Below are 57,671 nucleotides of genomic sequence, written 5' to 3'. Positions count from 1 at the left end.
CTGATCATCGCGACCATGACTGACGACGTTCCACTCAGTATGGAACTGACCGTTGAAAACGGACGTGGCTACATCCCAGCTAAAGAAGCTTACGAGGCCAGCCCAGAACTGGGTGTGATTCCTCTCGATGCAGCATTCTCGCCAGTCACTCGAGTTCGTTACAATGTTGAAGACACTCGTGTCGGTCAACGTACGAACTACGACAAGCTGACTTTGGAAATCTGGACGGACGGTACTGTTTCTCCGGAAATGGCACTCGTGGAAGCTTCCAAAATCATGCGGAAGCACCTCAATCCGTTCATCAACTACCAGGAACCAGGCCCAGAACTGCCACCAGAGGCAGGCTTGAAGGGTATGCTGGAAGCAACAGGCTACTCACCGATTGATCTCGAACTCGAAGAGAAGCTCAATCGAAGTCTGGCGGAACTCAATCTTTCTGTTCGTGCGACAAACTGTCTCGAATCAGAAGGTATCAACTCAGTGCGAGACCTTGTTTCTCGGACTGAAGACCAGTTGCTGACCGTTCGCAACTTTGGTGAAACAACATTGGTTGAAGTGCGTGAGCAGTTGAATCAGATCGGACTGCGTTTGGGAATGCGAGTTCCTGAGCGGTCACGGATGTAATCAGCTGGGGTTTTCAGATTCAGGATATTGATGAGTTGCAGGCAGCAACTCAATGAATTGATTGTGGATAAAGTACTATGCGACACCTGATGAGAGGCCGGAAGCTCGGTCGCAATTCGAGCCATCGTAAAGCGATGTTTCGAAACATGGCTGCAAGTCTGATCAAGACTGTGCGAATCGACGAAGATGCCGAAGGTGCACCTAAGGTTTCCGGTCGAATCGTGACCACGGTTGCCAAAGCCAAAGAACTTCGACCATTCGTCGAACGGCTCGTGACAATTGCGAAGAAGGCAGCCCCACACGAGGAGCGAGCAGCCCAGTTCGCCACGACCGCAGAAAAAGGCAGCGACGCTTGGAAGAAGTGGCGCGGATCGAATGAATGGGAGCAGTGGGCACAAGCCATCGCTCCAGCAGTGACCTATCGTCGCCGCGCGTTTTCGATGCTTCGCGACAAGGAAGCTGTTGATATCCTGTTCTCAGAATTGGCCGAACGATTTGCTGATCGCAATGGCGGATACACACGAGTTGTTCAACTCGCGAAAGTCCGTCTCGGCGATGCTGGTAAACAGGCACTCATTGAATTCGTCGGTGAACGCGATCGCGTGAAGCAACGCAGTGTCGCTCCTGTTGTTGTCGAAGACGATGAAGAAAACTTCGCGGCGGAAGATTCGGCTCCAGAAGTCGATGAAACCGAAGCATCTGCTGAGGCAGCGAGCACAGAAGAAGCGGCTGGAGACGACGAAGAAAAGTCGTCATAGAGTTGAACTCTGTGTGATTTTGATTCAATTAAGAAGAGGCTGCGATATCGTCGCAGCCTCTTTTTTTGTCGGATCAGGTAAGGTTTCGAGTCTGGTTTTCTGCATTTGAAAGCCTTTCGCCGATTCTTTAACACCTTGGGGTACAGCACTCTTGATCGACGAGTCGGTTCTGAGATGTGACGCTCAATTGAAAGTTGCGTTTTCAGAAGTGGGCGAAGGGTGTAATATTGCCCACCGAAGGAATTCAGGGTTTGCAACGAGGTCGTACCTTTCAAGGTGGCTCGCGCGGTTGGAATCGTGCTGTTGCGGATGCTGACGCCATTGCGAAAGGAAGCTGTTGTGGCGCGTTTGACTCGACTTCGCTCGGCACTTGGTCCGTTCGATTTTACCGAAGCGATGTCGCAACTCTGTGAAGACATCACTAATCGACACGAAGCGTTCCTGCATATTGATATGGCAGAAGTTGCTGTCAGCTTCGCGCAAGCCCGTTCTCGAGTTTTGCACGGCTTGCAAGCCAAGTTGACTCCGATGCGGTTTGAAAACGGGGCATTAACCTGGCGCCGGAACGGTCAGATATGGACGGTGCAGCGGCTGTATCTTGCGAAACGTGAGATGAAATACATTCTTACTTTCTATCTGCCGCGGTTCCTGGACCAATCGTTTCAGGAAAAGATGGTCACGGTTCTGCACGAGCTCTACCACATCAGCCCAAAGTTTGATGGGGATATTCGCCGGTTCTCGGGGCGGTGCCATGTGCACACCCATTCGCAGCAAGAGTATGATGGTCAGATGGAAGTCTTCGCTCGCGAATATCTGGCGATGCGGCCGCCTGAATCGTTGTACTCATTCTTGCATTGTGATTTTGAAGAGCTGCAAAAACGTCATGGCGATGTGGTCGGTGTTCGAATTCCGATTCCGAAACTGATTCCTGTTAAGAATGCTGCTCGAGCCTAAACGTCAGTGATTCGATCGCACGTTGATTGGGACGAGTGGGCTCTCAGTGCTTCCAAAAAATTGCTTGAAGAAAAGTGAAAAACACAAATCAAAACAGGTTCAGCTGAGTGCACAAAAAGGAGCATCGTTCTTTAGAATTGGGCTTTCAACTGGAATCCTTGCTCACTGATTTTCAGGCAACAGATGAATGACGCTGAGCCAATTGATGACTTTCCTGATTCTGATCTGACCATTGAAGCCAATTGGCAGCTGCGAGCGGAATCGATCACGCTTCGCATCCGGTGGTTCGGGCTGATCGTTGGTTATCTGCTCGTCAATTTTCTTTCACCGACACCAACTCAGCCGTACCTCAACGGAATTCTGACGGTCGGGGCTGTCTATGCTTTGTTTGACTTGGCGTGGCACTATCGGGGTGAGGTCTTTTTCAGCCGCTTTCCGTTAGTGGTGTCGTTCATGGAGGCTGTCTTTATCGGCCTTCTCTGTCACTACGATGAGGGAATCAACAGTCCGTTCCGGCTGTATTACTTTCTCTCGCTTCTGGTTTGTTCGTTGCGGTATTCGCCTTCGGTCACGTATTCAACATTCGCTTTGCACGCAGTCAGCTATTCAACGTTGGCTTTTGAGCCGGCCGCATTAACTCGCGAAGATTATGTGTCGCTGGTGTTGATGCTGATCTTCATGGGCTGGGTCACTTGGGCGGGGACTGCACTCTCCAATCTCTTGAGGCAAACAGGTCGCAAACTGACGCTGCTCAATCAAGAACTTGAAGGCAGAATCCAGCGGCGAACGGAAGAGCTTCAGGAGTCTCAGGCGATTCTTGTTCAGCAGGAAAAGCAGGCAGCGTTTGGCCTCCTCGCTGCGGGGATTGCTCACGAAGTCGGGAATCCGCTCACGGCAATCAGTTCCCTCGTTCAAATGATGAATCGACAGGAACTCGATCCGGAATCGAAGGACCGGTTGAAATTGATCGACGAGCAGCTTCGCCGAATTCAACGCACGCTTCGCGAGTTGATTGAGTTCTCTCGGCCCGGGACGAAGATGTCTCAGCGAATCGATATTCATGAAGTGATTCGCAATGCTCTGGATATCGCGAAGTACTACAAGCGGAAAAAAGGCAAGACGATCAAGACGGAGTTTCCGGAGAATTTGCCGCGAGTGACGGCCGTTCGTGATGAGATTCTTCAAGTTTTTCTGAACCTGATTTTGAATGGGCTCGATGCGACTGAAGAAGGCGGGATGATCGAAATCATCGTTCGGGTTCAGAATGATTCGCTCGAAATCGATGTCGCAGACGATGGGTGCGGGATTCCGTTCGAATCTCAGGAGCAACTCTTTCAGCCGTATTACACGACGAAGTCGAATGGTACCGGGTTGGGGTTATTTGTCTGCCGAAATATCACTCGCTCCGCTGGGGGGACAATGTCTCTTGTTCAGTCGACGCCCGGTGTTGGAACAGTCTTCCGCGTGACGTTGCCGATTATCCAATAGCATCTCATGCGCGAGCTGAGTCGATCGCACTTTGTCTGGACTTGAACTAGCATCCAGCTTGTTTGATTTGTTCGGGTTTCTGAGGAAAGAATCAGCATGAGCGTTCTGCGTTTTCTTCTTTGCGGATTTGTGATGTGTGCCGTATTTGGCGGGGCTTCGGGGCGAACAGTCCTCGCGGAAACGGAATATCCACTCACCGAAGATTCGATCCGGCAGGATGGCGTTCCGGAAGGAAAAGTGATCGGGCCGATTCAATGGCACAGCAAGATCTTTCCCGGCACTGTGCGTGACTATTGGATTTACGTTCCACAGCAGTATGACCCTTCTCAGAAAGCGTGCGTCTTCGTGGTTCAAGATGGAATCAACCGCGCGAAGGGATGGCACCTGCTTCCCGTGCTCGACAATTTGATTCATAAGAAAGAGATCCCAGTTCAAATTGGAATCTTCATCAGTCCTGGTGTCGTTCCAGCTGCGAACGATCAGGCGCAGCCGCGTTTCAATCGAAGCTTCGAATACGACAGTCTCGGCGATCGCTATGCGAATTTTCTTGTTGAGGAAATCCTTCCTGAAGTCGGCAAGGATTACTCGCTGAGCGACGACCCCAATGATCGCGCCATCGCTGGTGCGAGTTCCGGGGGAATCTGTGCTTTCACTGTTGCCTGGGAACGTCCCGATCAGTTTCGACGTGTGCTGAGCACGATTGGAACGTTCGTCGGTCTACGCGGTGGTGATGCTTATCCTGTGATGGTTCGTAAGCACGAACCGAAGCCGCTTCGCGTCTTTCTGCAGGATGGAAGCACGGATCTCAATCTCTACGGTGGAGAATGGTTCGTTGCGAATGAGGCGATGTTGTCCGCTTTGAAATTCTCCGGCTACGAAGTCAACCATGCCTGGGGCGATGGCGGGCACAACTCAAAGCATGCTGCTTCAATTATGCCTGAAGCGTTGAAGTGGTTGTGGGAAGGCTATCCCGGCGAAGTGACTGCTGGGACGACTGAAGGGCGGCGCACGGATTTGCTGATTCCTGGAGAGGAATGGGTTGAGGTCAGCAGCGACCATCGATTCACCGAAGGGCCGGCGATCGATGGCGATGGCAATCTGTACTTCACCGATATCCCCAATGGGACGATTCACAAAGTGGATCGATCTGGGAACAAGTCTGTCTTCGTCGAGAACAGTTCCGGGATCAATGGATTAATGTTCGGTGCTGACCAGAAGTTGTACGGGTGTCAAAACGGAACAAAAAAAATCGTCCGGTACACACTCGACGGCGAAGAAGAAGTTGTCTGCGAAGGGTACCCGTCCAATGACCTCGTGGTCCTTCCAAATGGAGTCGGTTTTTTCACAGACCCGCAGAACAAGAAGGTCTGGCGATTCGATGCTGAAGGGAATGTGACATTGGCTGACGAAGGGATTGCCCGTCCTAATGGAATCATTGTTTCGCCGGATCAGGCGACCCTCACCGTTGCGGACACCGATGGTCGATTCACATACTCATTCACTCTGGACGAAGACAGCCAACTGCAGAACAAGCAAGTCTACGGGCATCTGCACCTTGAAGATCAGGAATTAAAGAGCGGAGCAGACGGAATGACCGTCGATACCGAAGGCAGAACGTACGTCACCACTCGCGTCGGCTTGCAAGTCCTCGACCAGCTGGGGCGAGTCCATTTCATCATCGACAAACCTCAAGATGCCTGGCTCTCGAACGCTGTTTTCGGTGGTGAGAATCTGGATCTGCTCTACGTCACTTGTGGGGACAAAGTGTTCTGCCGAAAGATCAAAGCCACAGGTGTTCGTCCGTGGGAACCGGCAGTCAAGCAGCCGAAGCCAAGCTTATAGGCAATCCGCTCCGTCAAGTCTTACGGAGCGGCATTCACTTACCGGATCTCCTCGCTTGCACTGGTCACGTCTTCGATTATGAGAAGTTCAGTGCAGGCGAGTTCTGATCGTGAGCGCAGCTATGCTCTCAACTGGTCAGAGGAAGAAACTCTGACTGTCGCGGAAACGAGAGTGAATGCGGGAATTTTGAGGCGAGTGTTGCGGGAAGAATTCCTACTCTGCGTCGCGACGAGCAAGAAAGCGACCGCCGCTGATAAACATTCCTCCATCGCACGGTCGACACCATTCGATGAGCACGCGGTATTCGAATTGACGTGTTTCGCTCGCCATTCGAACGGTGACTTCGCCCGGATTGATTTGCCCCTTGTGGAGCAGTCCAATCCCGAAGCGGCTGATTTCTCGGGTCATCGTGGAGATGGTGTTGCCACGTAATGTGGTGACTTCAGCCGGGACTGAAAGCTGAAGTCGTTCCGCGCTGCGTTCGTGATTCGCGTCGGACTGGTTAATACTCTCCAGCACCGAACGAAGATCATCCATACTGGGACGAGCACCAGGATCGTTAGACATTGTCACAGTTCTCTGCAGGAATTATCTGTTCACTTGCAGATATGCTAGATCACAATGGTTCCGTTCGACGGGCCGACCAGTGAATTGAAGATGGGCGAAGGCGGATTGATCCCGAATAACCGTCTCAACTGTTACGCTCGGTGCCTGACGGAGAGGTTGAAATCGCTCGGCACTGTTCGGAAACGAGAATTTCGATTCGAATTCGCCAAACGAAAACGATACCTGTCTCACATCACTAAGCTGCGCGACGGATTTTCAACTCGACCTTCTTTGTTGAATCAGCAGTCGCCTCTTCGGAGGCTGCTTCTTCTTTGGCCGGTTTCGCTCGGTTCAGGCGGGCTCCGATCATCGTGAGCACAGTCGCCATGATAAAAGCCATTGTTCCCCACCGAAGATTCGTCGACGCGGTCATTGCGTTCGCTTTCGCTCCACTTGGGCTGACGGAAGCTTCTGGCTTTGCCGAAGCTTTGGCGATTGCCGGTTCAGCAGCTTTTGGAGTTATCGTCGATGACTTTGCCACTGCTTTGTCGGTCGGCTTGGTCTGCTCGAAGGATTCAAACAGAGGGACTGCTCGGTCCGGATAAGTCTGAGCTTCGGAATCAGTGCCGGCGACAGTTGGCTGCAGGTCTTCCGACTGACTATTTGTCACGACAGGGATTTCTGCGGCATTCGCATCGCGGTTGGCCAGTCCAAAGTCGCTGGGTGTTGGTGCTGCGGTTGGCATGTCCGGATCAGCAACAGGTTCGAGCGAGAACGCTTCGGCAATTTCCGTTTCCGGAACTGCTTCCATTGGTGGAACAGTACCGTCGGCGAGCGGGCTTCCACTGCCAGTAGCTGGTTCAAGTTTTCTGGCTGGTGAAGCTGTATCGTGATCGCCGAAAGAGGGTGCTGAATTGTCTGCGAATTGTTCCCAAGACGGTGCCTTGGTCTTGTCCGCGAACACTTTCTGGTGGATTGCGCTCGATTGTTCTTTTGGCTTGATGCTTGGGATCGCTGACGGCTGTTTACCTTCATGAGGAAGTGGGTAGTTCGATGGCGAACCCCATAGTTGTCCGGCGATTTCTTCGCAGAGTGCCACTGGACACTGATCGAGAACTCCAATCGTCAACTCGTGTTTGTCAGCGATGTGCTTGGCGAGCAATGCACTTCGGTAAGCTGCGTGAGTTTCGCCTCTCATCTGATGCGTGCGTGCCATCGAGATGAGTTGTTCCATCCGATCTCGTGCGCTTGTTTCGCGAGTGACCGGCGTGATCTCTTCGTCGTTGACTCGTTTGATTGCCGATCTTCGCGGTTGAATTTCAGCAAGTTGCGAGGATTCCGGATGCGAGTGCTGTTGAGCTTCAGCGAATTGAACTCTCTGCTGCTGCACTTCTTCTGTCGCTGGTGCTCCGAAAGATGGATCAGCTTGCGCGACGACTTGCGGTTTTTCTGCTGCTGCAGTTGGCTGTGCCTGTGAGTTGAAAGCGTTGCTTGGCACTTCTTCGTCGACTTGAACAATTTGATGCTTCAAGACAACGGTCTCAGCTGGTGCTGTTGCTTCGCTGCTCTCTGCAATCGGATGGACCGGTTGCGATGGGGCAGGTGTCGCTGTGGATGCAAATCCGGGGAATGGGCGTGCTGAGTCGGTGCGGATGAGCGATTCCAGATCTTCCCGAACGGATTGGTTGACCTGTTGAATTCCGTTCCCGGAAGCGGGTTCGCGGAAAGCGATACCCGAAGATGTCGCAGCGCTGCTGGTGGTCTCGCTTCCCGAAACCGTTCGTGTTTCTTGAGGGAACCGAATTTCATCGAGTCCCAGAAACGGATCAGGATGCGGATTGGAAAGTGGGTCGATCGAATTGGATGCAAGTGGATGCTGGCTTCTTCGCGACGGGAGCGAAGTTCGTGACGTTTTGCTGGATGCATCGTCAACAGAAACGAAATCTGGGCCCGGAGAGTGCTGCGTACTGCGCAACGATGGCGCAGCGGTTTCCTGCGGAGTGGTTGCCTCAGCCCGTGACTTTTTCGTGAGAACAGCGCCCAAGTGTCGTGGCGATGGACGAGCGCAGCCAGTCATCTGAAGACCGGAAGCACAAGTTGCCGCGAGTACAAGTCCAGCAATGCGTCCGCGCAAGCGCGGTTGTTGAATGCGCATCACATCCCCCCTTTCGTGATGAGCCAGAGAATCTTCTTCGGTATCGACTGTGGAGCTTCGTTCGGATGAGAGGAATTTGAACGAAATTCGAAATGATCTGACGCTATCGAAAATTCCGTTTGGACCGAAGGAAAGCACGAGTCCGCGAGGTGTTCACCGTTCACTGCGGTGTTTGATTCGATGAAATTTCCAGCCTGGCAAGAAAAATGTGCCTGCTGAGATCACGCCGAAAATTGAGAGTGCGTATTGTGGGAACATCGCCATCGGGAGGGCAGTCAGAAAAAGAATGGCTGCGTGGAAGTAAAACTCGCCCGAAAGAATGCCCGCTTTGGCGATGAAGACAGCTCCCGCGAACAGCGCGAGCACGGGCGAGAGTGTCAGTGCTGGAAGATCGAGAAGGTATTCGATGCCGAAAAGTCCCGTTGAGCACGCCATACTGGCTGCCCAGACGTGAGCGATCTGTCGTTCGACGAAGGTCACCGGTCCCGATCGCCGTCGAATGTTCCAGAAAATGACAGCCCATGTTCCGAGGCCGAAGGTCCAAAGTCCGAAGTACGGAATCCGAGAGTTGATGCCGCTGCTGCGGACGGCTTCAGTTGCGAGGCAGAGAAAAAGAAGAACAGCTGCGTGCCACATCCAGAGGACGCCCCAGTTTTCGAGAACGTTGATATGGTGAGTCGGACGAAAAGCTCGGCTGAGCACTTGTGAGAAATGAGATGATCTCGCGCTGACAGGTTCATGATTCAGGAACGCTTGCAGGTCGTCGGCGAGTGTGTCGGCGGTTGCGTAACGAAGGTCAGCAGGTTTTTGCATCGCTTTCAATACGATCATCTCAAGATCTGCGTCGACAGCTGGATTGAGAAGTCTCGGCGGGGGAGGGTCCTGCTCGAGAATCATCATGAGCGTGTCGATCGGCGTGGCAGACTGGAACGGAGCACGACCGGTGATGCAGGCGTAGAGGATTGCTCCCAGAGAGTAAATGTCGGTGGCGAGTCCGACTTGCTCTCTTTGACCAGCAGCCTGTTCGGGGGCCATGTAGCCGGGGGTTCCCAGAATGGCTCCCGATTCCGTGAGAGTCTCGGAGTTCTCCCCGTGGGGAAGAGAAGGGGTGTCGAAACGTTTGGCCAATCCGAAGTCGGAAACGAAAGGTCGTCCGGTTTCGTCGATGAGAATGTTGGAAGGTTTGAGGTCCCGGTGGAGAACCCCTTGTCTGTGTGCATAGGCGACCGCTCGACAAACTGGGATCATGAGTTCGGCGCACTCACGGTTTGACAACGGGCCCTCTGCGATTCGTTTGGCGAGTGTCGTTCCACTGATCAGCGGCATGCTGAAGAATGGGTGCCCATCGGTGTTCCCTGTTTCGAAGACCGAGACAATGTTGGGGTGGTCGAGTCTGCCGGCTGACTTTGCTTCACTCTGAAATCGAAAGTGATTGATGGTTGTCGCAGTGGCCCCTTGCAGGAGCATCTTGATTGCGACGGTGCGGTTGAGAGAGAGTTGTCGAGCTTTGTAGACAACTCCCATGCCTCCGCGCCCAATCTCGGCAATCAACTCGTAGTCATTGATTTCAGGTAGTTCCGTTGATCGCGCGGGGACATCTTGCAGGAGATCGACCGCTTCGAAAATCGGGGACTGAAGGTTCTCGGCAACAATGATCGTGGCCCAGAGTTCACGAATTTCCTCTGCAAATTCCGGAAGTTTTTCCAATTCTGATTCGAGATTGAATGCCTTGTCGCTGTGCATTTTTTGCAAAAGCGTGTCGAGAATGCGAACAATTGTTTCATCTCGCGTGTCCGAAGGTTGTGTCACTGCGATCCTCGAACTTTGTTGGAAGTTTGCGATATTTTCGTGAATGGGTCTGCTTGACATTGTCGAATCAGCCGATACCGTATGTCTCGCTGGCCCCATCGTCTAGCGGCCTAGGACATTGGATTTTCAGTCCAGTAACACGGGTTCAAATCCCGTTGGGGTCACCTGAACAGGCGGCAACGATTTTAGGATCGTTGCCGCCTTTCTTCTTGCCATAATTTCTTCGGCAACTCAAAACTTCCTCTTCCGGGCTCAGATTCCGACGAATACTCCAGATATGGAACTATTCGGAATCAAGGGAATCGATGGATACTGCATTTGCCTGGCAGCAACTCTTTGAAAACTGGCCATCAACAATGCCTCGTCGGGGGCTCGTCGTGACCGCTGCTGGTGAGACGATTGAGTTTCGCGAATTTCTGACCTCTGAGGGATTGATCGCCCTCGAGCGCGAGCGACCTGACACGACCGGGGCGCGAAAAGTTGTACTGGCATTTTCTGCCATTACGGCAGTCAAGATGACCGACACTGAACCACTTGCCGGTTTGAAGAACCTCGGATTCCAAGGCGCCTGAGCTGCTTAAAAGTTGAGCACTGGGGCGTTGCCTGGAAATTGAGCACTGCTCTGCGTTGAGGTTTGGGTGCTGGACATCGTGTTTGGATGCTGGTATCGTTGTGATGTCATGCTCGTTTTGATGGCGCCAGACGCGGCAGGAAGCCGCTCCTTGAACGAGACTCCCACAGGAAGGAAACCACACTATGTTGGTCCTCTCGAGAAAACCCGGTGAGCGCATCCTGATCGGCGAAGACATTGCGGTCACGGTTGTTCGCATCGGCCCAAACACTGTTCGCATCGGAATTGATGCTCCTCGCGAGATGAACATCGTCCGCGATGAACTCTGCGATGGCGAAGCGACTCAAGCTGAACTTGAAAAGAAGAACCAGAAGCTCGCTGCCCAGTAGAGGGTTGACGGGGCGGTTCTCGAAAACCCGGACATTGGAAGTCGACAAGGTTCTGTCGAATGCCTTTGTTGCTGGTGGGGTGAATGCACGCTGGATGCTGAACCAGCCGTGGGCGATGCTTGAATCAATCGGCGGCTGCGAGCATCTCTGAGCTCACAATTCTGGAAGTAGTTGCGATCACGACCACGTCATTGCGGGAGCAATATCGTTCCTTGAATCGGACGATTCACTGAGGGATCACTCTTTTCGCAGCGACTTTTCCTGTCTGACAGTCGCTTGATTACTCTTCCGGACGATTTCGACGGGTCGTTTTCGATCGCTTTGGAACGTTCGACGGGACCCAGTTTCGCAGGCCGTCTTTCATGTCTCGCAACTCTTCAGCATTCGGCGGGCGATTGTCTCCGTAAGAGCGGGAAGCTTCTCGTGCACGGCGCGGCTGGTATTCTGCTTCGGGGCGTGCCTGCTTGCTGAAAACCCAGTTGTAGACGTTTTTCGGGCTCAATGAGGACGTCGCGCGAATCAGAAAAACAAGCAGGCAAAGTCCAACGAATGTGATAACACCGCTGATGATGGACGTGTACGGATCTCCCCCGGTGACTGCAATGACGAAAAGCAGCCCGATCGCACCGGTCAGGAGGACGAACGTCGATGCCAGGATCGAGCCGTTCGGTTTTCCCGACGAATTGAAAGACTCTCCCGGCATATTGAGTTCCGTCTGCGAGTGCAAAGAAGAGGGACAATATTCAATCATCACGAATGACGGGTGATCGGTCAAGTTTTCCGCACCAGTCGATTTTGATGCGAAGAGTCTCAAGCCGCGCAATTCGATCAGCTATTCGGTCTTCCATTCACTACGAGCAGGGACCGGGTTTCGCGAAATCGAATTCAATTCACTCCCTCAGAATCACAGATCAGCTTATTGAAGGCTTGAAGCAATCGATCCATAATAAGGAGAAGGTTCAGGGTGTCTTGAGCCAGCTTCGCTGAAATTCGCCAGAGACTATTCCATGAGAACCGTTTGCGCTCTCCTGACAATCTGTTTCCTGAGTGGCTGTGAACAAGCCTCTAATTCTGATTCCCCTGCGGATTCACCCGAAGCCGTTGAGCAGCAACCTGTCGAAAACAAGCCACAAGGTTTTTCGAAACTCGAATGGAAAATTGTCGACAAGCACAAAGCTCTGGAAGAGAACCCGAATCTTGTGGAGGTTTCCAACGAAACCAACGCCGGGGATTACCTCACTGCGGTTACACAATCGCATTTCTCAGCGACATCTCGATTGAACAAAGCGACGATGGAGTACAACGCGAAGCTTTCTTCGTTCGCGAATTCGATCGAAAGTTCCGAAGACCCCAAACCGTTGACGTTCGAGGAATTCGATGAACAGGTTCGGTTGAATCCGAACAACATGAAGGGGCTCTATCCCTGGCAGGTCTACGCATACGACGAGACCAACGGCACGGTCACGATTCTTGAAGATCGCGAAGAGAAGAAACGCCTTCACGAAGAGAACGGAGTTCCGTATTCAGAAGACGAATAGCCTTCGTTGTTGCGTTTTGCTTTTGTGATTAACCGGCTTGCTTGCCTTAATCGAGTTTCTCTCCGCAGTTTCAACGTCGCGTCGACCGTTGCGGTGCGAGTGCGGAATGAGTGGACCTGTTTCAAACTGGATGAAAACGGAATTCATGCGAGACCTTGTGCGACAGGAAGTCGTTGCGAATGCACGTACCGTCGTGGTGAAAGTCGGGACCAATGTCCTTTCCCGAGATGATGATCGGTTGGACGTTGACCGTGTCCGCGCGCTGGCTCGTCAGATTCATTTGATTCGATCAACCGGGCGGCGAGTGCTCGTCGTTTCGAGTGGAGCGGTCGGCGCCGGAATCGGACTTCTCGGGCTTCCTGGTCGACCGACCGATCTTCCACACTTGCAGGCGGCCGCTGCTGCAGGGCAGGCGAGTTTGATTCGAGCCTATGACGAAGCTCTTCAGGAATTCGGTTATCACGCAGCCCAGATGCTTCTGACCGCGAACGACTTTCGGAATCGTGATCGCTATCTGAACGTCCGCAATACTCTCAACACGCTCTTCGAGTACGGAGTCGTGCCGATCGTCAACGAGAATGACACGGTCAGTGTTCGGGAGATTAAGTTTGGGGACAATGACCGACTCGCAGCGATGGTCAGCAACCTGCTCGAGTCACCTCTTCTCGTGATCTTGTCGGTAGTGGACGGGTTGTACGACGGCGACCCACGTGATCCCGAAAGCAAGCGGATTCCGAAGATCAGTTCGGTCGACGACAAGATTCTATCGCTGGCGAAAGAGATCAAGAGTTCGCGCGGGACCGGAGGGATGCAGTCGAAGCTCGATTCGGTTCGCGTCGCAACTTCGGTCGGCGAATGCGTGATCATCGCGAACGGCCGGAACGAAAATGTTCTGGAAGAGATACTTAATGGCGAAGATGTTGGAACTCTGTTCACTGCACAGGGTCCGCTCATCCCAGCCTGGAAGCGGTGGATTGGATTCACTGTCACTCCGCATGGAACACTCGAACTCGATCCCGGGGCTGTGAATGCTGTTCGGCATCGCGGGAAGTCATTACTTCCAATTGGAGTCACGAAAGTTTCCGGTAGCTTCAATCGGGGCGAGCTTGTGTCGTTGACTGACGAAGCGGGGCATGAGTTCGCGCGGGGGCTGACGAATTACAACTCGGAACTGGTTGGTCGAATTGCTCGTCGTAGAACTGAAGAACTTGAGGCGGTCCTCGGATCGGTCCCGTATGTCGAGGTGATTCATCGGGACAACCTGTGTGTCATTCGATGAGTGAACTCCGGGAATGATTCGTGAGTGCTTGCGAGTCATTGAGTGAGACTCGGTCGCCGAAGAGATCGCAGTTTCGAAAACGCTCTCGAATATTTGTGTGTTGTGTCTTTGAGGCGATTCAGGATTGATGCCACTTGGTCTGAGACACATGTTTGAAATGGATGATACGGATGGATTTTCTTGATTTAGCTGGCAAGTCGGTTTTGGTGATGGGAGCTGCGAATCGAAAGAGCGTCGCGTTCCATGTGGGAAAACTCTTGTCCGACTTCGGTGCTGACGTTCTTTATTCTGTTCGCAGCGAACAGCGACGTGAAAGCCTTCGCAAGCTCGTGGGCGACGCTCCGATTTATGTTTGTGATGTCGAACATCAGGAGGAGATTGATCGGCTCGCGGAATCTGTGGCGAAAGATCGGTCGCAGATTCAGGGGATCGTTCACTCTATTGCTTTTGCGGACTACTCCGCCGGATGGCTGCCGTTTCACGAGACACCTCGGAGTGCTTTTCTGCAAGCTGTCGATATTTCATGCTTCTCGCTGATCGCAACATGCAATGCGTTTCGAGAAATCCTCGATCCGGCAACTGGGAGCGTGGTGACGATTTCGATCTCGACGACTCGGATGGCTGCGGAAAACTACGGATACATGGCGCCGGTGAAAGCTGCTCTCGATTCGTCGATCTGTTTTCTCGCCAAGTCGTTCTCTGGCTTCTCGAAGGTTCGATTCAATGCGGTTTGTCCGGGGCTGTTGAAAACATCTGCTTCGGCGGGCATTCCCGGGTATGTCGATTCCTATCTATTTGCCGAGCAGGCGACGCTGCGAAAACAAGCTGTTCAGACCGCTGAAGTGGCCAATTCCGTCGCGTTCCTGTTGAGTCCCAGATCGTCAGGAATCAACTGTCAGGGGTTGGTGATCGATGCGGGAATGGAAACGAACTATTTCGACGAGCAAATCGTCAAAACTGCAGTCGACAAAGGTGTGTAGCGATCCGGGGAGATTTCTTCGAAACCGATGGTGAAAGATCGGCTTTCGCTGCGGTTTCCTCGGTGTTGAGATCAAAGATCGCGTGAGCTTGCAACCAAAGTCTGCTCACAATAAGGTCGGTTGGATTCCCGAAAAATCACGAAGGCTTCTCCCAGAGTCGCTCTTCGAGTGCATCAAAACATCGGCATCTTCTTCTCGTGAAGCTGTTGAATCCGCCGAATGACATGGTTGGAGTTATCCCTCAAATCGGAATGGTTGAATGAGTGCAGCAATGACTGAAAAAAAGACAGAAATTCATGTGGGGCACAGCCCGGACCCGGACGATGCCTTCATGTTTCACGCACTCGCCAACGACAAGATCGAGACCGGAGACTATCTCTTCACTCACGAACTGCAGGACATTGAAACGCTCAATCGCCGAGCCTTCGCTGCCGAACTGGAACTGACGGCAGTCAGTTTGCACGGCTATGCTTACCTGACAGATACATATGCTTTGTGTGCCTGCGGAGCCAGCATGGGGGACAACTATGGGCCAATGGTGGTGACCCGTGGCGAGTCGAGCATCTCTGATCTAAAGGGCAAGAAGATTGCTGTTCCAGGGACTCTAACGACCGCTTTCCTGGCGTTGAATCTCTGCCTCGGAGGCAAGCCGCAGACATCAACGAAAGAGTCGCACACGACAGGTGACTGCGGGACGTTCACCTACGAGGTTTACCCCTTCGATGAAATCTTGAACGTCGTCGAGCGGGGTGAAGCAGACGCAGGGCTCATCATCCACGAAGGTCAACTGACGTACGGCGATCAGGGGTTGAGCCTCGTCGTCGATCTCGGCGAATGGTGGATGGAGAAAACTGGACTTCCGCTTCCGCTCGGAGCCAATGCGATCCGAAAAGATCTCGGCGAGACGAAGATGAACGAAGTCACGAAGCTGCTCAAAGAGAGCATTCAATACGGGCTCGATTATCGAGAAGAGGCACTCGAGCACGCTCTGCAATACGGTCGAGATCTTGACCATGCGAAAGCCGACAAGTTCGTTGGGATGTACGTCAACGACTGGACAATCGATTTCGGTGAACGTGGTCGAGAAGCGGTGGCCCGGTTGCTTCAAGAGGGATACGAAGCGGGGATTATTCCGAATCCCGTCAAGCTGGAGTTCATTTCCGGCGAGTAGTTTTCAATGACGTTTCTCAGCATTCAACCGAGTTGCGTTCGATAACGCAACTCGGTTGTTTCGTTGATACAGATGCGAGATTGAGAGAAAACGTCTTGATGATCGTACGGGATGAGCAACTTGCTCTAGCGGTAAAACCGATTCGCTTGAAGCACACTCGCTGGTGCCTGCGAATTTTGAGGGCTCGCTTGCGCTGTTCTGGTCGGGTTGTAGATCGATGTCACATCGGAACTGGGGGCTGCTGTTCGTTGATGAACCGGTGCCCAGTCCTGAGGGGACGTCGCGGAGTCGAGGTAAGGGTTCGGAACGCTCAACGGAGAGCGATTTTCATACTGATAGTAACCAGAGCCTGTTGACGAAACATCTCCGGTTGGAGCGGTCATCGTTCCGTTGCTTGGAACTGTTGGGTACGACGAAGAAGGCACGGGAGTAATGACGGGGCTCATTGTCGGTGCAGACATGATGGGCGCTGGTGTGTACGGAACTGTGGCTCCATACGGAGCGACCGGTGTGTAAGGCACGACGGGATAGGGGGCGCCGTATGCGGAATAGGGGTCGCAATATGCGGGAGGACCCCACGGGCCACAAGGAGCGATTGCTCGCAACGGGCACAGTAGTGGACAAGGTCGACATCCCAGGCCGATGCCTCTCAGCGGGCAATGCTTGAGTTTCGGTCGGCATGCAACTGGGGCGGGACCACAATACGGTGCGGGGCTCATGAATGGCATGGGGGCGACCGAGAATTGCGGCATCATGACGGGACCAGCGGGAGCCATCATCTGTGACTGCTGGCACTCATTGCAGCCGCCGACTGGTGCAGGAAATGGTTGCGCCCTGACAGAACTCGTTGCAAAAAAGAGGAGCGTGAGGCAAGGAGCAAAAGTTCTCCAACACATGGATTCAATTCCCAATGACGAGGCACGGACAATGTTTCGGCTCGTCGCGCGTTCGACTCTCGAACGAGCATCCAGACTGACATGAGAGTTTGAAGGCCAAAGTGCCGTTAACCGATCATGCAAGTACACAGGCTGAGCCGTCTGCTTTGAAGATCGGCAGAATTCGCAAATACAGTCGAATTCCGATCCCAATTCAGGCTCACGGCAGCCCAGATGCTGAGGAATTTATCGATTGGGGTCAGTGTGAGGCTGGCCGATCAGATTTGACCACGCTGTTCTCAAGCGTTCCGATTCCAGCCACGGAAATGGAAATCTGATCCCCATCTTCCAGCGTGAAATTGTCGTCAGGCACGATTCCCGTTCCGGTGAGGAGAAACGCCCCGTTGGGAAAATCGTCTTCTCGTCCAAGCCAGTTAGCGAGTTCGTCGAGTTTGCGATGAAGCTGACCCAGGTCAGTATCGCCTTCGAAGACCTTTTCTCCCCCTCGGCTGATGATCAATTCAACGGTTGTTGATTTCAAATCCAGTTCGCCATCCACCAATCGAATCACAGGACCGATCGAGCAACATTGTCGATAGACTTTGGCTTGCGGGAGGTAGAGGGGGTTTTCCCCTTCGATGTCTCGGGCGGACATGTCGTTGCCGATGGTGTAACCGACGATCTTCAACTGAGGATTGAGAACGAGGGTGAACTCTGGTTCGGGGACTGACCAGTTGCTGTCGTAGCGAACTCGAACAGCTTCACCGGGAGAAACGATTCGGTTGGGAGTTGCTTTAAAGAACAATTCCGGACGATCGGCATCGTAAACGAGATCGTAGTGGCTGGCTCCGGTTTCTGATTCTTCCATTCGAGCGATCTGGCTTCGCTTGTAGGTCACACCTGCTGCCCATGTTTCCTGATTGTCGACGGGAGCCAGAAAGCGAACGCCGTCGAGCGAAATTTCTTCTGCGGATTCTGCGAGAGACTCAGCCAACTGCGCCGGATTTGGGCTGTTGAGGATATCAGCGAGTGTCGACACTTTGTGCGATTGATTCAGTTGCAGGAGTTTCGCGCCGGAATCGGTGACGATGGCGACATGAGTTTGACCGTCTGGAGTTTGAATCTTTCCGAGTTTCATCAATGCGGCTTTCGTTGTTCTTGCAAGGCGTTCAAAGTGCGTTGAAAATCATCCGGAAACGGTGCTTCGAATTCCATGATGGCATCGGTCACCGGGTGGCGAATCTTCAGGCGGAAGGCATGCAGGGCCTGACGGGAAATCAGGGCTGTTTCATCTTCCGAGGTGTCTAAACTGTTCACTTCCGAAGGCATGAGTGACTCGCGACCGGAATAGAGTCGATCAGCGATAATCGGAGCTTTCAGGTGCTGAAGGTGAACTCTCAACTGATGGGTTCGTCCAGTTTTCGGGAGCAGTTGAACGTAGACGAATCGATCGAACCGTTCCAGCACGTTGTACCGCGTCACCGCTTCGCGAGTGTTGTTTCCCGGAGGGCAGACAACCATTTTCTCGCGTGCTTTGGGATGCGTTTTCACGTGAGTCGTGACGATATCGGCATCACGATCAAGCTTTCCGTAAGCCAACGCTCGGTACTCTTTTTCGACGGTGCGTTGCTCAAATTGACGGGTCAGCTGGTGATGGACCTGATTGTTTTTGGCGATGATGATGACGCCCGTCGTGTCGCGGTCGAGGCGATGAACGATTCCCGGTCGAAGTTGCCCGGCGACGTCGCTGAGTTGATCAAAGTGATGCTGGACAGCAGCGGCGAGAGTCCCGGTGAAGTTGGACTTCCCGGGATGCGTGATCAGGTCCGCCTGCTTGTTGATGACCGCGATGAATTCGTCTTCGAAAATCACATCCAGAGGAATGTCTTCCGGAGTGATTGTGGAGTCCGGTTCTTCCGGCAGTCGGACAGAAACTCGATCGTTGACCCGTAGCCGACGTGATGCTTTCACCGGAAGTCCGTTCACCAAAACGGTTTCCGCTGCAATCGCTTTTTGGAATTGACCCCGGCTGTGATTCGGAAAAATCCGGGTCAGGTAATGATCGAGCCGCCATCCATGCGCACGCCCCTCAACGGTGAGCATCTGCGGTGTTGTGGAAGCATCATCGGTCATGGACTGTGTCTCAAAGATCGTTAGCGTCGCAAGAACGACTTCAAAACACGATCACGCGGAGTTATTCAGATTCAGGGGTCGTTTCTTCTGAGTCGGCGTTTGCATCCGTAGTCTCGGAAGATTCTGGAGTTGAGTCAGCCTCTTCGGACGGACTCTCAGGAGCGGAAGTTGATTCGGAAGATTCCGCGTCGCTGGTTGCTTCAGGTTTGGTCGCTTCCGGAGCTGGTGATTCGGTTTCCGAAGACTCTGTGCCTGAAGGAAACTCAGGAGCTGCTTCAGGGTTTGCAGTTTCCTGTTGAGCCTCATCCGCAGGCATTTCTTCGGGAACAGTGTTGGTGTTTTCGGGACCAACACCTAGTGGTTGAACAGGTTCTCCGGCATCGTCACTGTCGGGAATCAACAAGTCCAATTCTTCAGCACCTGGGATTGTTCCCTGGCCTGTGAGATCGCTGGGGAGGCGACGGTCATCAGGTTTCGGATCCTGATTTCGGAACCACGCGTAGAACTCTGAGGCCGACTTTTTCTTGAGGTCTTTGATGCGCTGAGTCGCCCACGCAACGTGTTGTGATTCCGGATACGTGTCGATCAGACGCTGATATTGCTCGATTGCCTGATTCAGGTCATCTCCGGAAAGAACTTCGAGAGCTGTGGCGAGGCCGTAAATGGCGTCTGCTTTGGCTTCGTCAGTGGCGTGAGGATGATCGAGAAGCTGAGAAAATGCGTCTTTTGCTTGTGAGAGGCTTTTGTCGCTGCTTTCACGATTGGTCAGAGCGGTGTTCAGGCCTTCTCGCAAATGTCCACGGCCGCTTTCCAGCAAAGCCCATGCACCGACTTGTGTGTTGGAAAACGACGAGGCGACTTTCTCGTATTCAGCAGGAGTTGTTGCTTTCGAGAACTGTTCCCACGCTGCTCCCTGACTCGCGTCTGACGATCGCATCCAGTAAATCGAGATCGCAGCCACGACAGCGAGTGCAATCGCCCCAATCAGGATTTGATTGGAATACGGCTCAATTTTCTTGCCAGCAGACTTCAGCCACTTTTCGAGCTCAGTTGTTTCCGCTTCGTGGTGGAAATGGAATTCCGGCTCTTGAGGAGGATTCTCGGAAGTGACTGTGGCAGTTGTCTGTTTTTCTTCGCTCATGACGGTCCGTCGATCAGGCGTGTCAGAAATTCTTCCGTGAAAGAATTTGTCGTTGTCAGAATCGCATTCATTTGAGATCAGTGAGTCGTTTGACTCAAACTGCTAGTATAAAGACGTTTGGGAAAATCGGTCAAGCTGCGGTCCTCTTTCTCATTCAACGAGCAGAGAATTTGTGTCGGACGTCCCGAATTCCGCCCGTCAGATCGGTGCGAATATCTCACTTTGGTAGACGAATTGCACCCAACGAGTGACAATGAAGGCAGTCAGTTTCGTAGTGAGTGTCAGATGAGGAAAGTCGGCCCAATCTGCATGAATCGTCGCATTTTTGCGAGATTCGTCCAACGGAGGGCGGACTCAGCCAACAGAAGTCGTTGTTTAGTTCGTAAACATTCCGGGGGAAATCAGGGAGTGGGAATAGCAGCCAAGTCGAAGCGAAGATGAGCCAGGAGGGACTGCGTTTCGGTTCATGAAGCTGAAGAGGTCCGATTCAGTATGTTTGAAGTTGCTTCTCCACGAGTTTGGAAACTCCACACTGAGAGCACTTTCGCAATGATTTGGGCATCGTCCGGGGATGTCGGGAGAATTCGACCATGATTGAGAGAGCTTTCACTGCGAGCGGGTCGGCAATCCGGAGAAGCATCAGAACATTGTCCAGCGGGTTGCTATTCGTTCTGTCAATTTCGTCGTTCGCAATTGGTCAGCAGAGGCAAGAACCAGCCCGGCTCATTTTTCTGAGTCCCACGCGACCGGTGGTCATTGAAGCGGAATTTCTGACGGGGCGATTCAGCATCGATGAATTGCGGCGTCAGTACGCCACAGAGGTTTTCAAGCAACTCGATACCGATCAAGACGGTTTTCTCACTGACGCTGAAGCTCAGCAAATTCCTGTCTCTGGCAGACTGCGAAAAGGAGCGCCTCGCCTCGAAGAGAAATGGAATCAGGTCGACATCGCTCCGGAAGACGGACGAGTTTCGCAGGAAGAATTCAGTGAGTTTCTGCAGTCGGCATTGGGACCTCCGCTTTCAATTGAAAGGAAAGCAAACCTCGCCCAATCGGTGAGGCTGTACGACGACCTCGATTTGAATTCGGATGGGAGAATCGACGGCGACGAAGTGACGCAGGGTCTGGAAATCTTGAAAGCATTGGATTTCGATGACGACGAAACCTTGAGCGTCGCAGAATTGCAGCCGTTTCCGCTCTCCGTCATTCAGGCTCAACAAGAATCGTCGACCAATAACTCCCCAATCGCTCTCCGTTTCATTCGAGATACGGAAGAAGTTGAAGCGACAGTCAGCGCCTTGCCGGAGTTCTATGGACTCAGCGAAGTCGTTCCTCGAACCATGTTTCCTGCGCTCTCTGACCGCGAGTTCGAACGGTTCGATTTCAACAGCGATGGGAATTGGGATGCCGTTGAGATTCGCAAATTCCTGCAAGTTGCACCTGCCGACTACGCGATGAAGGTCTCGCTCTCTCCTCCTCGTGTTGAGGTCTTCAAGGGGGAGTCTGATGGCACAACACGACCTGTGATTGATGCAGGAGGAGTGCAGGTCAAGTGGCAGGCACGAAGCAATGTCCATCAACGTTTTGACGCTACGCGGCTGTATCTCGTGCGGTTCATCATGTCGGACAATGACAAAAACGGCTATCTGTCCGAAGCTGAGTTCTTCGGGCTGCAAGCGAATGTTCCGTTCGAAGAGGTCGACCTTGATGGCAACGAACAGGTGACGCGTGACGAAATCAAGTTCTTCTTTTCAATGGACGGATTGGCTGAGCAGGGGCGGCTTGTCCTGACGCTCTTTGAGTCGACACAGAATCTATTTGATATACTCGATGTCAACGCTGACCGTCGTTTAAACACGCGAGAGTTCGTTGAAGGCAAGGAACGCCTTCTGGCGTTCGACATGAATCAGGATGGAGCACTCCTCAAAGACGAGTTTCGAACTGAGTTTGATGTGACCTTCAGTCAGCCAGAAATTCTGGAACGCAATCCCGTTAACAATCAGATGGAGCAGTCACGTCAGGGGCGAATGGTGAATGATTCGTCGGGACCAGTCTGGTTTCGACGGATGGATGACAACCTCGACGGAGAAATTTCCTGGCGTGAATTTTTGGGGGGCCGAGAGAAGTTTGACGAACTTGACGAAAACGGCGATAACTTCCTGGAACTTTCCGAAGCAGAAGCTGCGGAGTCATTTCAACAGCAATGAAATCGACAAAGAAAGAGACACACCGATGTCCGAAGACTCACTCGTCCCTATTTTTACAACCACCAATATCGCACAAGCGGAAGTGATTCGCGCAGCACTGGAGGGAGAAGGGATTCGGTGTGAAATCGAGAATGAGCATCAGGGCGGTTTCACCGGAGTCACGGCTGTTCGCCTGTTCGTTCTACAAAAAGACTCAGAACGCGCCGTTCAGTTTATCGATGTTCATTCTGACGGAGACGAAACGATTGATCCTGCCTGATTCTTCAAGGAGCAGGGCACGTTAAGGCATTCAGGCGGAGACAATTCCAGTCGGTTTGATTGTCGATCTTTTGAGGGATCGAACATTGACCTCGACTGGGCTTCGCCGGTCCGGCGCCAGGACACTTACAGTTACGCTGATTGATTAGAGTTGATGGCCGAACAATTATGGACCGGAAGAAAACTCCGCGCGAATTCTATTCTGAGTACACCGAAAAACCTTTCACTCAATGCATCGACTGCGGGCAAGAGTTCTGCGAATCGCATGATCTGTTCACCGTTTTGAAGAGTGTTGTCGGCGGAGAAACTGTCTTCGAGATGGCGATCTGCATCTTCTGTGCACTGCAGATGCGGAGTCGCTATTCCGAGGAGACAACTCAGAATATGCGAGACTTCTTCGAAAAGCAGAGTGTCAATCGGGAAGACGCAGCATCGGACGTTGACGATTCTCAGGCTGCGGATGACACACTCTCTGAAGGTGAGCAGTCCGCTGATCCCATGTATGGAATTGAGCAGTGCACATTCTGCAGCAAACCGCGAAGCGATTGCCATCGGTACGAAATTGTCGGGCTGTTCATCGACGAAGATCTTATCGTTGACCTCTCGACCGATGGACTGGCAGGGGGCTCACCGATGATGCTTTGCGATGAATGCAATGCGAAAATGTCCGAGATGGTCTCCAAGAAGACTCGCGATGAGTGGGACAGATTCGTCGAAGAACACTTCGATGGCCCTCCAGGAGTCGAAGTCGATGGGCCGACCGTTGAGCCAATCTTCTTTTAAACTTCTGGAAAGTTGCTTGCGCATCGCGTAGACACTCATCTTTTCGACTCGTCATAATTCACAGGCAAACTTTTGATTGTAAGCACCTGAGAATTTCTCGAGCTGATGAGACAATGATGCGATTTTGTGCCTGCGTGCTGACGGCGTTGCTCCTGTTCGTTTTGACGAGCAACTGCGAATCTCAAGTCACGAATCGGAAGTACAATCAGGTCGATTCATTTCGGCAGCTTGATGAAGTTCTGCCAACTCCTACAGAGACCCGCCTCGGATCGGGAGCACCTGGACCGGAGTACTGGCAACAGCGAGCGAATTACATCATCGACGTTCAGCTGGATGATGAGAAGAAAACCATCACCGGTGCCGAAGAGGTCACCTACTACAACTATTCGCCGCATCCACTCTCTTACTTATGGATGCAGCTCGACGCGAACATCTTCTCTCCGGATTCCGATGCCTCGCTTTCAGCGACCGCTCCAGCACTGAATCGACTCTCAACAGAAGCTCTTCAACGCATCCGCGCCAGAGAAACGTTCGATGGCACAATGACGATCACGGAACTTGTGGATGCTCAGGGACAGGAACTCGATCATCACATCGTGAAAACGATGATGCGCATCGATCTTCCTCAACCTCTCGCTCCAAAGGAGTCAGTGACGTTTGTGGTTCGCTGGAACTACGAGATGAACAACAGCGACCTCATCGGAGGTCGCACCGGATACGAGTTTTTTGAGAAGGATCAAAACAACATCTACGAAGTTGCTCACTGGTATCCACGTCTCGTCGCTTACACGGATTACACCGGCTGGCAGCACAAGCAGTTTTTGGGGCGCGGAGAATTCACACTCGAACTCGGCGACTTCCTCATCAGGATTACCGTGCCTGATGACCACGTCGTGGCAGCTTCGGGCGTGCTTCAGAACTCGGCGGATGTGCTCACTGAGAAACAGCGAGAACGTTTGGAAAAAGCCAAGACAGCGAAGTCGCCGGTCTTCATCGTCACTCCTGATGAAGCCAAGGAGAACGAGAAGTCCAAGCCTGAAGGGCAGAAGACCTGGATCTTTAAAGCAGACAACGTCCGCGATGTTGCTTTCGCCTCGTCCCGGAAGTTTATCTGGGACGCCATGCATCACAGCGTGGACGGGCATTCCGTGATGGCGATGTCGTATTACCCCAACGAAGCTGAACCGTTGTGGAGCAAGTACTCTACGCAGTCAATCATTCACACTCTTGATGTCTATTCCCGGTACACCTTTTCCTATCCCTATCCGGTGGCGATCTCCGTCAACGGTCCGGTGTACGGGATGGAATATCCGATGATCTGCTTCAACGGTCCTCGTCCTGAAGAAGACGGAACGTATTCAGAGCGAACGAAGTATGGTTTGATCTCGGTCATCATTCACGAAGTCGGGCACAATTACTTCCCAATGATCGTCAACAGCGATGAACGACAATGGACTTGGATGGACGAAGGCATCAACACCTTTCTGCAGTATCTCACAGAACAGGAATGGGAGGATGACTACCCGTCACGTCGTGGGGTTCCTGAGTTAATCGTGCCATATATGCGAAGTCATAACCAGGTGCCGATTATGACGAACTCAGAGTCGATTCTTGAGTTCGGAAGCAATGCCTACGCAAAGCCAGCGACGGCACTCACGATTCTTCGCGAAACAGTCCTCGGACGTGAACTCTTCGACTTCGCGTTCAAAGAATACGCCCAACGTTGGAAGTTCAAGCGACCGACCCCTTCGGATTTCTTCCGAACAATGGAAGACGCTTCCGGGGTAGATCTCGACTGGTTTTGGCGAGGTTGGTTCTACACGACTGACCATACTGATATCGCCATCACCGACGTTCACCTCTTTACGCTCGAATCACCCGATCCTGACGTCACAAAACCGTTGAAGCAGAAAGAACGGGACGAAAAACCGGAATCCATTTCAGATCAGCGAAACAAAGACCTCCCCAAGCGGGCTGATCGATATCCGATACTCAAGGACTTCTATAACGACTTTGATGATCTGGACATTACCGAAGCGGACCGCAAAGCTTATCAACGATTTCTAAACTCGCTCGATGACGATGAGCGTGAACTTCTCGAAGAACGCCGGAACTTTTACGTGTTCGACTTCGAGAATCTCGGAGGGCTTGTCATGCCGATTCTACTGAAGATTGAGTTCGAAGACGAATCGTCTCAGGAGTTACGGATTCCGGCTGAAATCTGGCGGCGGAACAATCAACGCGTCTCGAAGATGTTCATCACCGACAAAACGATTGAGTCGATCACAATCGACCCACAATTGGAAACTGCTGACACCGATACGGACAACAACTACTGGCCGCGACGCATCAGGAAGTCTCGGTTCCAACTCTTCAAAGAGAGCAAGAGTAAGAATCCGATGCAGAAAGCTGCAGATGCCGAAAAGGACGACGACGACAAAGAGGAGGAAGAGGAATGATCAGCCGCTTCTGGATTTGGGGAGTCGTTGTTTCGTGCGGGCTGGGCTTGGTGAATCAGGCTGATGCGCATCCGTTTCATTCCAGCCACGCCGAGATGGAATGGAATGATCAGTCAGCCTGTTTCGAGGTTTCGGTTCGAGTCGCGTCCGTTGATCTGGAGAAAGTTCTACGCAAGCGGACGGATCGACTTTTTCGAATGGAAGAACCCGCCGCAGTGGAGACAATCTTTGATTACGTGAGAGAAAACTTCGAAGTCACGTCCGGCGAAAAGAAGCTTGAGTTTCAACCTGTTGGAATTGAGAACGAAGTTCGTCACACATGGATTTTTTTCGAACTAAAGCCAGCTGCAGGACGGCATCATCTGCGTGTTGAAAACAAGATCCTGATCGAGATGCATGATCAGGTGAATTCAGTGACGATCTCACAACCCGGCAAAAAGCAGACGTTCAATTTCACAGCTGAAACTGATCAGAAAAGACTGCTTTGGGACGCCGAAGCCAAACAGTATCGCTGGGAAACAGAAGCTTCCGAAAGCGAATGACCAACTCGCGATTCACTCTGACGTTTTCAGACGCTCGCTGAGTCGGGCTTTGAAGTCAGCGATGATGCCTTCCGGGTCATCTTCGAATGCTTGCTTGCAACCGGTGCAGCAGACGAAATACGTCTCTCCGTTGTGTGTCACCGCAGTCTGGGCTGTTCCGCCGGTGACAACACACTCACGCATTCCTCCTCCTGGAAGGGCGAGACGCGTTCCGGCCCGAGTGTTGCCGACTTCGGCGATTCGGAAGAAGCTCGTTCCGCCCGAAGAAGTCTTCTCATGGAGCACGAGCAGACGTTTTTCGTTCAGTGGAGTGATTGTGATTCGATAACGTACGCCATCGTCGTCTGCATTTGAGCTGACGACCAGTTTTCCGTTCTCCCAGTCTCCCTGATAAGTTCGCTCAGTTCCGTCGGGCTGCTGAAGTTGAAGCGAGAACTTCTCAGTTGGCGACCAGGTGATTGAAGCAGAAGTTGTCAGCTTTCCGTCTCTGACAATGTATCGAATGGCCGGGGAGTCGCTGCTGAAATCCCACTCGAACTGTCCAGATTGCCGCCACGCTCCGGCGTTTGATCCGCGTCGGACTTGCCCTGTTCCTCGCCATTCGCCAATGACTTCGTTCAGCGATTCGAGTGCTTTCTTGGAAGCATTCTGCGAGGAGACAGTCTGCTCAACCGCTGCACAGATCGAAATCCCAAGTCCAAACGAGAAGAGTGTGAGAAATGTTTTCTGAGACAGTTTCATAGCTTCATTCCTCGATGACTTCACAAATTCTTCGGGGCAGAGTTCTTTTCAACACTTCACAGAACGATTTAGGCCGCCAATTCTGGTGCAAAGTCGGATTTCCCGATGTGAAAACAGACCAGTGCACAATTTCAATAACCATGATACGTCTTTGAGGTCCATTCAGTTGGCAACGACTCCACTATTTGCGTTGGGATGATGAACTCGTGCTTACTGACCAATGTAACGCGTATAGATCGCTCGGGCTTCTACCAGGTCTTCGGTTCCACTGATGATCGCTCGTCCGTTTTGGAAGATCGTCAATTCATGGTCAGAACTACTGGGCTTGAAAATCAAGAGGAAAGAGTTGTTCCGCACCGATCCTTGACTGGCGAGTCGCTTCTCAAGTTCGGAGAACGCGAGCCTCATTTCTGTCGACGGTGTGAACTGAACTGCATTGCGTCCGCACAATACTGTTGAGTGTGAGCCGCGGTCTCCTCGAAGCCAGACGCGATCGTTTCCGGAACAGCAGGGGCAAGTTTTCGCTTGATTCAATTGGCTCGTGTCGAGTTTGCGAAGAGACCCATCCCAGACGTCGACGATCGTTAAGGAACGCGAAATCTGGTCGGCCTGTCCGGTCAGATATTTGATCGCGTCAACAACCTGCAGCGACGCAACCACTTGAATGGCCGATGCCAGCACTCCTGCGGTGTCGCAGGTTTCAGACGATCCGGGATCGGGAATCTCGGGCATCAAACATCGCAAACAGGCTGTTTCACCGGGCAGAATGGTCATGATTTGTCCATGGCTTCCGACGCATCCAGCGTGAATCCATGGGATCGATGACTCAATCGACGCATCATTGATCAGAAATCGAATCTCGAAATTGTCCGTCCCGTCGAGGATGAGGTCTGCATCCTTGACTAATTCGAGAACGTTCCCGCAATGAACGTCAGCGACGATCGCTTCGATTTCAATTTCGCTGTTGATCTGTTTGAGTTTGCTCTGCGCAGCAACAGCTTTCGGGAGTCGTTGCTGAACATCTTGTTCGTCGTAGAGGACCTGCCGTTGAAGGTTGGACAGGTCGACGAAATCACGATCGACAATTCTCAGATACCCCACGCCAGCACGCACCAGTGTTTGGGCAATCACCGAACCAAGAGCCCCGCAACCGATGACAGTGACGCGACTCTTTAGCAGCCGTTTTTGGCCTTCCTCTCCGACTCCGTGGAATAAAATCTGTTTTTGATAGCGATCCATTATTTGTGCTGTTTCATTGAATCTGGAGTCGAGGGTGATCGGTCGACAAGTCGAACTGAATTGTTCGTGATACTTCGGAGATCAGTAAAGCCACAGACTTGTCGAATCATTCCATTCACGTGCCGGTTGGGGATGATTCTGCCTGAGCCAGAACAAGCTTCGGTCCGAGGGGCGTTGTGACCAGACTCCCAGATAGTCTCCGAGAAATGCAGGTCGCGCGGTGATTGCTTCGCCGATTTCCCAGGCACTCAAAACCTTAGACCATGCTGCGACTCGCGAGGCTCGAGAAATATGGATGGGGTCCATTCCATACCAGCCTGCAACTGGAGCAATGGAGAGTGCTTGGACTTGGTTGGCAGCTGTTAGCACATGCTCATCAACCTGGGTGATATCTGCCAGCATTTTCGCCCAGCGTGGAGTCGGTCCGGGAAAGAAGGTGTTCTTCGCGACGTAGTATTGCCACTCACTCAGCAGGTTCAGCCGCTCCAGTGGCGGGCGAAGGAAAACGGTTTTGGCACCGTGATCCTGAAGTCGACGCAGGCACTCGCCGACGGATTCGATGATCGAGGACGGCTCTGCTCCGTACATCAGATCGCAGCCCAGATCGGTCACGAGAGCGTACGTGTTTTTGGCTGGAGGAAGTTGATTCAAGTCGTCCCAAAGTTCACACGATTGAATCCCGGGAAGACCGCGAATGATCACGTAGCTCCAGTTCAAATATGATCGTCCATGCCCATGTGCAGCGAGAATTTCAATGCGTTGATCGGGCAGTGCGGATCTCAAAGAACGCGTGAGCAGCGGCAGGCCGAGCGTTAGATTGCTGGCGCCGAGGAGGACGAAACGATGGTCTGGCGGAACCTTTGCGGAGAGTTGGCTCGCGGAAATCATAGCATCGACCTCACCTCTCTTCTGTCACTGCGTCCAATAGTTTCGGTCAAGAGTTCGGTAGTTAATGGCTTCGGTCAAGTGGTGTGCATCAATGAGGCTGGAAGAATCGAGATCGGCGATGGTGCGTCCCACGCGCAGGATTTTGTCGTGAGCTCTCGCGGAGAGTCCCATTTCTTCCATCGCCATTTTCAAGAGTTCTTCAGCAGCCGGGGCGAGTTTGCAGTGCTTGCGAAGTTCGCGCGGCGACATCGTTCCGTTCAACATGGCTTCACTGCCTTGGAAGCGGCGTCGTTGAATCTCTCTAGCGTGTTCGACTGCCTCTTTCATTTCCTGACTGTCGGTTCCGGATTGGCTGTCCGACAATTCACGAAACGGAACGGGAGGAACTTCGATGTGAATATCGATCCGGTCCAGCAACGGACCACTGATTCGTGAGAGATACCGTTCAATTTGAATCGGGGTGCAGTTGCATTGACGTTTTGGATCGCCTCGGTATCCGCAAGGGCAAGGATTCATCGCTGCCACGAGCATTAAGTTTGCCGGGAAAGTCATACTTCCGATGGCACGCGAAATTGTGACGCGGTTCTCTTCGAGCGGTTGCCGCATCACTTCGAGTGTGTTTCGATTGAATTCCGGAAGCTCATCGAGAAAGAGAACTCCATGGTGTGCCAGGCTGATTTCTCCGGGAGTTGGAGTGCTTCCTCCCCCGACAAGACCTGCCTGACTGATGGTATGGTGCGGAGATCGAAACGGCCGTTGAAGAAGTAGCGCCTGACCGTCGTCGAGCCGTCCGACAGCACTGTAAATGCGGGTCGTTTCAAGACTCTCTTCCGGGGAAAGTGACGGCATCACCGTTGCCAGTCTTCGAGCAAGTAAAGTCTTTCCGGTACCGGGCGAGCCGATCATCAACAGGTGATGACGTCCTGCACAGGCGACCGTGACCGCACGTTTGGCGAGTTCCTGACCTTTCACATCGGAGTAGTCCACGGGATATTGACCGAACTCATCGACGGCATGATCCCACGAAAACTGCATTGGATCGATCTGCAGCTGGCCCGTCAAAAATCCGACAGCCTCCGCGAGGGAACTGACCGGGATGATCTCAACACCTTCGACAACCGCTGCTTCCTGAGAGTTTTCGACCGGGACAATCAATCCCCGTTTGCCACTTTCTCTCGCTTGCAACGCCATCGAAAGAGTTCCGCGAATCTTTCGAACAGAACCGTCGAGCGCGAGTTCTCCGACGACGCAGTAATCTTCCAGTTGTTCAGACTGAAGTTGAGCACTCGCAGCGAGCATGCCCAATGCGATCGGAAGGTCGAACGACGAAGCTTCCTTCGGAAAGTCGGCAGGGGACAAGTTGATCACAACTCGGTCGACCGGTCGGGAGTACCCGCTGTTGGCGAGAGCTCTCTCGATTCGATGTGTGCTCTCCTTGACCGCTGCTTCGGCCAGACCGACTAGAATTGTTTTGGGAAGCGAAGCGGGTGAGATATCGACTTCAACTTCGACGGCTCGCGCATCGATTCCAAAAATCGAATAGGTCAACAACTTCGCGAGCATGATCGAATTCGTTTTCTGTCACGTCAGTGAGAACAGGCGGATGGGACCTTCGAAACGAAATTTTAGTGAACAGAATAACACTGGCCGCGAGATGTCGCAACGTTGACCAGCCACTCCCTCTCTGCGTTGTCCCGTCTGTTCCGTTCGAGCCTGATTCTCCAAGGGCCACTAGTCCGGAAGGATGGCGTTGTGGTAAACGTCTTGAACATCGCCGCAGTCTTCCAGCAACTCCATCAGTTTTTCAAACCCGGAAACATCGTCTCCCTCGAGAGTCACGTTCGATTGAGCGACGAACGTAATCTCGAGAACCTCAGGTTCAATCTCAGGAAATGACTGCCGAAAGGCTTGAGAGAGATTGTTGAATTCCGAAGCGGGCGCGAAGAGAGTAACTCGGCCGTTTTCACACTCGACATCTTCAACATCGACTCCCGCTTCCAGCATCGCTTCGAGGACTTCGTCATCGTTCTCACCTGGAAAGGACAGCACGGCCAGATGATCGAAGAAGCAGACGACAGAACCAGAAGCTCCCAGCTTGGAGTTGGCTCGTGTGAAACAGTTACGGACGTCGGTGATGGTCCGGTTGGGATTGTCTGTCAGGCAGTCGACGATAATCGAAGAACCGCCCGGCCCATATCCTTCATATCGCGAGGGAGTGTAGTCTTCGCCGCCGACGCCTTTGGCTTTTTCAATCGCCTTGTCAATGACGTGCGCCGGGACCTGTTCTCGCTTGGCCTTTTCGATGAGGTTTTTCAGAGACGGGTTCCCTTCTGGATCAGGCACCCCGTTTTTGGCACACACGTACAGCTGTTTTCCGTACTTTGAGTACAACTTCGATTTTTGCGCTGCGGTCTTGGCGATCGAGTGCTTCCGGTTTTCGAAACTTCGTCCCATGATTGATTTCAGTTTGCTGTGAGAATTGCGTAGCCAAATTGGATGATTGCGGCCGACACGATAGTGAATTCTAACCGGCCAAGCGAGAATTCTCTCAATCAGTGAACAATCGATCAATAGAAGTGCAATTCAGATTTCTACTCCGGCGGAAAAGATTCTGTCAGTCAGTGATTCATCAACAATTGTTTGAGTTCCTGCTCTACTTCAGAGATTTGTGAGAACCATCGCATGAAGGCATTCTCTTTGAGAGTCCGCAGGTGCAATCGTTCAATCCTTTCCCGTCGAGAATTTTGTCGATGGACTTCTGCACACGAGAGACTCGCGTTTTTGACTGTTTGGGGGCAGTGAAAAACATCGCATAAGCTCGGCGTCGGCCCGGAGTCAGGCTTTCAAAGGCTTGTTTCAGCTCTGGAGTCTTGGCGAAAATCTCCTGCGCTTCATCAGGGAGTTGAACGTCTTCCGCTTGTGTGAAGTCGTACTTCACACCGGCCTCTTCGAGTGCAATCGCTTCACAGATGTAACTTGTCAGGATCGATGCGACTTCGGCGATCTCGTCAACGTTTGTAAATCGAATTACTCGGGCTGCGCGGGTGTTTTCTCCCGGTTTGGCGAGGATCTTGTGGACATCCTGAAGCATCGCTCCTTTGAAGAAACTGAGAACACAGGAGTCCTTGAGTGAGCAGATGGAAACAACGTTGGCGTCATTCCGACAATAGACGGGAATTTTCCATTTCCATTCTTCAGAGAGTTCGCATTGAAGAATGAGTTGTCGAAGTTCCTTTAACTCGTCTGCCCAGCTTGTGTCGTGTTGAATGTATTCATCGACTTGCGGATTGGTCGGCGTCATCTTCTGTCCTTTGGAGTACCTTCGCTCAGCTCACATCGTATCTTGAAGATCGTTCTCGAAACGAGCAACTGAAGTCGAGCCAGCAATTCAACACTCAATTCAACACTCAATTCAACACTCAATTAGAAAGGGAATTGAGCAGCGAAGAACTGTCTCCAGGACAGCCTCACGGTGAAGTCCGTTTCTGCTGACAAAATGCCAGTCCGGGTTTCGACCGTGAGAAGGCTGTCATGGATCAATGTCGGCACGCTGAACTGTCATCTGCTGGACTTACAAACACCGCATGAACGCGACGAGTTGTTCCTGTTCTTCTGCATTGAGCTTCAATTGAAGGACAACATTGAAGAATGCGACAGTGTCTTCCAGAGTCATCAATCGACCGTCATGCAGATACGGCGGAGAGTCCTTAATGCCACGGAGCGTAAAAGTCTTGATTGGTCCAGCTGCGACATCGTAGTGATCGCGTATGTTTTTCGGCTCGTAGAACTTGGACACCTGCAGGTCGTGCATTTGATTGTCGAGGTAGAACGGAGCAGGGTGGCATTCTGCACAGCGAGCTTTACCGAAGAATAGCTCCTGTCCTTTCAACTCTTGCTCAGTTGCTCTTTCGGGGTCGAGTTTTCCATAAGCGTCAAGCTTGGGAGCAGGGGGGAAGTCGAACATGTTTTGCATCTGAGCCATCATCGAAACCTGCTCAGATCGTTTCGGAAGGAAGAGCCCTTTCTTGGCAGCTGTGACGTGGTCTCCATCGAAATAGGCTGTACGCTGTTCAAACTCTGTGAAGTCTTCGATGGAACGCAGTGATCGCTTGGAACCGTGAATTTTCTGATTGAACAATCCGCGAAGACTGACCGTATCCAGCCGAAACCGATTCTCTTGAGGTCGTGTGTCAGGATTGAGATGGAAGGCAGCGTTCGTGTGTCCGTTCACATGGCAGTCGAGGCACGTCACACCAAGCGAAGCTTCCGCGACTTTGCGATCGGATGTTGCATTAAATTGCTGTTGAGGTTGCGGCGTCAGGAGCAATCGCATCCCTTCAAGCTGCACGGGAGTCACCTTGCCATTGAGCAGCTCAAAGTAGTTTTTAATCGTCAGAACCTGTCCCTGACTGACATCTCCCAGGTCAGGACGATTCGACAAAAAGATCGGTGGAGGAAATTCGGGAGTGAGATGTTCGGGCAAATCAAATTCGACATCGAAACGTGAAAGGTCTCGGCTTTCTGCTTTCTTGATCGCTTCGATCTGCTTTTCGGGGAATACCTGGCCTCCTGCTGAGTGTTTTGTATGTGGAAGAGGTCGGAACCCGTGCGGAAAGAGATCTTTCTCGCGGATCTCCTGAGGTGTCATTTCCGAAAGCTGCTCCCACGAGACGTTCTCAGGAAGGTTGACGCGAATCCCTTGTTGGACAGCTTTCCTTTCGCCGGACATCATCACTTCGGATGGCTGGTCGCTGAGGTCATAGCGGGATTCGAGCAGATCCTTCTGCCCCTGCATCACTTCAGACTTTGCAGCCGTGTCTTTCTCGCGAACTTCTCCAAAACTTTCGCTTGGAACCACTGGCATGAATGATGTCTTGAGCTTTTGAGGATCTTCGCCGCGACTGATCGAAGTCACCGACAAGAGAAATCCCAGAGCGGTTATTGAGACGGTGGCAGGCTGAACGAGTCGAATCATTCTTTGCTCCCGGTTTGATGTCTGTTTTCGTTTTGAGAAGGTTGGATTCACGTGTCTGTCGTTTCTCAAGAGTCAGCGAGATCTCAAATGCCCGAATGAATGCTGATCGATCAGTTTGGCGAGAAGCTGTAACTCGTGGACTTCCAACTCGATCATTCGCAAAACCCTGAAAGATCGAGACGTGACTCCGACGAAACTCTGAAGCAAGTGTCATGCCGCCAAACAACGATGATCGACTTGCAATCTGACCGTCGAGCGTGTTCCGATGACTCACTGCAAAGGAATGACTAAGATTTGGATCAACTCTTCGGCCAAGAAAATTTGATTGGCTCAATCGAAGATGAGTTCAATGAGTTTTGAAACGGCTTCTGCCGAACTGTGAGCAACCGAACTGTTCAAGCAGCAGTCAACGAGAACGGCGACCAGATGAACATCCGAATTTGCGTGTGTCTTCTTCTTCAGGTGTTGCTTCCCGCGTTCGCTGTCGCGGAGGAGAATGAAGATCCGCTCCGCCCGACCAATGTTCCCTGGCCTCCAGTTTCCGAAGATCAGGTGAAGCGATACACCGCCTTGCGGACAATTGATCCGATTCAGGTCGATGGACGTTTGACAGAAGAAACCTGGCAGAAAGTTCCGCGTTCTCCTCGCTTCGTCGATTTGATTCGCGGGCATGAAACTGTCCACAACACGCAAGCAGCTGTCACCTGGGATGACAAGAATCTGTATGTTGCGTTCTGGGTCGAAGATCCATTTGTGACGGCAAAGATTCAGAAGCGTGATGATCCCGTTTACACCGACAACGATGTTGAAGTCTTTATTGCGTTCGACAATGCTTACTACGAGTTTGAGATCAACCCGTTCGGTACAATTTACGAAGGGCTGTTCATCTGGCAGAGCGAGTATGAGCGCTCAGACTTTTCGAAAGTTCCCGAACTGGACCGTTCTCGGAGTGAGGTTCGTTCTCAAGCATTCAATGGCGTCGGGTACCGAAATCATCCCCGCGGACCGCGCATCGCATTTCTGGACTGGGATTTCCCCGGAGCTGTGACGTCCGTCGCGATTGATGGAACGTTGAATGACGACTCCGATCGCGACCGTGGATGGACCGTTGAGCTGGCGTTTCCCTGGGCGGGAATGAAGTCCATCGCCCTTGGTGATCAACGGTCAATCCCTCCCGAAAACGGTGACATCTGGCGAATGGATTTCTCTCGCTTCAATCAATTCCAGGAAGCGGGTCCGGTGCGTGATTCGCAAGGCTGGGCATGGAGCTACCACGGTTGCTGGGACTCACACATCCCGGAAGTCTTTCCGTTCGTGACTTTCTCGAATGAACCGGTTGGAAAATAGGCTGAGTCACACATCTGATGAGAACTGTTGTCACCGTGCTTTCGTGAGAGTGACAACAAACGGCGACACTTATCATATCAGTCGTGACTGATTGGTTGTGGCGCTTATTGAGTTCGACCTTTGAAGCACTCAATTATTGATTTCCGTTTTGCACATGAGCTGCGCAAGCAGTATGTTTGCAAGATGGGAGTTTCGCGAGAGTTAGAATTCTTAAGAGCCATTCAGTTGCTGTGCGAGAATCTTCACGCTCAGAAATGGGAAATCGCTTGGACCCCGTAAACGTTTTGCAATGTTCAATGTGAAACTTAAGGGAAAGCCGAAAAATCTGATCGAAACGATCAGATTACATCTTTTCTGCTGCGGAATGTTGTTATGTTGGTGGCCGCAGAACCCTGGACACTCGGGCTTATACAGCGACATCAGGGCGAATGCTTATCTTAGACATGATGTCTTTGTCCCCAACCAGAGCATAACTCTGTAGTGGGAAAGTGGATGGATTGAATGCGAGTGCAATTAGTCCTTTCACTCCTCTCACTGGTCTTCATTACGTGGACAAACAGCGGCGAAACGTTCGTACATCCATCTGAGTACGCGCAACCGGATTCTTGTTTTTCGTAGATCCTGTTTCGCTGCTTTGCTGCGATGTATTAGCGCACATTCTGGACGACACGCGTTCCCTGATGCACAGGTGTTGATTAGGGATCTCCCTGAAAAGGCCATCTTATGAAGAGATCAAACGACTTCTTCACACCTCATTGGGAGGCGTATCGTAGAGTGAAGCAAAGCAATTTTTCACTGACGGAAAAGAGTTTATTGATGAGTCGGTATTTGACTTTTGCAATTCGGAACCTGCCAAGTCTCCTGGCTGCGACGAGCGTGTTTCTCGTCGCTTCAGGATGCTTCGCTACGGATGAAATTCCTGTGGGAACAGGGGAGTCTGTCCGGGATCGAATTGCACAGGCGAATGAAGGTGACACGATCGTCATCGCTCCGGGAGCCATCATTGAACCGATCCTGATTCGGAAGTCAATTCACCTGCGTGGGTCGGGAAGCCAGCGAGTGAACTGCGGTCCGTTGATCATTCAAGCGGACAACGTCACGGTCGAAAATCTGGCTCCGGGCGGGGATGATAACGCAGTGATTCGTATCGAACGAGTTACCGGCGCGACGATCCGCAACTGTCTGATTCGGAATACAAACCGTAGCCATCTCGGTTACGGGCTGAAGGCTTATACGGTTGACCAAATCGTGATCGAGAATTGTCGTGTTCACGATAACTCAGTCGGACTCCTGTTTCTCCATGCGAGTAATATTCGGATTGCTGGATGTGACATTAGGAATGACAATGACGGGATTATCCTTGCCGATGAGTCGCGTGACATTGAGATTTCCAATTGCTTTATTCATCGTCATCAGGGACAAGGTCGACCCGGTGCCCACGCGGATGGAATTCAGACTTTTCGGACTGTGGATAATTTGACGATTCGAAACTGTCAGCTTGTTGGCAACATGCAGCACATGCACTTCGAGTCCACGACTGGGATTCTCATCGAAGACTGTATATGTTTCGGGTCATTGGCGAATGGGGTTTCGTTTGCATGGAGGAACACCACAGAGGCGACCATCAGACGGAGTACACTGGGTTTTTCCGGACTGACGCTGCTCAATCTGACGGCCTATGGATACGACCTCAAGGAGAACATTCTCGTAAGTGGTCATGCGAAACCATGTCTCGTGACAATCGGTATCGACGATTTAGAGTCTGATGACAATCAGTTCTGGAATACGATTCGTGCAGACTCACCAATGATGGCCGCCAGCGAAGTTCGATACCACCGCGATTTCGGCGAATACCAGGAAGCAAGTGGGCTGGATCAGAATTCAATTTATGCCGACCCTGGTTTCGCGAATGCACCACTGGCTGTGGCAGCGATCAACCCCAAGCGTTTCGATCTCATGACACCGAACTGGCTTCCGATTTGGACGCATATCAACTTGTTTAAGGTTGGGGACACCATCGAAGTTGGCTTCGACGGAGTCATGCGAACGTGTCTGGAGATCCGTGATGAAGGCATCGTCATTGATCCTCCGTTGGCCGAGCTTCCTGCTAACGCCGTGATGGTGACCACCTGGGGGAATAACCAAAACATCCAACTGGACTTGTCACGACCGGGGCAGCCAAACGGTCATCGCCCTGGATTGGTACCCGTTGATGATGCCTCGAGCAACTTTTCGAAATAGGTTAGCACCAATCTTATCTCTTCCACTTGGAGCCCCTTCAAATTGGGGGAGAGGATGAGTTGAAGATGGTGCTGGTTAACGAGATGAGCGGGCCGCTTGTTGAATTTCCATCAGCCGATTGAGCATCGCTTGCCGCTCGCTTCCCTCTGCGAAGCGGACTGCCTGTTGTCGGTATTCCTCGGCTGCCGAGAAGTTTTCCAAGAGGAATTCAACCATCGAGAGGTTGGCTAAAATCTGAACGGATTGTGGTTGAAGCTCAAGTGCAGTGAGGAATTCTTCTCTCGCTTCTTCGAGTTGATCTTGTCGCGCGAGGACAACTCCAAGGTTTAAGTGGGCGGCGAGAAAATCAGGTTGAAGGCGAGTTGCTTCTCGGTAGTGTTGTTCAGCTGTGGAAAGATCGTTGCGGTCTTCTGCGACGATTCCAGCTTGAAGCTGAGTTTCCGGATCATCAGGGCTGAGCTTTAAGGCCATGTCGGATAGCCGTCCCGCTTCATCGATTTTGCCTGCCCAGCCGAGCACTTTCGACAGGTTTCGCAGCGCAATTCCTCGATCTTCATCGCTGAGGCGACCTTCAATCCGAGACGCGATCGTTTCCATCTTTTCGGAACTCCAGTCCGAAGTTGGCTGAACGAATTGAAGGTCGGTCATCTGGTCGAGGAGCATTTCTGCAAGCAGCCTGTGGCCGTTGATCGTCGGGTGAACGTGGTCGAGGAACCAGTCGTTGCCCGGAGTGTTGTGTTCCGACTTCGGAGAGATCTTTTCCACGAAATCGACGCACGGAACATCGAGTTCACTGGTGACTTCTTTGACTGCTTTAACAATCTCGGGAAGGGCACGCAGCGGACAGACGTCTTCATTGAGGGCGCGCTGAAAGTTTTCACTGGAATCTTCGTAGTTGCCGAGTTGCCATTGAATCTGTCCGTTCAAGAAATAAGCGTCGGCGTGATGTTGTTCGATCCTCAGAAACTGCGCGAGGGCTTCAGCGGCAGCTTCATGTTGTTCATCTGCAATGAACTGTCGTGCAACAACCAGGAGGTGTTCGAGGTCCGCGATCGTTGCAGGCGAATGCTCTGAGCTGAATTCGCTCTTGAAGGGTGAGCAGTCGCGGAGGTTGGAAGCTGGTGTGACGAAGATGATCGGAATCTCGTGGCGATTCGCCATCCGAACCAGTCGTTGCAGATTGAAACGAAAGTGTTCAATGACCTCCTTTCGAAACTGATTATCGCGGGAGTAGGCATCGAGTCCGACCGACTGATCGAGGATGGTTTCTGCTTCTCCGGGAAGAAGGGCTTTCTGTTCCAGCTTACGGTTTGGAAGCTGAAACATCTGACGCATCGCAGAGAACGTGCGGGTCCGCGAGGAGAGTTCCAAGAGCGACGTGAGTGACGCCGGCACATGATTCAAGGACGGGTAAGTTCGTTGTTCGAGAAACTCGTTGTGTCCTGTGTAAATGATGAGAAGGTCGGGAGAGTAGTCGAGAATCTCTTCCAGAACATTGGAAACTCGATAGCTGGCGTAGCTGATTCCGCCAGCATTGATCACTTCCCAACTTTGGGTTGGATCAGCTTCCGGGAGCATTTCCCGGAGCCAGCCGGCGAAGGATGTTCTGTCGTCGTAGGGCCGACCATAGGTGGTTGATCCACCGAGACAGAAGATGCGTCGAGTGCTGTCAGACTTTTGGGCGGGAAAGTCTTGAGCGTTAAAGTGGCTGAGCTTAGCCGGACGTGTCGAGTAGTTCTCGCCGTTTCGTTCAAAGAGAGGGGAACTCGAAGAAAAACCGACGAATGGATCTTCGTCGGACGTGACCGGATTGACACCGATCGCCCACAAAGTGAGTTCGACACCCGCGAATCCGATCAAAAGCGTGACGAGCGCAAAGCAGCTTTTCTTCCACCAGGGAAGTCTGCGCCGAGTTCCGGATGATGGGCTGGAAGGAGACCTCATCTTGACTGTGCTTGTTCGTCCAGAAAAGTGTCCCCGACCGTGCGCGACGAGTCGGGGACTTTGGATGACAGTTCCTGATTCCGACTCTAATACCCGCCTTCTTGAATGACCTCTCCTTCTGAGGAAATGTCGAAGTCCGCTTCGTTGCTGCCTGGTTTGACATCAAATGAAAGCTCACTCATGGCATTGTACTTGGCCGGAACAATCTCTTTTCCGCGTCCGGAGTTTTCGTAACCTCCCTCTTCTCCGCTAGACTCGGGCAACTCTGTGCAGCTGATCTTCACTTTGTGCGTTCCTACAGTGGCGCCTTTGTTGTCACCGGTGTAAACCAGTTCGTAATTGCCTTCTGCATCGGTCCGACCGTACGACGGTCGAGCATGTTCAGGTTGAAAGGTAATGACTGCGTTTTCCAGGGGTTTGCCGTCCATTGTGACTTTACCGGTCACATACCCCATGTTGGGAAGGTCTCCTCCCCCGCATCCGACAGCTGTCAGGAGTGCTGAACAGACAACAGGAATGATCAATCCGCGCATGACTTGGCTTTCCAACTTCTATAGATGTGAATTGAATGTGGAGAATTGAATCGAAAGATGGGACGTACTTTGATCGAAGCCGATCATTTCTTAGAGCAAGTTGCTCTTTCCGATGCACTCGCTTGCACTGTTTCATAAGTCAAAAGGCTGTGCTTACTCGTGCGAGATCGTGCATACGAAAGCAGAATATGCTCTTATCGGAGTGAATCCGAGATTCGGGCAGCTCACGAACTGATCGTCGAAGACATGTTCTCGTTCAGGCTTTCACGAGGCAGAGTGACGTTTCGTGTGTCTCTGTCGAATTTGAGCGATCGCTCAGTTTTGAAAGCAATGGACGTTCTTTTTTCAGAACGCTGTTGAGAATAGCCTCGACTCTCCGTTCAAGAGTTTGTGAAAGAAGTTCATGTCAACCGGAGGCCAAAGTGTCCGCGAGTGAGTGCGGACACTTTGGTGCCTTCGATTTTGAACTGAGTCTGATTAGAACTCTCCGATGACGAAGCCGTCGTTTCGGCGGGAGAGCTTGTTGTAGAGGTAGAACCAGGAGTAGCGGGTGTCTCCGGGGCCGAAGCGATCCCAGACGTTGACGCCGTTTTGTCCACCGTCGACGAATTCAATATTGTCGCTAATGGTATGAACGGAACCATCGGCCAGAAGCCAGAGGCAGATTCCTTCGTGAGCGCTGGAGAAGCTTTCACCGCACCAGTTGCTGTTGTCCGGATTCTTTGGGAAGATCGAAATTGGTGCATTTTGAACGGTTCGGGTGTGCCCCATGTTGTACCAGATTCCGCGTGATCCGCCTCCGCGTGGGTTTCGCACGCCAATCCATGAACCAGACTCGCAATCGACGGTTTTTCGTTCACCGACCATGAATGTGTTCGACGTTCCGTCGGTGAAATCACGAATTCGATAGCTTTGAGTTGCGTCGAAGGCTCCGTGGCAGTCATTACGGCGTTGAACCTGATCGCGTGTTCCGCGGTTGGCCATGTAGGTCGTCAAACCGGGTTGCCAGTTTCCAAGGCTGCTCGCGTTTGTGCCTTTTCCACCCCCGAAGTGTCGACCGTTGACAGCGACACCGGTGTTCGAATCTGATGGACAGATGAACCCTGGGATGACCGTCTGCAAAGTATTCTTGACTGTCTGTTCATCCGGGAGTTGCGGATTGAAGTACTGCAACACATCCATCAACCGGTAACTGCCGGGATCGAGCGTGTTGAAAAGTGGACCCTGATCGATGTAGGGGAGGATGCTGACGTGCCATCCCCACGATTCGACGTTGTTACACGCGCCGCTCCAGACGTCGTCGTGTCCACAATACCGACCGGTGTTGTCTTCCGTCCGGTAGTGCGCCATTGGGAACATTCTGTACACGTCGTGGTAGTTGTGTAGGGCCAGTCCGAGTTGTTTGAGGTTGTTGCGGCACTGGGTCCTTCGGGCTGCTTCCCGAGCTTGCTGAACTGCCGGGAGTAGCAGTGCGATGAGGATTGCGATAATCGCAATCACCACCAAAAGTTCGATGAGTGTGAAGCCTCGTCTTCGTCTCTGAGATCTCATGGCGAATGCCTCCCAAATGTGAGAAAAGAAAGGAAATGTGAAAAAGTCAAGAATTTGACGATTCCACCGTAACCCCTCCGGTGTTGCCAAACAACCTCACATGCGGGATTTTTTATGGGAAGGCATTTTTTCCTGTTGAAGCCAATTTCTCCCTTGCGTTTAGGAGTTTATTTCTCTGAACGCAGCTTTTCGAGGACGGTTTTGTCTTCAAGCGTGGTCGTATCCTGGGTGCTTTCGCGTCCAGCTGCGATGTCACGCAGAAGCCGCCGCATGATTTTTCCGGAACGTGTTTTAGGGAGAGCAGGCGTAAACCGAATCTGATCTGGTGTCGCAATGGCGCCAATTTGTTGACGGACATGTTGCTTCAGAAGTTCTTTGGCTTCTGCTTCGGGAATGTCCCCTTTCGGGATCACGAAGCAGCAGATGCCCTCACCTTTCAAGTCGTGAGGAAAGCCAACCACGGCAGCTTCGGCGACGAGTTCGTGGGAGACCAGTGCGGACTCGACTTCCATCGTGCTGAGTCGATGTCCCGACACATTCAAAACGTCATCAACACGACCCATAACCCAGTAGTAGCCATCTTCATCTCGACGTGCTCCATCGCCAGCGAAGTAGTACTTCCCCTGGAACTTGGAGAAGTAGGTTTCGATGAAGCGATCATGATCTCCGTACAGAGTTCTTAACATGTGCGGCCAAGGCTGGGTCATCACCAGCAAGCCACCCTGGTTTGCTTCCAATGGAGTTCCGTCTTCAGAGACAATCGCTGGCACAACTCCCGGCAGCGGATTGGTGCATGAACCGGGTTTGGTGGCGGTGATCCCGGGGAGCGGGCTGATCATGATTCCGCCGGTTTCGGTCTGCCACCAGGTGTCGACGATCGGGCAGCGTTCGCCTCCGATCACACGGTGGTACCACATCCACGCTTCCGGATTGATTGGTTCGCCGACGGTTCCAAGGAGACGCAGCGATGAGAGGTCGTACTTGTTGGGCCACTCGTCGCCCCACTTCACGAATGCGCGAATCGCCGTTGGAGCTGTGTAAAAGATGTTGACCTGATACTTCTCGACCAGTTCCCAGAAGCGGCCTTCGTCAGGCCAGTTGGGTGCACCCTCGTACATGACAGATGTCATGCCGTTGGCGAGTGGACCGTAGATAATGTAGCTGTGACCGGTGATCCAGCCGATGTCGGCGGTACACCAGTATGTGTCTTCTTCGTGAACATCGAAGACCCAACGAGTGGTCATCTGCGCACCGAGCATGTAGCCAGCGGTGGTGTGCAGAACCCCTTTTGGTTTTCCGGTTGATCCGGAGGTGTAAAGGATGAAGAGCGGGTGCTCGGAATCGAGTTGAGCCGCTTCGCAGTCTGCAGAGACTCCTTCCACCAAGTCGTGCCACCAATAGTCTCGGTCGGGGACCATGGTGACATCTCCGCCCGTTCTGCGGACGACGACAACTTTCTCGACAGAAGGCGACTTCTCGAGTGAGGTGTCGACGTTTGCTTTGAGAGGAATCTCTTTTCCGCGACGCCAGCCACCGTCAGCGGTGATGACCAGTTTGGCCTGAGCGTCATTGTTTCGGTCCGCGATCGCATCGGCGCTGAACCCACCGAAGATGATCGAGTGCGTAGCACCGATTCGAGCACAGGCGAGCATCGCGATCGCAAGTTCTGGAATCATCGGCATGTAGAGGGTGACTCGATCACCCTGTTCGACGCCAAGGTTTTTGAGGACGTTTGCAAACTTACAGACTTCGCGGTGCAGTTGCTGATACGTCAGAGTGCGAGTGTCGCCCGGTTCTCCTTCCCAGACCAGAGCTGCTTTGTTCTTGCGTGCGCTGGTCAGATGACGATCGAGACACTGGTAGCTGGCGTTGATTTTTCCGCCGGTGAACCATTTTGTCTCCGGCATTTCACCTTCCATCGTTTTCTGGAAGGGCTGAAACCAGTCCAGCTCGGAGTTTGCCAGATCGCCCCAGAACTTTTCGGGATCGTTTTTCGCCTGCTCCCACATTTCCTGATAGGCGTCTTGTGTCGAGATCAGAGCATTGGCTGTGAATTCAGCAGGAGGATCGAATTTGCGATTTTCATGCAGAACGTTCTCGATAGCATCTGACATGGCTGATTGACCTTCTGTTATCTGAGTGATCAGGAGTCTCGAAATGTCGGCAGTTGTTCGAAGCTCAGGGAAGTTTGTCCCGCTTCAATTTCTGGGAACTCTGCCTGGTGATCGAAAGTGTGACGATCGAAAGTGTGGTGATTCGATCGAATGTGTGATTGTGTTCAGTATGCGAAATTCACAGCTCGGGGAGTTCAATGTCTTCTTGAACATCTACTTCGCGAAGATTCAAGGCATCGAAATATGACTCCCTGTCGGATGTCTGAGTGAATTCCAGGACCGGTGGGACGATCAACATGAGTTGATCCAAGACCCAGATGCTAGACTGGCTGCGTGATCAATTCAACGTCGCTGGATGTACGCCAGAGCGGGCTGTTGTTGGAAAACTTCATGGTAATCTGAGAAGACCCTATCAATAATGGGTCTGAGGTTTGTCCATCGTTGGGCGAACCCTCAGTAGTGATGACGGAGAATTTGTTCATGGTGGATGCTGACAATGCAGGTTTTGACGAAGATCATGCCGGGTCGGAGTCGGAATCGCTCCCAGTGAAGAAGTCCGGATGGAGGTGGATTCGCAGAGGGATCGTCTGTTTCTTACTGATCTTCCTGGGGATTGTCACAGCTGGTCCGTGGATTGTTTCGCGGATCTTGTGTGATCAAAACGCTCAGGAGTGGATTTCAAACAGGCTACCGGGCCAAATTTCGATTTCGAATGCTTCGTTTGGCTGGCAATCACCGATCTCCTTCAATGATGTGATCCTCAAGGATGACGACGGAAACCCGCTGGCTGATGTCCGTTCGGTGAGTGCAAATCGCTCGTTCTGGCAAATGCTTCGCGGGGGAAGCGCCCCGCTGGAAGTGAACCTCGTCGGACTGAGTGCGGTTGTGAAAGTGCCGACACTCAACCTCGAGCGATTTGAACCTGAGAAGGTGAATTTGAATCGCGCGGTGAAGAACGCGATCGAAGCCAGTTTGCCGTCAGTCCCGGAAGACCTCATCATTCACTTTTCCGAGAGTCGTCTCATCCTGCAAGATGCTTCCGGCGCACATCTCACTGGTTGGGACCCGATCGAAGGTGAACTGCGGCTCAATCGCGATCATACGCATTCATTAAATCTGACAGCCGTTGTCGCTCGTGATGAGAGGATGACTGAAGCACTCCCTGAATCTGCCGGAGCTGAGATTGAAGCCAGCTTCACTCAAAGTGCCAGCGGGAGAGACGCGTTGGCGGTCAGTTTGAGTTGTGTGGACCAGCCTCTCACCGGATTGCAACCGGTCTTGGAACCGCTTGCGCCGGACCTCTTTCCGATGAAGCCAGCGACCGGAACGATGATGCTTCATGCAGAACGGTCGGGACGTGACAAACTCGGCGTCTCCATCGAAACACAGTTCGTGCACGAGAACTTTTCCACTCAGACGCAATTGCCTGTCGATGTGGACCTGAAGCTTGATTACTCACGCGACGATGATCGCATTCAGGTTGATCGTTTGTTCGCGCAGCTGGACGACACGAAAGTCGATCTCGCAGGTGAGGTGACCGATGTTTCAAAGTCTCAGAATCTCAATGTTCAGGGGACGTTCGAGTCTCCAATGGAAGCGGTTGCGGATCTCGTTCCGGAGGAAATCCGCAAGAACATTCAGGTCGAAGGGTTGAATCTGGGAGAACTTTCCGTTCGCGGGCCGCTGCGTCCCGATCCCGAACAACCGTTTCGATTTATGTTTGAGGTGACATCAAACGTCACCTGGGATCAGGCGACCGCGTACGGTCTGCAATCGAACGAGGGGAACGTCAAACTGACACTGCTCGGACGCGATGTGACACTCGAACCAGTCAACTTGCCAGTGAGTGGCGGGCATATTCGTCGATTGCCCAGCCTCGACTTATCAACGAAACCTGTGACGGTCACCATCCCCGACGGATTGATGCTCGATCAGGTGGCACTCACTGAAGAAATCTGTCGCGACTGGCTGAAATACATCTCGCCATTATTGTCGGATGCGACCTCGACCGAGGGAACATTGTCGCTGACTCCCAAGGGAGGCACTTTTCAACTTGGCAAGGCGAACGAGGCCGATCTTTCCGGTACGCTACAGATTCATCGCGGACGAGTTCGGCCTGGTCCGTTGGCGAATGAAATCATCGGCAAGGTCGGTCAAATTGCATTGCTGAATCAAGCAAGACTCGGACAGTTGAACGAAGCTGTGCTGATGAGTGTCGATGACCAGGAAATCCCCTATCAACTGGTTGACGGGCGGGTCTATCACGCCGACTTCAATTTCCAGGTCGGCCCGGTTGGAATGACTTCCTACGGTTCTGTCGGACTCGATAAAACGCTCGACCTCTTCGTGACGATGGCCATGCCCGAAGAGTGGGCCAACCGTGGTCCGTTTTTGCAATTTCTGGCGGGTGAAGCCATGGAGTTTCACGTCGTCGGGACTCTAGACGAACCGAAACTCGATTCGCGTCCGCTCAAGGATTTTGGGAAACGAATCGGTGACAAAGCTGTCGATGGACTGCTCGATCGCATCATGCAGATTCGCGAACAACGTGAGCCACGCGAACCGAGACGGCGCAGAAATCGTCGTTAGTCCTCAGTCACGAAATCTCAGCAGTCGCTCCAAATCAGATGCGACGTTATCGCAGCGTGCCTGATTCGAGTTTCACGATCTCTTCGAACTCCGCGATTCGCTCGCGATCTCCGATTCGCTTGAGATTTTCGGCGAGGATGATGTTGTCTGCGACTCTCAGGAATCGTTCGTACTTCACGTTCTTCTTTTCTGCGTCGGGAGCGTTTTCAACGGTCTTCTTGAGAGTTTGGTATCGATTGAAATCTGAGTGATTTTCGATTGCTTCCACGAACTCGTCCTGACGCGTTGTGAGCAACTCAACCGAGAGCGGATTGAGGACGTTTGCGAGTTCTGGCCATTTTTCTTCGAGATCTCGAGCAATTCGGTGCTGAAGTTGACGAAGCTGTTGCTCCGGTCCTCGCGAACGAGGTCTCCGGCCACGACGTTCGTTTGGTTGTGAGTCGGTGGCTCGCCAGGCCTGGACAATCCGGTCCTGACCGGTGAGTTTTAATTGCTCGGAAAGGCCTTCGAGGACAGCCCGTTCGCTGGGGGTCGCGTACTTCAGAAGCGTGTCGTACGGTTCCTCATCACTCAGAAGATCGGGGCGTCCGTTGTTGCGAAATCGGCTGTAAACGCTGAGGTATTCGCCCGAAGTCTTGACAGGCAGATCGATCGTGTCGGCAGTCAAAATCGTGTACGCATGGGCCTCTTCGAAAGTCGTTTTACCGTCTTTATTGTAGTCGGGTGGATCGATGGGATTGCCACTTCGATCATGCCCGGCCAGTGCGTTGAGAAAGTAAGTGCTGTATTCAACGTAAGTCGATTCGTCGATTTCTGCAGTACAGCCGGCAGCCTGACGATCGTGAACAGTCGCGAAGAATCCGCAACGACGTTGACTCGAAAGCCCGCTATGTGGGTGGCCTTTGTCGAAGATGAGATGTGAAAACCCGCCGGAATAGCACTGCACCATGATGGTGACAACTTCCGTCGCTGTGGGGAGTTTGTCGAGCAGTCGACAGAATTGCTCGACTGTGATTTCCTCATCATTCCAAAGAGCGATCGTTGTGTTATACGGAGTGCGATCATCTTCGCTTTCCGTTCCATGCGCGGTGACGTAAATGATCAATCGATCATCTGCGCCGATGACAGACGTCATGGACTCGAACCATTTCTCAAGTGATTCGACGGTGAGTGAGCCATCTACTCGTTCGATGGTGTGTGGATGATACGACAGCCCGAGGTTTTCATCGCTTCCGAAGAACTCGGCCATGAGTTGGTTCGGTCGCGGAAGCAGTTCGGGGGCGATGGTTTGAACGGTCGCTTCATCGGTGTTTCCGTTAGCGAACAGGATGCTTTGCACAGAGGTCGGGAATTTGGTTTCGGCAAGAAGCTTCTGAAAATACAGAACGTTCTTTTCCAGCGACGCCTGATTTCCGTCGCGCGAATAACCTCCTCCGAGCGTGAGAAAATAGTCTTTCGCCGAAGCTTTTGCTGACCCAAGATGAAGACAAACGCTAAACAGGAAGAACAGACGAATTGAAGCTGAGTACATTACTCAATCCATGATAGGACTCAGCGACTTCGTTGAATTCGTTTCATCTGGATTGCAGATCTGAGGACGGTTCAAACGAGGATGGGCTGAGTCAGGGAATCCATGTGCCGCGCTTCTGAATGATGGTCTGTAGGGCTCGACAGCGTCAACGCCACTTCATCAAAATGACGTGAAAGGATCGACTCCCGTTGTTGCGATCGGATTCGCGGTCAGATCCCGGATCAAAAATTCTCGTTGCAGCCTTCATGCCATCTCTTCGAGGAGCCATCGAATGACTTGTCGCTGCTCGCTTGTTTTCTTTGCCGCCGCCTTGTTTCTCGTTTCGAGTCACAGTTTTGCAGACGACGTCGATTCGTCTGTGCCTCCTCCTGGATCTGTGTATCGAGAGTATTTTCTCGATAACAAAGGAGACGCTGACTGGCGCGTGACCGATCCACAAGCGACGGCAGAAGGGGCGAGGAAGAAGCTTCCGAACTCGATTCTGAAGTTCGAAGTCGATGACCTTTCGCATGTGCTGAGAGCGACGGCTGTTTTTGATCGCTGGGGAGGGCACCTGAAAACGACAGACAAGCGAGTCCGCTTTAATGGAGGAGACTGGCTGACCATTCCGGAAATTTCGACCACTCCTGACGGTCTCCCTCCGGAAAAGTTCTATTCGCAAGACAACCCCGTAATTGAAGTCCCGATCGATCAACTGAAGGAAGGGACGAACACGCTGGAAGGGACATGCGGGGTGATCGAGAATGCCAACTGGGGGCAGTGGGGATTGTATTCAATGCGTCTGCGGGTGTACCTGGACCCTGAAAGTGTCTCGCATCCCGAAGTGAAAATTGAGTCACCCGTTTCGGGAGGCACCTTCGGAGAGAATCCGGTCATCCGTCTCTCTGCTGAGAGCGAGAATGGAGTTTCACGCGTTGATGTCGTTGCCTGTTACAACGACTTCGATGAAAACGGCGACGGCAGATTCCTCGATTGGCACGAAGCTTACTTCCAGCCAACTCGCGGAGAGCGAGCTCACTTGAGCGAGCACGTCGGAACCCTTACGCGAGAACCTTATGAACAGACTTGGGACACAAAGTGGGTGCCGAATCAGAATCCTCGAACGGTTCGTTTGCTGGCTCGGGCGCAGGATTCACGAGGAGTCTGGACCGTTTCCGAAATTGTGGACGAACTCACGCTCGAAAGAACCTCGCACACCGTGCGTCTCTTTCCGGCTATTGACGTTCCCACTCGATTTGGAGTTCGTGTGGGACAGGAGGAGTCGTGTCGAATTCCCGTGGCTCTGAAGTTGGTCCCGAAAGCCGAAGCTCGACTCGCCCTTCGAACGTGGCACGGTTGGGATGGACATCACGAACCATTGTCTTTGAATGGGCATTCCTTTCCAATTCACGGAAAGAATCACCATTATGACTACGATCAGCTTCCGATTTCAGTGGACTGGATTCGAACCGGCGACAACGTTTTCACGATTCGATCGATGACCGAACACCACATGTTGGAAGTTCTGTGGCCCGGTCCGGCAATTCTGATTCGGCAACCCGTTCACGCAGACTGAACTTTGAAAGGAACACGATGCCACTTCATCCGCAAGCCGAAGCGTTTCTGGCAGCCGTCGCTGCGCAGAATCGTCCCGGATGGGAAGAGATGACTCCGGAAGAAGCCCGGACAGTCTTTGACGGTCTACAAGAAGTCTTCGGCGAAGGGGCAGATCTCCCCGTGGTCCGTGACGAGACCGTCGGTTCGGGAATTCGGGTGCGGTGTTATTCTCCGTCGACAGAATTGCCAGAGTCGGTCGTCCTCTACTTTCATGGTGGTGGATGGGTTTTGGGAGACCTGGAATCGCACGACAGCCTTTGTCGCAATCTTTGTGCTGCATCGGGAGTGCAAGTCGTGTCCGTCGACTATCGACGTCCGCCAGAACACCGCTACCCAGCTGCCATCGACGATTGTCACGAGGTCTTCAAAATTCTCCGCTCGGAACCGGGACGGTTCGGAATTGATCCTTCCAAAATTGTCATCGCAGGTGACAGCGCTGGCGGAAATCTAGCTGCGGCGGTTGCGCTCAGAGCAAAGGCAGAGGGAGATATTCAACCAGCAGCCCAAGTTCTGATTTATCCCGCGATTGAACCGAACTTCGAATCCGATTCATATCGACAATTCGGGACCGGCTTCGGACTGACCGCTGCGAATATGCAATGGTTCTGGAATCACTATCTGGGACCGGAAATTGTCCTCGAGAAGTTCCCGTATGCAGCTTTGAGAGGACGGCATTCGTTGAAGGGGCTGCCGGAAACATTTGTCGTTCTGGCTGAGTATGATGTTCTTCACAGCGAGGGACAGGCATTCGCTTCGAGCATGATTTCGGAGGGGAGTAACGTCCAGGTCAAGGCTTATCCGGGCATGCTTCACGGGTTCGTTCACTTCGCAGCAGTTTTTGATTCCAGTCGGGAAGCCATCGCTGACATGGCGGATTTCATTCAGAAGGTGGCTCAGCGTTAATTCAATTTCATACGTTCTATTCATGAGAGATGGGGGTTGATGAGATGAGTGCTTGTGCGGTTCAACTGCGTCTTCGACGACTGTCGCTTCTCGTTCCTGTCCTCTTTGGAATTTCGGTTGCTGATGTTACCGGTCAGGAAGCGAGCGCTGAAAAGGTTCTCTTCGACGGAAAAACACTCGACGGTTGGGATGGCGATCCTCGATTCTGGCGAGTCGAAGAAGGCGCCATCGTTGGAGAGACGACAGCAGACAACAAAGCTGAGCAGAACACATTTCTGATTTATCGCGGCGGAGAGTTTGGCAACTTTGACTTGAGCTTTGAGTATCAGGTGAAAGGGTACAACTCGGGTGTCCAATACCGCAGCCAGGAAATTGGCGAGTGGAGTATTGGCGGCTACCAGTGCGATTTTGAAGATCAGTGGCATTCCACTGACTCCGGAAAAGTGGATAAGTTTTCCGGGATGTTCTTCGACGAAAAGGGGCGAATGTTTATGGGCCAGCGCGGCGATGCAGTCGTCGTTCGGACGAACCCCGAGAATGGCAAGAAGCCACTGATCGAGAAGATCGGAACCGTTGGAGATCCGGCCGACCTCGAAGAAGCAATTCATCGCCACGGCTGGAATCGTTGCCGCGTGATTGCGAATGACTTTCAGTTTGTTCACATCATCAACGATCGGGTCATGTCGATCGGGATCGATGAAGACACCGAGCATCGGAAGTCATCCGGTCTGATCGCCTTTCAGCTTCATTCGGGCCCACCGATGCAAATCAAGATTCGCAACTTGAAAGTTCGTGAACTGGCGAACGACTGAGTCCGTCGATTCGAGATTCACTTCTCTAACGAAATCTCTCAAACAGAATCCGAATCAAAGTTCGAGTCCGATGAGGAGATCCAATGTTTCGATGTGCGGCTTCTGTGAGTCTCTGTTGTTTCGCGCTCTCGGTAATGTCAGCGAATTTCTTGTCCGCTGAAGAAACGACTTTAAAGACTGAACAACTCGCAAAGTTCGCACTGACACAAGCTGGAGATCCAGAGAAGGGAAAGGAACTCTTTCGAAGCGAGGAAGTCACGAAGTGCCTGATCTGCCACAAGGTCGGTTCTGAGGGAGGAGCCATTGGACCAGATCTGACGATGATCGGCGGCAAGTTCGACCGGCCTCATCTCATTGAATCGCTCCTCGAACCGTCTCGGCAAATCGTCGAGGGATATCGAACCAGTTCGCTGGTGATGAGTGATGGACGAATTCTCAACGGCATCGTCAAACCGAAGTCGGAGACTGAAGTCACACTGTTGACGGTCGAAGGCAAGAGTCGTGACATCCTTCGGGAAGAGATTGATCAGCAGCAAGTGAGCGATGTTTCATTGATGCCCGAAGGTCTTGCTCAACATCTTTCCAGCGAGCAGTTCGCCGATCTCATTGCATATCTGGAGACTCTTCGACCGGAAGGGCGCGGAAAGCCGGGGGAATCGATTCACGGGCCAATTCGCGTTGCAGATGGCTATGAAGTGGAAACGATTCTGACCGGGCTGGATGGGGCAACCGCCCTCGAAGTGTTACCGGATGGCCGCATCTTGATTTGCGAGCAAACCGGGAAAGTGCGCGTCGTCGAAAATGGAAAGTTGCTGCCGGAACCATTTGTGACTTTGCCTGTCGATTCATCCTGGGAGCGGGGAGTGATCGGGGTGACTGTTGATCCGGAGTTTCCGAAAGTTCCCTATGTCTATGTCTGTTGGGTGGCTGCCGATCCCTATCCTCATCACCGCGTGAGTCGATTCGAAGCCGACGGAAACGTTGCGATTGCCTCCAGCGAGAAGGTGCTTCTGGTGGGTGACAATCAAAACGAAATGGGAGGGAAGGTTCCGAACGGTCATCAGGGAGGGGCTTTGCACTTCGGGCCTGACGGGGATTTGTTTATCGGAATTGGCGAACAAACTGCCGGCGAGCCCGCGCAGCATCTCGATACGTTTCTCGGGAAGATTCTGCGAATTAATAAGGACGGAAGCATTCCCGCTGACAATCCACTTCTAGATCAGACTTCAGGAAAATATCAGGCGATCTGGGCGTCTGGGGCTCGAAATCCCTTCACGTTCGCATTCCGGAAATCTGATGGTCTGATGCTGATCAATGACGTTGGCGGTAAATTTGAAGAGGTGAATAGGGGAGTCAAGGGAGTCAACTATGGATGGCCAACAGTCGATCACGGCCCTCAACCGAGTGACTCTCAATATGCAGGTCCAGTTCACTGGTATCCGCAAGCATCGATTTCCGGCGGAGATTTTGCTCCGAAAGAGTTCTCATCCAAATGGGAGGGAGACTACTTCTTCGCTGACTTTGTGCATGGTTGGATCAAGCGGCTCAATCCGGATCAGCCGGACCAGGTTTCCGACTTCGCCGCTGGGCTGCGACGCCCGGTTGATTTGCGTTTCGGAGACGATGGGTCTTTGTACGTCCTGCTTCGAAATGCCTGGGTGATCGACAACAAGTTCGCGGGCGGAACGGGTTCGCTCGTGAGATTTCGACCGAAATCAGTAGATGATTCACAGGCTTCGAAAACATCAGGCGTTCAACTCGACAGCGATGCCAAAGACTCGTCAGCGGCAGATCTCCCCGCATTTCAGGTGACGACACCGCGAGCGACCTACTTTCTCGAGAAAACCGGAGCAGGCTTGAGCAGTCTGCTCGATCGAGACGGAAACGACTGGCTTGGTTTTCATCCAGCTGCAAAAAGTGGTGCTGCCGGTGAATATCGCGGATTTCCGAATGCGGTTTACAAAGAGGGAGGAAACTTCTTTCACGCTCTAAATCAGGCGACCGACCCATCTTCGACAGGTGTTGTTGAACAGTCCGAACGGAAAGTTGTTGTCGAAGCAGTCTCCGGAAACGGAGAGTGGGCTGCGTTGTACGAATTCTTTCCGAAGCACTTCACCTGGACGATGACCAAAATGCCGGCCGATCGCCATTATTGGGTGCTGTATGAGGGAACACCCGGAGGGGAGTTCGATGAAAATGACTGGTGGATGTCGAGTGATCAATCATCACCGCAAGTCATGTCTGTGAATCATGAGGGGGACCTCCCCTCACCGGAATGGATGGCGTTCGGTGATCATCAGCTCGATCGAGCACTGCTGATTGTCCATCACGAAGACGACGACCATGCAGACCGCTTCTATCAGATGCAGAACAAAATGACGGTCTTCGGGTTCGGCAGACAGGGAATCGATCGGCTGATCGATTCTGTCCCTCAATCGTTCTCACTGACCTTCGTTGATCAGCCGAATGCCGAAAAACTGTCTTCCCGTGCTTTGGAACTCATCGAGTTTCACAACTCCACTCGCGACAAGAACACTCAACCAGATTCGAATGATTGAATTCCTGGTTTCTCGCTAAGCGTGAAATCTCTTTGTTACACGTCAGGAGTTCTTTTAGTCTTCTGCCAACACGTGAATCGTGTTGTGAATGACTCTTTCAACTTCGGAACCATCTTCGAGGAGAAGTCGACAGCGAATTTCCATGCCCCATGTTGGTGCAAGGTCCGGGATGCTGAGTTCAAGTCGAAGTTGATCATCCGACAATCGAACTGATTCGACGGGGAGGTTTTTGACGTTGTAGTGATCCGATCCGTAGCGGGCCGTCCGTTTAAGGTCCCAGGTTGTGACCTCGAAGCGTTCGAGATCTCGACATGTGTCCGGATGAATCGGGTCTGACCACGTGATGATCATCCGACCTTGTTTGGCATTGAGTTCGACTGGTAGCGTGGACGGCCCAGCCACTTTCCGCACGCGATAGAATCCTCCTTCTTCACTCTGCTGTTGGCTGGCCCAGGCGAACAGCCCCGTGAGATACAGCGATCCATCGGGATGGAATCGACCGCGACAGATGCCTGTGGGAAACTGCGGAATCGGGAGTTCGCACATTCCGCCCTGTCGCTGATCGCCGACTTGCTCGTGTGGAACGACATAGATCTTTCCGTAGCCGTAGGAGAGATTCAGCAGCATCCCGTTCAAATTTCCCCATGCAGGTGTATCGACCCAGAGCAGTTCCGCCGGAGATCGGTCGAACGAGTTTGTGATCCAGCACAGCGGAGGAATCATGGCGTCATCGGACTCGTCCGTCACATCATGGTATCCGAACATGTTTCCATAAAACCCGCCGGCAGTGACCCAGTTGATTCGGTTCTTGGGATTCCAGTGCCCCTCCTGGTCGGTGACGATGAACGAACCATCAGGGTTCAAACAGACACCATTCGCTGCCCGAAATCCGTTGGCGATGATCTCGGTCGTTTCTCCGTCGGGGGAAACTTTCAGCAGCGTGCCGTGATGGGGGACGACTGCTTTGAGTGCATGTCGAGCGGACTTCGCGTAGTAGAAGTTGCCCTGTTCATCGCGTTGGAGACCCATCGCGAATTCATGGAAGTGTTCGGTGACCTGATGATCCTGATTGAAGCACTCGTAGAAATCGGTCTCACCATCACCGTTTTCATCTCGAAGAATAACGATTTGATCTCGGCACGTGACGTACACAATATCGTCGACGATTTTCACTCCGAGTGGCTGAAAGAGACCGGAGGCGATCCGCTGCCAGTGCAGCTTGCTTTGAGTATTCGAATCTCCATTGCCAATGGTCGACAACCCGCTGACACGCCAGACATCTCCATCCCAGCTACTGACAGCTGCAGTATCGCCATCTGAGAAGAAGTCGTGTCCGGAGAGGCGAATGCGGCAAAACCAGGGATTGGCAGTCGGGACAGCGATGGTGTCGATCTGAAACCCTTCGCTCGGAGGTGAAGTGGTCGCCACCGTCTCGACGACCTCCGACCAGCGCTGTGGTCGTGGTTGAGAAAGTAGTTTCGGAATCGATTCAACAGCAATCAGATCGACAAGCTGCTCGGAGATCGATCGCATTTCTTCCGTCGTCTCATTAGCGTCGAGAGTCATTGTCCAGATCAGAAGATCGCGCGATTGATCTCGCGGAGAGAGTGTGAGCAATAGTCGGTTGGCGTCTGAATGCAGTTGGCAGCCTTCGACGTCTCCTAAGATTCCAGCCAGAATCGCTTTCGGCTGACCGCTAGAGCTTGCGGAGTTGTTCGTGATTCGCGTTACTTGCTCTATTCCGACAAGTTGCCCGTCGCTGTCCAGCGTTGCATTGCCGAAGGGGAATGATGCGACAAGGTTGTTCTTCACTTCAGAATTCGGTGCGACAAGTTTCGGAGTTTTCAGAGCTTCGGAATAGAAATCAAACTGTTGGATTTCTCCCTCGAAGTGGCTGTTTGAAGGGAAGTTTTCCGAAGTGAATCCAATTTTCGCCGCGAGTTGGTTTGCAGTCTTCTTTGGTTTGAGGACGCCGGAACCGGTGAGTTGTCCATCGACGAAGAGGCTGACCTCTCCTGATTCATGACGCCATGTCATGGCAACGGTATGCCACTTCCCATCGTCGATCCGCTTGCGTGACGTCACCGCGCCGACCCAGCCAATGTCGTAGGTCAGGCGTCCGTTTCGAATGAAGAGTGATGTTCCGTTCGGAACCCATGGACCCGATTCCGGGGCTCGGGAGAAAACCGTTCCATCGGTTCTGGTTCGGATCTTAGCGACGATGGAGAAATCGTTTTCGTACGTGTCGAACTTTTCAGGATCGTTCAGTTGATACAGCGACCGCCCATCAAACTGACTCGCCGACTGCGGCGTTTGAGCTTGGCGGTCTGGAATGAGAGCAACTGCCGTCTCGCTGAGAGCGACGCTCTGAACCGACTCTGCTTCGAGAGTTGCGATGAGATTCGTCAGCGGTCGAGAGTTTGGGGCGATGTGAAGCTGTCGGCTGAAGATGTCTGAAGTTTGATTTTCGTGAGAAGTTGTTCCCGTCGTTTGGAGGACTTCGAGAATGCGCGTCTGGTCAATCGAATAGTCAATCACCGTCTGATCGCCGACAACGTGCAGTCCGTTGAAATCGGCCCAGCCTTTGGGAAGCGGACCATATTTTCGACCGTCACGACCTGTGACGCGTTGATCGTCCGCGAACTCAGCTGTCAGCGGATTCGCCCAGCCCGGGCCGGTTGGATTCTCGATTTGAAGAGTGCCAGCGATTCGAGGATGCGTTCCGTGTCGGCCGTCGAAGTGGATACCTTGCCAGTTAATGAATCCGGAGTCTTTCGAGGTGGGATCTCGGTCCCAAACCGCAGCGATGCGCATCGTGTCGTGATCGAAGATTGCCCAGCGATTGCCTTTGGCGACGCCCCCAGGCCCGGAATCAAGACGGATGGCCACGCCCTTTTGTGCGAAGTTCTCGCCGTCGTTTCCGATCTCGAAAGTGTTGACCATCGACGTTCCGTAATCCATGTTCGACCACGGAGAATACTCAACAGGTTCCGGGCCAAGAGTGTCTCCTGTTGGCAGTGCATTCAGATAAGAGTCGTCGATGTTCGTGTACTGAGTCGGGTTTTCCTCCTTGAGATAAACTTCGCGGAGGTAGTGGATGACGTCGTACTTCTGCTGTGGAACCATCCAGGTTTGCGGGACCATGAGGCCGGCTCCGTATGTCAATGTGCGGTACATTGAATAAGGATCTGATCCGTTTTTGAACTTGCCTTCCGCGAATCGGAGTGCTGTCGGAAGCGATCCGGGATGGTCAAGATTGCCGTGACAGTTGATGCAGAGGCGAAGGTAAATTTGCTCTCCACGTTCGAAAGCGGCGTCGTCGAGACTTGCGATCAGCTGCGCATGGTCGATGTGATTCTCATACTCCGGGACAGCGAGAGTGATCAGTCCCGGAGCAGGTTGCAGTTCACGAGCCCGGGCGAGACCTCCATCTCGGATTTCCAACAGATAGCGAATCAGGTCTCGAAACTGTTGCCGACTGCCGAGTTGATCGACAACTCCAGTCGGCATGATCGAAACGGTTTGACGAAGTTGTTCTTCAATTTCATCGACCGGGATCGTGATTTTCAGCCCCGCTTGTCCGGGGTCACGCAACGTGATGGCATCA

The 57,671-nt window shown here is 52.5% G+C and carries 45 protein-coding genes and 1 tRNA gene (2 of these 46 running past the window's edge); 25 read left to right on the top strand and 21 right to left on the bottom strand.

Annotated elements, in window-relative coordinates; all coding sequences use genetic code 11:
- From AB1L42_RS11770 to AB1L42_RS11750, 5 genes are all read left to right on the top strand, one after another.
- Positions 1-624, top strand: partial view of a DNA-directed RNA polymerase subunit alpha gene (locus AB1L42_RS11770; RefSeq protein WP_367055228.1) — the 3' portion only. It extends 387 nt beyond the left edge of the window; the window shows 624 of its 1,011 coding nt (coding positions 388-1,011); the start codon falls outside the window, past its left edge; its stop codon occupies positions 622-624.
- A 77-nt stretch (positions 625-701) separates the two neighbouring features.
- Positions 702-1,382 (top strand): L17 family ribosomal protein, encoded by a 681-nt coding sequence (locus AB1L42_RS11765; protein ID WP_367055222.1) that lies wholly within the window; start codon positions 702-704, stop codon positions 1,380-1,382.
- Positions 1,383-1,721: 339 nt separating this feature from the next.
- The gene (locus AB1L42_RS11760) at positions 1,722-2,336 is read left to right on the top strand and encodes a putative metallopeptidase (RefSeq protein WP_367055219.1); all 615 of its coding nucleotides are present in this window, start codon (positions 1,722-1,724) and stop codon (positions 2,334-2,336) included.
- Between the two features lie 183 nt (positions 2,337-2,519).
- Complete coding sequence (locus AB1L42_RS11755; protein ID WP_367055216.1) at positions 2,520-3,824, top strand: ATP-binding protein; 1,305 nt, start codon at positions 2,520-2,522, stop codon at positions 3,822-3,824.
- A 96-nt stretch (positions 3,825-3,920) separates the two neighbouring features.
- Complete coding sequence (locus AB1L42_RS11750; RefSeq protein ID WP_367055211.1) at positions 3,921-5,666, top strand: SMP-30/gluconolactonase/LRE family protein; 1,746 nt, start codon at positions 3,921-3,923, stop codon at positions 5,664-5,666.
- 213 nt (positions 5,667-5,879) lie between these two features.
- On the opposite strand, the gene AB1L42_RS11745 is transcribed toward AB1L42_RS11750, so the two are convergent.
- The 3 genes from AB1L42_RS11745 to AB1L42_RS11735 all read right to left on the bottom strand — a co-directional run bounded on the left by AB1L42_RS11745 (position 5,880) and on the right by AB1L42_RS11735 (position 10,176).
- A complete protein-coding gene (locus tag AB1L42_RS11745; protein WP_146509039.1) occupies positions 5,880-6,233 on the bottom strand; it encodes a PilZ domain-containing protein in 354 nt (117 codons plus the stop codon).
- 235 nt (positions 6,234-6,468) lie between these two features.
- Entirely contained in the window at positions 6,469-8,367 is a 1,899-nt protein-coding gene (locus tag AB1L42_RS11740; RefSeq protein ID WP_367055203.1) for a hypothetical protein, read from the bottom strand.
- 153 nt (positions 8,368-8,520) lie between these two features.
- On the bottom strand, positions 8,521-10,176 hold the full coding sequence (locus tag AB1L42_RS11735) for a serine/threonine-protein kinase (RefSeq protein ID WP_367055200.1): 1,656 nt from the start codon (positions 10,174-10,176) through the stop codon (positions 8,521-8,523).
- Positions 10,177-10,267: 91 nt separating this feature from the next.
- Between AB1L42_RS11735 and AB1L42_RS11730 the strand changes: the two genes are divergently transcribed.
- The 3 genes from AB1L42_RS11730 to AB1L42_RS11720 all read left to right on the top strand — a co-directional run bounded on the left by AB1L42_RS11730 (position 10,268) and on the right by AB1L42_RS11720 (position 11,136).
- Positions 10,268-10,340: transfer RNA gene (locus tag AB1L42_RS11730), tRNA-Glu, on the top strand.
- Positions 10,341-10,481: 141 nt separating this feature from the next.
- Entirely contained in the window at positions 10,482-10,748 is a 267-nt protein-coding gene (locus AB1L42_RS11725) for a hypothetical protein (RefSeq protein ID WP_367055197.1), read from the top strand.
- A 184-nt stretch (positions 10,749-10,932) separates the two neighbouring features.
- On the top strand, positions 10,933-11,136 hold the full coding sequence (locus AB1L42_RS11720; protein WP_367055194.1) for a carbon storage regulator: 204 nt from the start codon (positions 10,933-10,935) through the stop codon (positions 11,134-11,136).
- Between the two features lie 280 nt (positions 11,137-11,416).
- Here the strand turns inward: AB1L42_RS11720 and AB1L42_RS11715 are convergent, their stop codons facing one another.
- On the bottom strand, positions 11,417-11,839 hold the full coding sequence (locus AB1L42_RS11715) for a hypothetical protein (protein WP_367055191.1): 423 nt from the start codon (positions 11,837-11,839) through the stop codon (positions 11,417-11,419).
- A gap of 304 nt (positions 11,840-12,143) precedes the next feature.
- Between AB1L42_RS11715 and AB1L42_RS11710 the strand changes: the two genes are divergently transcribed.
- From AB1L42_RS11710 to AB1L42_RS11695, 4 genes are all read left to right on the top strand, one after another.
- Positions 12,144-12,674 carry a hypothetical protein gene (locus tag AB1L42_RS11710; RefSeq protein WP_367055188.1) on the top strand — a complete coding sequence of 177 codons (531 nt, stop codon included), beginning with the start codon at positions 12,144-12,146 and terminating at the stop codon, positions 12,672-12,674.
- Between the two features lie 106 nt (positions 12,675-12,780).
- Positions 12,781-13,953, top strand: a complete 1,173-nt coding sequence (proB, locus tag AB1L42_RS11705) for a glutamate 5-kinase (RefSeq protein ID WP_367055185.1) — start codon at positions 12,781-12,783, stop codon at positions 13,951-13,953.
- 170 nt (positions 13,954-14,123) lie between these two features.
- Positions 14,124-14,933 (top strand): SDR family oxidoreductase, encoded by an 810-nt coding sequence (locus tag AB1L42_RS11700; protein ID WP_367055182.1) that lies wholly within the window; start codon positions 14,124-14,126, stop codon positions 14,931-14,933.
- Positions 14,934-15,204: 271 nt separating this feature from the next.
- On the top strand, positions 15,205-16,104 hold the full coding sequence (locus AB1L42_RS11695) for an MqnA/MqnD/SBP family protein (protein ID WP_367055179.1): 900 nt from the start codon (positions 15,205-15,207) through the stop codon (positions 16,102-16,104).
- 125 nt (positions 16,105-16,229) lie between these two features.
- On the opposite strand, the gene AB1L42_RS11690 is transcribed toward AB1L42_RS11695, so the two are convergent.
- The 4 genes from AB1L42_RS11690 to AB1L42_RS11675 all read right to left on the bottom strand — a co-directional run bounded on the left by AB1L42_RS11690 (position 16,230) and on the right by AB1L42_RS11675 (position 20,253).
- Positions 16,230-16,883 carry a hypothetical protein gene (locus tag AB1L42_RS11690; RefSeq protein ID WP_367055176.1) on the bottom strand — a complete coding sequence of 218 codons (654 nt, stop codon included), beginning with the start codon at positions 16,881-16,883 and terminating at the stop codon, positions 16,230-16,232.
- 355 nt (positions 16,884-17,238) lie between these two features.
- Positions 17,239-18,117: a fumarylacetoacetate hydrolase family protein gene (locus tag AB1L42_RS11685; RefSeq protein ID WP_367055173.1), complete on the bottom strand. Its 879-nt coding sequence runs from the start codon at positions 18,115-18,117 to the stop codon at positions 17,239-17,241.
- On the bottom strand, positions 18,117-19,112 hold the full coding sequence (locus tag AB1L42_RS11680; RefSeq protein WP_367055170.1) for an RluA family pseudouridine synthase: 996 nt from the start codon (positions 19,110-19,112) through the stop codon (positions 18,117-18,119). Before AB1L42_RS11680 ends, AB1L42_RS11685 begins: the two co-directional genes overlap by 1 nt.
- 61 nt (positions 19,113-19,173) lie before the next feature.
- Positions 19,174-20,253 (bottom strand): hypothetical protein, encoded by a 1,080-nt coding sequence (locus AB1L42_RS11675; RefSeq protein ID WP_367055167.1) that lies wholly within the window; start codon positions 20,251-20,253, stop codon positions 19,174-19,176.
- A 590-nt stretch (positions 20,254-20,843) separates the two neighbouring features.
- Between AB1L42_RS11675 and AB1L42_RS11670 the strand changes: the two genes are divergently transcribed.
- From AB1L42_RS11670 to AB1L42_RS11650, 5 genes are all read left to right on the top strand, one after another.
- Positions 20,844-22,460 carry a hypothetical protein gene (locus AB1L42_RS11670; protein WP_367055164.1) on the top strand — a complete coding sequence of 539 codons (1,617 nt, stop codon included), beginning with the start codon at positions 20,844-20,846 and terminating at the stop codon, positions 22,458-22,460.
- 25 nt (positions 22,461-22,485) lie between these two features.
- Positions 22,486-22,719, top strand: coding sequence for a DUF2007 domain-containing protein (locus AB1L42_RS11665; protein ID WP_367055161.1), 234 nt, complete (start codon positions 22,486-22,488; stop codon positions 22,717-22,719).
- Positions 22,720-22,886: 167 nt separating this feature from the next.
- Positions 22,887-23,501: a hypothetical protein gene (locus AB1L42_RS11660; RefSeq protein WP_367055158.1), complete on the top strand. Its 615-nt coding sequence runs from the start codon at positions 22,887-22,889 to the stop codon at positions 23,499-23,501.
- Between the two features lie 113 nt (positions 23,502-23,614).
- Entirely contained in the window at positions 23,615-25,960 is a 2,346-nt protein-coding gene (locus tag AB1L42_RS11655; protein ID WP_367055155.1) for a M1 family metallopeptidase, read from the top strand.
- On the top strand, positions 25,957-26,502 hold the full coding sequence (locus AB1L42_RS11650; protein WP_367055152.1) for a DUF6702 family protein: 546 nt from the start codon (positions 25,957-25,959) through the stop codon (positions 26,500-26,502). The genes AB1L42_RS11655 and AB1L42_RS11650 overlap by 4 nt, the downstream gene beginning before the upstream one ends.
- A 12-nt stretch (positions 26,503-26,514) precedes the next feature.
- On the opposite strand, the gene AB1L42_RS11645 is transcribed toward AB1L42_RS11650, so the two are convergent.
- From AB1L42_RS11645 to AB1L42_RS11615, 7 genes are all read right to left on the bottom strand, one after another.
- Positions 26,515-27,243, bottom strand: a complete 729-nt coding sequence (locus AB1L42_RS11645; protein WP_367055149.1) for a hypothetical protein — start codon at positions 27,241-27,243, stop codon at positions 26,515-26,517.
- Between the two features lie 210 nt (positions 27,244-27,453).
- Positions 27,454-28,482: a ThiF family adenylyltransferase gene (locus AB1L42_RS11640; RefSeq protein ID WP_367055146.1), complete on the bottom strand. Its 1,029-nt coding sequence runs from the start codon at positions 28,480-28,482 to the stop codon at positions 27,454-27,456.
- An 81-nt stretch (positions 28,483-28,563) separates the two neighbouring features.
- Entirely contained in the window at positions 28,564-29,370 is an 807-nt protein-coding gene (locus AB1L42_RS11635; RefSeq protein ID WP_367055143.1) for a hypothetical protein, read from the bottom strand.
- A 24-nt stretch (positions 29,371-29,394) separates the two neighbouring features.
- Entirely contained in the window at positions 29,395-30,933 is a 1,539-nt protein-coding gene (locus tag AB1L42_RS11630; RefSeq protein WP_367055140.1) for a YifB family Mg chelatase-like AAA ATPase, read from the bottom strand.
- Positions 30,934-31,101: 168 nt separating this feature from the next.
- On the bottom strand, positions 31,102-31,824 hold the full coding sequence (locus AB1L42_RS11625; RefSeq protein WP_367055137.1) for a YebC/PmpR family DNA-binding transcriptional regulator: 723 nt from the start codon (positions 31,822-31,824) through the stop codon (positions 31,102-31,104).
- 199 nt (positions 31,825-32,023) lie between these two features.
- Positions 32,024-32,671, bottom strand: a complete 648-nt coding sequence (locus tag AB1L42_RS11620) for a DUF1801 domain-containing protein (RefSeq protein WP_367055134.1) — start codon at positions 32,669-32,671, stop codon at positions 32,024-32,026.
- 270 nt (positions 32,672-32,941) lie between these two features.
- Positions 32,942-34,345 (bottom strand): cytochrome B6, encoded by a 1,404-nt coding sequence (locus AB1L42_RS11615; protein ID WP_367055131.1) that lies wholly within the window; start codon positions 34,343-34,345, stop codon positions 32,942-32,944.
- Between the two features lie 426 nt (positions 34,346-34,771).
- Here AB1L42_RS11615 and AB1L42_RS11610 point away from each other — a divergent pair, with 426 nt between their 5' ends.
- Together AB1L42_RS11610 and AB1L42_RS11605 are read left to right on the top strand one after the other, a co-directional pair.
- The gene (locus AB1L42_RS11610; RefSeq protein WP_367055128.1) at positions 34,772-35,692 is read left to right on the top strand and encodes a carbohydrate-binding family 9-like protein; all 921 of its coding nucleotides are present in this window, start codon (positions 34,772-34,774) and stop codon (positions 35,690-35,692) included.
- An 816-nt stretch (positions 35,693-36,508) separates the two neighbouring features.
- Positions 36,509-37,933: a right-handed parallel beta-helix repeat-containing protein gene (locus AB1L42_RS11605; RefSeq protein WP_367055125.1), complete on the top strand. Its 1,425-nt coding sequence runs from the start codon at positions 36,509-36,511 to the stop codon at positions 37,931-37,933.
- Positions 37,934-38,008: 75 nt separating this feature from the next.
- On the opposite strand, the gene AB1L42_RS11600 is transcribed toward AB1L42_RS11605, so the two are convergent.
- The 4 genes from AB1L42_RS11600 to acs all read right to left on the bottom strand — a co-directional run bounded on the left by AB1L42_RS11600 (position 38,009) and on the right by acs (position 44,075).
- Positions 38,009-39,877, bottom strand: coding sequence for a tetratricopeptide repeat protein (locus tag AB1L42_RS11600; protein ID WP_367055122.1), 1,869 nt, complete (start codon positions 39,875-39,877; stop codon positions 38,009-38,011).
- A gap of 86 nt (positions 39,878-39,963) precedes the next feature.
- Positions 39,964-40,410 (bottom strand): hypothetical protein, encoded by a 447-nt coding sequence (locus tag AB1L42_RS11595; RefSeq protein ID WP_367055119.1) that lies wholly within the window; start codon positions 40,408-40,410, stop codon positions 39,964-39,966.
- A gap of 477 nt (positions 40,411-40,887) precedes the next feature.
- Entirely contained in the window at positions 40,888-41,961 is a 1,074-nt protein-coding gene (locus AB1L42_RS11590) for a DUF1559 domain-containing protein (protein WP_367055116.1), read from the bottom strand.
- Between the two features lie 167 nt (positions 41,962-42,128).
- A complete protein-coding gene (acs, locus tag AB1L42_RS11585; protein ID WP_367055113.1) occupies positions 42,129-44,075 on the bottom strand; it encodes an acetate--CoA ligase in 1,947 nt (648 codons plus the stop codon).
- 43 nt (positions 44,076-44,118) lie between these two features.
- Here acs and AB1L42_RS11580 point away from each other — a divergent pair, with 43 nt between their 5' ends.
- Together AB1L42_RS11580 and AB1L42_RS11575 are read left to right on the top strand one after the other, a co-directional pair.
- Positions 44,119-44,322, top strand: a complete 204-nt coding sequence (locus AB1L42_RS11580; protein ID WP_367055110.1) for a hypothetical protein — start codon at positions 44,119-44,121, stop codon at positions 44,320-44,322.
- Between the two features lie 233 nt (positions 44,323-44,555).
- Positions 44,556-46,664: a hypothetical protein gene (locus AB1L42_RS11575; protein WP_367055107.1), complete on the top strand. Its 2,109-nt coding sequence runs from the start codon at positions 44,556-44,558 to the stop codon at positions 46,662-46,664.
- Positions 46,665-46,710: 46 nt separating this feature from the next.
- Here AB1L42_RS11575 and AB1L42_RS11570 read toward each other — a convergent pair whose 3' ends face one another.
- On the bottom strand, positions 46,711-48,195 hold the full coding sequence (locus tag AB1L42_RS11570; protein ID WP_367055104.1) for a hypothetical protein: 1,485 nt from the start codon (positions 48,193-48,195) through the stop codon (positions 46,711-46,713).
- Positions 48,196-48,466: 271 nt separating this feature from the next.
- Here AB1L42_RS11570 and AB1L42_RS11565 point away from each other — a divergent pair, with 271 nt between their 5' ends.
- The 4 genes from AB1L42_RS11565 to AB1L42_RS11550 all read left to right on the top strand — a co-directional run bounded on the left by AB1L42_RS11565 (position 48,467) and on the right by AB1L42_RS11550 (position 54,064).
- Positions 48,467-49,750 (top strand): hypothetical protein, encoded by a 1,284-nt coding sequence (locus AB1L42_RS11565; RefSeq protein WP_367055101.1) that lies wholly within the window; start codon positions 48,467-48,469, stop codon positions 49,748-49,750.
- A 17-nt stretch (positions 49,751-49,767) separates the two neighbouring features.
- The gene (locus AB1L42_RS11560) at positions 49,768-50,694 is read left to right on the top strand and encodes an alpha/beta hydrolase (protein ID WP_367055098.1); all 927 of its coding nucleotides are present in this window, start codon (positions 49,768-49,770) and stop codon (positions 50,692-50,694) included.
- A 44-nt stretch (positions 50,695-50,738) separates the two neighbouring features.
- Positions 50,739-51,506 carry a DUF1080 domain-containing protein gene (locus AB1L42_RS11555; RefSeq protein ID WP_367055095.1) on the top strand — a complete coding sequence of 256 codons (768 nt, stop codon included), beginning with the start codon at positions 50,739-50,741 and terminating at the stop codon, positions 51,504-51,506.
- A gap of 83 nt (positions 51,507-51,589) precedes the next feature.
- Entirely contained in the window at positions 51,590-54,064 is a 2,475-nt protein-coding gene (locus AB1L42_RS11550; RefSeq protein WP_367055092.1) for a PQQ-dependent sugar dehydrogenase, read from the top strand.
- A 54-nt stretch (positions 54,065-54,118) separates the two neighbouring features.
- On the opposite strand, the gene AB1L42_RS11545 is transcribed toward AB1L42_RS11550, so the two are convergent.
- Positions 54,119-57,671: the 3' portion of a DUF6797 domain-containing protein gene (locus AB1L42_RS11545; RefSeq protein ID WP_367055089.1), read on the bottom strand. It continues 398 nt past the right edge of the window; only the last 3,553 of its 3,951 coding nucleotides appear in the window; the start codon falls outside the window, past its right edge; its stop codon occupies positions 54,119-54,121.

The organism is Thalassoglobus sp. JC818, assembly GCF_040717535.1.
Lineage (GTDB): Bacteria > Planctomycetota > Planctomycetia > Planctomycetales > Planctomycetaceae > Thalassoglobus.
Note: the sequence above shows the minus strand (reverse complement) of the source record. Positions and strands in the feature narration are given on the sequence as shown.

Coding starts and splice junctions, on each gene's coding strand:
- AB1L42_RS11765 (WP_367055222.1), top strand. CDS start 702: ATGCGACACCTGATGAGAGGCCGGAAGCTCGGTCGCAATTCGAGCCAT.
- AB1L42_RS11755 (WP_367055216.1), top strand. CDS start 2,520: ATGAATGACGCTGAGCCAATTGATGACTTTCCTGATTCTGATCTGACC.
- AB1L42_RS11750 (WP_367055211.1), top strand. CDS start 3,921: ATGAGCGTTCTGCGTTTTCTTCTTTGCGGATTTGTGATGTGTGCCGTA.
- AB1L42_RS11745 (WP_146509039.1), bottom strand. CDS start 6,233: ATGTCTAACGATCCTGGTGCTCGTCCCAGTATGGATGATCTTCGTTCG.
- AB1L42_RS11740 (WP_367055203.1), bottom strand. CDS start 8,367: ATGCGCATTCAACAACCGCGCTTGCGCGGACGCATTGCTGGACTTGTA.
- AB1L42_RS11725 (WP_367055197.1), top strand. CDS start 10,482: ATGGATACTGCATTTGCCTGGCAGCAACTCTTTGAAAACTGGCCATCA.
- AB1L42_RS11720 (WP_367055194.1), top strand. CDS start 10,933: ATGTTGGTCCTCTCGAGAAAACCCGGTGAGCGCATCCTGATCGGCGAA.
- AB1L42_RS11715 (WP_367055191.1), bottom strand. CDS start 11,839: ATGCCGGGAGAGTCTTTCAATTCGTCGGGAAAACCGAACGGCTCGATC.
- AB1L42_RS11710 (WP_367055188.1), top strand. CDS start 12,144: ATGAGAACCGTTTGCGCTCTCCTGACAATCTGTTTCCTGAGTGGCTGT.
- proB (WP_367055185.1), top strand. CDS start 12,781: ATGAGTGGACCTGTTTCAAACTGGATGAAAACGGAATTCATGCGAGAC.
- AB1L42_RS11700 (WP_367055182.1), top strand. CDS start 14,124: ATGGATTTTCTTGATTTAGCTGGCAAGTCGGTTTTGGTGATGGGAGCT.
- AB1L42_RS11695 (WP_367055179.1), top strand. CDS start 15,205: ATGACTGAAAAAAAGACAGAAATTCATGTGGGGCACAGCCCGGACCCG.
- AB1L42_RS11690 (WP_367055176.1), bottom strand. CDS start 16,883: ATGATGGCTCCCGCTGGTCCCGTCATGATGCCGCAATTCTCGGTCGCC.
- AB1L42_RS11685 (WP_367055173.1), bottom strand. CDS start 18,117: ATGAAACTCGGAAAGATTCAAACTCCAGACGGTCAAACTCATGTCGCC.
- AB1L42_RS11680 (WP_367055170.1), bottom strand. CDS start 19,112: ATGACCGATGATGCTTCCACAACACCGCAGATGCTCACCGTTGAGGGG.
- AB1L42_RS11675 (WP_367055167.1), bottom strand. CDS start 20,253: ATGAGCGAAGAAAAACAGACAACTGCCACAGTCACTTCCGAGAATCCT.
- AB1L42_RS11670 (WP_367055164.1), top strand. CDS start 20,844: ATGATTGAGAGAGCTTTCACTGCGAGCGGGTCGGCAATCCGGAGAAGC.
- AB1L42_RS11665 (WP_367055161.1), top strand. CDS start 22,486: ATGTCCGAAGACTCACTCGTCCCTATTTTTACAACCACCAATATCGCA.
- AB1L42_RS11660 (WP_367055158.1), top strand. CDS start 22,887: ATGGACCGGAAGAAAACTCCGCGCGAATTCTATTCTGAGTACACCGAA.
- AB1L42_RS11655 (WP_367055155.1), top strand. CDS start 23,615: ATGATGCGATTTTGTGCCTGCGTGCTGACGGCGTTGCTCCTGTTCGTT.
- AB1L42_RS11650 (WP_367055152.1), top strand. CDS start 25,957: ATGATCAGCCGCTTCTGGATTTGGGGAGTCGTTGTTTCGTGCGGGCTG.
- AB1L42_RS11645 (WP_367055149.1), bottom strand. CDS start 27,243: ATGAAACTGTCTCAGAAAACATTTCTCACACTCTTCTCGTTTGGACTT.
- AB1L42_RS11640 (WP_367055146.1), bottom strand. CDS start 28,482: ATGGATCGCTATCAAAAACAGATTTTATTCCACGGAGTCGGAGAGGAA.
- AB1L42_RS11635 (WP_367055143.1), bottom strand. CDS start 29,370: ATGATTTCCGCGAGCCAACTCTCCGCAAAGGTTCCGCCAGACCATCGT.
- AB1L42_RS11630 (WP_367055140.1), bottom strand. CDS start 30,933: ATGCTCGCGAAGTTGTTGACCTATTCGATTTTTGGAATCGATGCGCGA.
- AB1L42_RS11625 (WP_367055137.1), bottom strand. CDS start 31,824: ATGGGACGAAGTTTCGAAAACCGGAAGCACTCGATCGCCAAGACCGCA.
- AB1L42_RS11620 (WP_367055134.1), bottom strand. CDS start 32,671: ATGACGCCGACCAATCCGCAAGTCGATGAATACATTCAACACGACACA.
- AB1L42_RS11615 (WP_367055131.1), bottom strand. CDS start 34,345: ATGATTCGACTCGTTCAGCCTGCCACCGTCTCAATAACCGCTCTGGGA.
- AB1L42_RS11610 (WP_367055128.1), top strand. CDS start 34,772: ATGAACATCCGAATTTGCGTGTGTCTTCTTCTTCAGGTGTTGCTTCCC.
- AB1L42_RS11605 (WP_367055125.1), top strand. CDS start 36,509: ATGAGTCGGTATTTGACTTTTGCAATTCGGAACCTGCCAAGTCTCCTG.
- AB1L42_RS11600 (WP_367055122.1), bottom strand. CDS start 39,877: ATGAGGTCTCCTTCCAGCCCATCATCCGGAACTCGGCGCAGACTTCCC.
- AB1L42_RS11595 (WP_367055119.1), bottom strand. CDS start 40,410: ATGCGCGGATTGATCATTCCTGTTGTCTGTTCAGCACTCCTGACAGCT.
- AB1L42_RS11590 (WP_367055116.1), bottom strand. CDS start 41,961: ATGAGATCTCAGAGACGAAGACGAGGCTTCACACTCATCGAACTTTTG.
- acs (WP_367055113.1), bottom strand. CDS start 44,075: ATGTCAGATGCTATCGAGAACGTTCTGCATGAAAATCGCAAATTCGAT.
- AB1L42_RS11580 (WP_367055110.1), top strand. CDS start 44,119: ATGTCGGCAGTTGTTCGAAGCTCAGGGAAGTTTGTCCCGCTTCAATTT.
- AB1L42_RS11575 (WP_367055107.1), top strand. CDS start 44,556: ATGGTGGATGCTGACAATGCAGGTTTTGACGAAGATCATGCCGGGTCG.
- AB1L42_RS11570 (WP_367055104.1), bottom strand. CDS start 48,195: ATGTACTCAGCTTCAATTCGTCTGTTCTTCCTGTTTAGCGTTTGTCTT.
- AB1L42_RS11565 (WP_367055101.1), top strand. CDS start 48,467: ATGACTTGTCGCTGCTCGCTTGTTTTCTTTGCCGCCGCCTTGTTTCTC.
- AB1L42_RS11560 (WP_367055098.1), top strand. CDS start 49,768: ATGCCACTTCATCCGCAAGCCGAAGCGTTTCTGGCAGCCGTCGCTGCG.
- AB1L42_RS11555 (WP_367055095.1), top strand. CDS start 50,739: ATGAGTGCTTGTGCGGTTCAACTGCGTCTTCGACGACTGTCGCTTCTC.
- AB1L42_RS11550 (WP_367055092.1), top strand. CDS start 51,590: ATGTTTCGATGTGCGGCTTCTGTGAGTCTCTGTTGTTTCGCGCTCTCG.